Raw genomic sequence first — 57671 nt, forward strand, 5'->3', positions numbered from 1 at the left:
CAAGCTGCTGCTTCAAGTCAGCTAAAGAGTTTGCTTGCACAGGCTCTCCGCGCTCCTTCACAAATTGATAGTTCCCACGATCTGTTTTCCAGACACGAATAATGCCTTTCCCCATATGGGTTCTCGTCGGTTTGATATAGACGGTAGAATACTTCGCTAAATACGAGTCCAAGCTTGCGGGCTGATATAAAGCAGTAGGCGGCAGGTAAGGACGAATGTAAGGACTTTTTGAAAAGAACTGATGAAGGCTCCACTTGGAGGAGGAGATCACATCATGCACCTCACTTTACGAAAAATCCATTCGTCCCAGCATATGCAGAAGTGTTCGCGACCGTTTTTATTTTGACAAGGGACGTTTTTCAAAAAATGCCAAGGACGTAAGAAGGAGTTAAAGGATTGTGGGGGAATATATGTTCTAATCATAGGAGAAGGATGGCGAAAATCATGCGGCAATTCCGTCCGGTGCAACCTCCGACTCTGCAACGAGCGAGCGCCCAACATGCCTATCATTATCAAGAGTACATGCCCAGCAAATGTCTGGTGAACGAGATCGCCTGCTACTGGACCTCAGAGTACGACGGTAAAGGGATAGCACCTGCAAGCCGAGTCATACCCGATGGATGCGTCGATATCATTTTCAATCTCGGTGCCACTTCCTATCAGAAGGGGGCATTTCTAACGGGATTGATGAGGACGTATGAGGTAATCCCATTGACTGAACCACAATCCATGATTGGCATCCGATTTTACGCGGAGGGAGCAGCTCGCTTTTTGCGCTACCCCGTCGCTATAATCAACGGACATCATCCCAATCTGGAAGACATCTGGGGTAAAGAGGCGGATGAGGTGACAGAAGCCTTGCTCGAAGCTTCCAATACGGCGGAGCGGATCGCTTTGTTGGAGCGGGAGCTAATCAAACGATTGTGGATGGATGATCCAGCAGACCCGTTGCTATTGACCAGCATGAACTATTTATATGAATACAGAGGAAATCTTTCCATGGCAGCACTCGCCGAGAAAGTGAATTATAGCGAGAGAACCTTGCGCAGGACGTTTCAACAACAATTGGGTATGAGCCCGAAGGAACTGGGCCGAATCATTCAATTTCAAGGACTGTTGCAAATGCTGGCGAAGGGAATACGCACTTCGTTTACGGATGCAGCCCTCCAGAGTGGCTATTATGATCAGTCGCATTTGATCAAGAGCTTTCACACTTTTTACGGTGTAGCTCCAAGTAAAATGATCTCGCCAGATCGTGCGAATCGATAGTCTTTAAAGGTTGTCCGTTTTTTACAATCTTCTTTTGCTGAGCCCCGTTATCTTAAAGAAAGGATGGTGAATTCATGTGAACGAACAAACATTAGATGCATACTGTCGGAAGCAGCCCGGTGTCACCCATGACTATCAGATGGATTGGGAATGCGATCGCTACCATGTCGGAGGCAAAATTTTTGCCATGATTGGAGGCGATTCCAAAGGTGTTCGCATCCTCACCTTGAAATGCGATCCGATGCGCGCAGAGGAATTGCGCGAGACCTACGAAGGGATCGTACCTGGCTATCACATGAACAAGTCCCATTGGAATTCTGTCTACCTGGACGCTGATATTCCCGAAGGCTTATGGGAAAGGATGATCGAGCATGCGTACGAAACGGTGCTCCAAAAACTACCCAAGCGCGTCCAGCAAGAAATCATGAGCGAATAGGAGTGAATGATGTGGGAATCAAGCTTGATATGGTAGGGATTGTCGTACAGGATATGAAAAAAGCGTTGGATTTCTATCGGGTACTCGGTTTCGATATTCCTGAGGGAGCAAATGAAGAGCCGCATATGGAGGTAGCGCAGGACGGTGTTCGTCTGGCCTTTGATACAATAGAAGTTGCCAAGGGTGTGTATGGAGGATGGGAAGCACCTGTCGGGCATCGGATTGAGCTGGCATTTTTGTGTGAGAATGCGGAGGCGCTTGATGCGTTGTATACGAAAATCATTTCCCATGGCTACGAGAGTCACCGTGAGCCGTGGGATGCGTTCTGGGGCCAGCCATATGCCATTGTGAAAGACCCGGATGGGAACTTGATCAGTTTGTTTGCGTAATACGATCCTTACATAAGAAGACAAGCCGAGCCTTTGTGAAAGAGGTTCGGCTTGTTTGTGTTTGGAGACGGAATCAGTGGCTCTTAATCATGAAATGAAATTTACTTATGATTGGTTGAATTGTGTAATTTTACTTCATATAATAAGGGTGATAATGGGAGCGAATTTTCAGTCAATGGACAGGAAGAATCAGGGAAGCCATTCAGCAGTTGGACTAAGACTTTGGGAAAGGGTGGAGAGATTCCATGTTGCCAGCATCCATTCGCGAAGAGCTGTGTGCCATCGTCGGAGCGAAAAACTGTCTCGACAAACAGGAAGCATTAGTAGCCTATTCGTATGACGCGACGCCGATGCAGCAAGCATTACCGGATGTGGTCGTCATGCCGAAGAGCACAGCCGAAATCCAACAGGTCATGCGAGTCGCTGCACGACATCACATCCCGATCGTGACGCGTGGCGCAGGCTCCAATCTATGCGGAGGCACGATACCAGTCGGTGGCGGAATTGTTTTGGTGTTGAGCCGGATGAAACAGATCGTAGAGATTGACGAGCAAAATTTGACGATTACCGTGCAGCCGGGGGTTCGAACAGTCGACATCCATCAGGCGGTAGAGGCACTCGGTTTGTTTTATCCACCAGATCCAGGCAGCATGGTCATCTCCACGATTGGTGGGAATATTGCGCTCAATTCGGGTGGACTGCGCGGGTTGAAGTACGGAACCACCAAGGATTACGTGCTGGGGCTTGAGGCTGTGTTGCCGAACGGAGAGATCATCCGTACCGGAGGCAAGCTGATGAAGGATGTAGCGGGCTATGATCTGACCAAGCTTTTGGTTGGTAGCGAGGGTACATTGGCGATCATTACCGAGGCTATTCTCAAGCTGATTCCGAAGCCACAGACACAGCGAGTTATGCTCGCGATGTTCGCAGATATGGCACAGGCGGCGAGGTCTGTTTCCGATATTATTGCCAACCGTATTATTCCTGGAACGCTGGAATTTCTCGACCAGGGTACGATCCGTGTTGTCGAGGATTTCAAACAGATCGGGCTTCCAACAGATGTGGCGGCGATCCTCCTGATCGGTCAGGACGGAGAGCCACAGACGGTTGATCGAGATATGGAGCAGATCGCTGCTATTTGCAAGAAGAATGCAGCCGTGCAAATCAAGGTAGCGACGACAGCGGAGGAAGCTGATGAGGTGATGACTGCCAGACGCAGTGCGCTCGCCGCATTGTCCCGGATGCGTCCAACGACCATATTGGAGGACGCAACCGTTCCTCGTGCCGCGATTGCGCCCATGGTCGCCGCGATCCAAGAGATTACAGAGCGTTACGGGCTGCATATTTGCACCTTTGGTCATGCAGGTGACGGCAATTTGCATCCGACCTGCATGACAGACGCTCGCAACACGGAAGAGATCGAGCGTGTCGAGCATGCCTTCGAGGAAATTTTCGCGGCGGCAATGGATTTGGGCGGTACGATTACGGGAGAGCATGGCGTAGGGATCGTCAAGGCACCGTATTTGGAGTGGAAAGTAGGGGCCGCAGGTATGGAGATCATGAAAGGCATCAAGCACGCTTTCGATCCTCACAATCTCCTGAACCCTGACAAAATGTTTGCGAAACAGTCCCGGAACAGAGTGGTGGTCCAGCGTGCTTAAAGAAGCCTTGGTAAAGAAGCTCGATTACGATGAACTGTCCAACTGTATGCGCTGTGGCTTCTGTCAGCCAGCCTGTCCGACCTTTCGGGAAACTGGCTATGAGGCGGCTTCTCCACGTGGTCGCATCGCCTTGATGAAAGCCGTAGCAGACAGTGTCATGGAGCCGGACAAAGATTTCGTCGATCAAATGAATCTGTGTCTAGGCTGCCGGGCATGTGAGCCGGTATGTCCAGCAGGTGTGCCGTACGGTCAGCTGATCGAGCAGACGCGAGAAGCGATCGAAGAGGCGCAGGAGCATCCATGGTGGGTCAAAGCCGTCCGCAAGCTCGCGTTTTTCCACCTGTTTCCTCATCAGAAGCGCATGTACCAGCTCGGCGGACTCCTGCGCTTCTATCAGCGCTCAGGTGTGCAAAAAGCCGTTCGCAAGCTGGGGGTGCTGTCCATCCTGCCAAAGCAAATGCGGGAAATGGAAGCGATTATGCCAGAAGCAAGCAGTAAAGGCATTGTGGACTACTTTGGCGGCACTGTCATTCCGGCCGTTGGAGAGCGCAAGTATCGTGTCGGGATGTTTCACGGCTGCATCATGGATGTCCTGTTCAATGAGACGAATCGCAACACCGTTCGGCTTTTGAGTGAGGCAGGCTGTGAGGTCATTATCGCTCCAGACCAGGTTTGCTGCGGCGCTCTCCATGCACATAGCGGTGAACGTGAACAGGCTCGCCATCTGGCGCGAAAAAATGTAGCTGCTTTTCACAAGGCTGACGTGGATTTCATTGTATCCAATGCAGGTGGTTGCGGGGCGATGCTTCTAGAATACGACCACTTGCTGGCAAAAGATGCCGAGTGGCAGGAGAAAGCACAATGGTTCGCTTCACGAGTAAAGGATATTAGCGAGGTACTTACACGCCTCGTTGAGCCAAAAGAATGGCAGTCATTGCCACAACGAATCACCTATCAATCCTCCTGTCACCTGCGCAACGGGATGAAGGTGACCAAAGAGCCAGTGAGCCTCTTGCAAGCCATTCCGGGTGCTACATACGTACAGCTACGCGAAGGAGATCGCTGCTGCGGTTCTGCGGGTATTTACAATCTGGTGCAGCCTGAGATGGCCGGGAGTCTTTTAGACGAAAAAATGGGGCATGTAGCGGCTACCCAAGCAGACGTTCTTGTGACCTCGAATCCGGGCTGTCTGTTGCAAATGAAAGCAGGCATTCAGCGAGCAGGACTAGAAGGAAAGATGGAAGCCGTGCACATCGTCGATTTATTAGCACGTGTGAAGCAGGAACAAAAGCCCTTGTCGCCCCCTGAGTGAGTGGGGATGACAAAGGCTTTTTCTGCTTAAGAGGGGCTAACTGTTTTGTCCTTTTTCCTGATCGAAGATATCCAATGCAGCCTGAACAGCGCGCCCAGCGTGTACACGGGCTCCATGCCGAATGAGAACGGCTTCCAACGCCCCTAGTACATGCAAAATGTTTTTCTTCCGGCAGCTGTAGCCCATTGTGCCAATCCGCCAGATTGTTCCTTTTAGCGGCCCAAAGGAACTGGCAATTTCAATATGAAAATCTTCGAGCAGCATAGCACGGACTGACTCTCCGTTGAGCCCGTCAGGAATTTTAATACAGGTCACGACGGGAAGCTTGCAAGCCGGATCGCCATAGAGCTGCAATCCCATCGCCAACACACCAGCGACCAAGGCTTGTTCATGCAAGCGATGTCTGGCAAATCTCGCCTCCAGACCTTCCGTGAGGGCGATGCGCACTCCTTCGCGCAAGGCGTACAGCATCGTTGTCGCCTCCGTATGGTGGTTCAGCCGTGCGGGTCCCCAGTAATCCATGAGCTGGCTCAAGTCAAAATAGTTGCTACGGATCGTTCGGGTTTGAGCAGATTTCAGAGCAGAGGGATCAGCGAGTCCACGCTCAATCTTTTTCCGTTGGAGCAAGAGTGCTTCTATACGAGAATTAAACGTGATCGGAGCCATTCCAGATGGGACCGACAAGCATTTTTGTGTGCCGCCAATACAGGCGTCGATATACCAATCGTCTACCTTCACTTCTGTCCCGCCGATCGAAGCGACAGCATCAACGACAAACAGCACATCCATCCGGCGGCAAGCTTCTCCGATTTCTTTCAAGGGCTGAACACAGCCAGTGGATGTTTCGCCGTGAACCATTGCTACGATTTTGGGCTGAACTCGCTCGATTTCGGCAATGACGTCCTGCGGTTCAAAGACACTTCCCCAGCGCGTTTCCATCGTTATCACATCTGCGCCGTACCTTTCCGCAATCTCCGTGAGCAAGTGCCCGAATCGTCCATAAATGGGTATAAGCACCCGATCTCCTGGTTCAATTATGCTACACAAAACGGCCTCGATGCCCGCCCGGGAAGTTCCATCTATAGGGAATGCCCAATGATTGGATGTCTGAAACAATTTCCGAAGCATTTCCATTGTTTCGTTCATGATGTCTGTGAATTCTGGATCGAATTGTCCCAAAATGGGTGACCCCATCACGCGGAGAACACTAGGCTCGGCCTCGACTGGCCCTGGCGTCATGATTGTCCGTTGTGAGGTGGTCAGTTCTTTATATGCACACATAAGCTCTCCCCCAGATCTTTCTATATCAACGGCCGCTTTTCCGATTCCATTACCGGAAAAACGGCGGTAGCACTACCTATACTTTTGTGCCCATTAAAAATCGATTTTGAAATTCAAGAATCCAGCTTTTCTCAGCGCCTCGTAGATAATGACGAGCGCTGGACCAAGTATCAGCCCGAAAAATCCCAGCACCTGAAATCCGAGGAACATGCTGACAAGAGCGGCCAGGGCGCTTATTCCCAGATTAGATGCGAGTATCTTTGGTTCAATAATGCGGCGGACGACCGTAATCACGAGGAAGATGACGATCAGGCCGATTGCCAAAGAAGAGTTACCCATCAAGAAGGTGTAAATGGCCCATGGGACGAGGAACGAGCCTGTGCCTAAGATGGGGAGAATATCGACGAAAACGATCATGAGCGAAATGACGGCTGCATACTTGACCTGCAAAATGAGCAATCCCAATAAGGACAGCGCGAAAGTCATCAGACTCAAGATGATTTGGGCACGTAAAAAACCAAGGGTGGCACGGTTCAATTGAGAGATAACCACCTCGACCTTTTCACGAGCAGATACGGTGAACATTCTCATGAACCCAGCACGCAACTTCGGCAAATCGAGACTGATCAAAAACAAGGCAACCAAGTAAATAATCGTGGAGATCAAAAAGCCCGGAATGATGGCTGCCACACCGAGAATCCCTTTGGCAACCGTAGAGGCTGAAGTAAGTGCCCAGCTTTTCAGCCCAGCGAAGACACTCTGGATTTCCGATACGGTTTCAGCAGGTAACGACGCATAGTAAGTTTCCCAGCTCATCAAATAGGACTCGACCAACTCAAAAATATGCTGTGAATAAGCCGGTAATCGCTGAGCCAAATCTATTCCCTGAATCACAATCTGCGTACCGATCCAGTACAGTACAATCCCAAAAGAAATGAGAAACAGGAAAAAGGCTGTGATTACCGCACTCATCCGATTCATTCGTAGTCTTTTGATAAGAAACAAGACGAGCGGCTCAACCAGAATTGCAGTTAACAGTGCTAGCAAAAAGGGGACGGAGTAAGGCAAAAGAAACAACCCGACTGCTAGAACTAGTAGCAGGATGATCATTTTCCGAATCGTCATGACTGCGCTCCATTCTGAGTGAAAAGTCGCTGAAAATTGATTCCCTTATTTTATCATTTTTCCAGAAATGAATACAATGAGCCCAATCATATCGCGAAATTGATAGAAAATATCAGAAAAAACAAAGAAATGAAAAGAATACAAAAAAGGGGAAAACACAAAAAGTCATGATATGATGCTCACCTATATACCACTCAAGCTTGATACGTGTAAGCATATCATCTTGAGAGTCACATCTTATTCTTTCATAGCGAGGTGTCGGAATGAAGCGGTTTGGATTAGCGATGCAGATTGTCGTCGGTCTCATTCTGGGTATCCTGGTGGGTGCCATTTTTTACGGCAACCCGGCAGTGGCGACCTATTTACAGCCTATCGGTGATATTTTTCTCCGGTTGATTAAAATGATTGTCGTTCCGATCGTTGTTGCCACGCTTATTGTGGGCGTAGCAGGCGTAGGTGACATGAAAAAGCTCGGCAAAATTGGTGGTAAGACAATTCTGTATTTTGAAATCGTTACCACGATTGCCATTATCATTGGTCTTTTGGCGGCCAATATCTTTCAACCGGGTGTCGGCGTGGATCGAACAGTCCTTACCAAGACTGATATCCACAAGTATGTAGACACGGCAGAAGCAACACAAAGCCACGGTATGGTGGAAACATTTGTTAAGATTGTACCAACGAATATCTTTGATTCGCTTGCTCGTGGTGATATGTTAGCGATTATTTTCTTCTCCGTTCTGTTTGGACTTGGTGTCGCAGCAGCAGGGGAGAAGGGAAGGCCGGTTCTCAACTTTTTCAATGGAGTCGCGGACGCCATGTTCTGGGTTGTGAACACCATCATGCGTTTCGCTCCGTTTGGTGTTTTTGCACTGATTGGTGTTACCGTTTCCAAATTCGGTTTGTCTTCCTTGATTCCATTGGGGAAACTGGTTATTTTGGTTCACGTTGCTATGTTGTTCTTCATCTTGGTGGTATTGGGCATCATCGCACGTATTAGCGGAATCAAAATCACTTCCCTTCTGCGTGTACTGAAGGACGAGCTGTTGTTGGCTTACTCTACTTCCAGCTCCGAGACTGTACTGCCTAAAATTATGGAAAAAATGGAGAAGATGGGCTGTCCGAAGGCGATCGCGTCTTTTGTTATTCCGACAGGCTACTCCTTCAACCTGGATGGTTCCACACTGTACCAGGCACTGGCTGCTCTGTTCATTGCGCAAATGTATGGTATTCACATGCCAATTAGCACACAGATCACGCTGATGCTCGTACTGATGGTTACGTCCAAAGGGATCGCTGGTGTACCGGGAGTATCGTTCGTAGTACTGTTGGCTACGCTTGGCTCTGTAGGTCTCCCAGTAGAAGGTCTTGCTTTCATCGCCGGTGTAGACCGTTTGATGGATATGGCTCGTACAGTTGTTAACGTAGTAGGGAATGCGTTGGCAGCAATCGTGATCTCTCGTTGGGAAGGTCAGTTCGACAAAAAGAAAGCAGACGATTATGTTCAGGCAGTAAAAGCCGATCCAAGTGCTGCTTAATCTAAGCTATTAATAGTTTGAAGAAGCCTCCTGTCAGTGAATTTAACTGGCAGGGGGCTTTTTGTTTTGTTTTAAAAAGTGGCTAGAGTGGTGGGAAGAAGCGCATTTCCAGTCTACGCTTCGGCCTCCGCCCCGCAAGGGGGGAAGACTGTCCGCTCCGGAATAAATGGCGGGAGCGCTTCAAACGTAGAAACTTCAATGAGGTATTCCATAAGTGAAGCTGAAATTCCCCGCCATTTATTCCGGAACTGGGGCGGGCTCCAGAGGCGCTTGGACTGGAAATGCGCTTCTTCTACGCGGCTGTTTTCAACAAATAAAACTCCTTACTTGAAAGTGGGGATTTTTTGTTGACACCAAAAACAGGAAAGAGTAATATGATACCAACAACTTGATAATAACACTTTGTTAATAACAAAAAAACAACAACAACTCAGCAGCAAAAAGAGGCGATTGGATGAAAGATAAACCTTCTGTCAATAAACAAGGTCAAACCGAACAGGAGTACTTGGAAGCTTATGATGTCAGCCAATTCGAGCGACCGTCTGTGACAGTCGATATGCTGGTATTCACCGTGATGGATGAGCTGGAAGAGAATTACCGCAAGCTCTCGCCCAAGTCGTTGAAAATATTGCTCGTGAAGCGTGGTGAGCATCCGTATATCGGCCAATGGGCGTTGCCAGGTGGGTTTGTTACACCTGGTGAGAGTCTGGAGGAGGCGGCCAGACGCGAGCTGCGTACGGAAACAAACGTAGACGACATTTACTTGGAGCAGCTCTACACCTGGGGCGATGCGGGCAGAGATCCACGGACATGGGTTATTAGCACGTCGTACATGGCCTTGGTAGACAGCTCGTCTTTACAGTTGCAGGCAGGGGATGATGCAGAGGAAGCGGAGTGGTACCGCATCGAGGACAGGTGGCTAAAAGAAACGAAGACGGCGACGAGTGACGGCTCCATTACTGAAAAATGGCTGGAGCTGCTTCTTGTACATGAGAGAGAGGAACTGTCTGCCACGATTAAAATTACCAAAACAGTAACGGGCCGCACCATACGTGAGACCCGCGAAATTGTAGAGACGAACAATCTTGCATTTGATCACGCCAAAATCATTCAATACGCACTGGAGCGATTGCGCAACAAAATTGAATACACGGATATCGCCTTTGCCTTAATGCCGGAGCTGTTCACATTAAGCGATCTGCAACAGGTGTACGAAGTGATTTTGGGACGTGAGCTGTTGGCAGCGGCGTTTCGCAGGAAGGTAGCCGACAAAGTGGTGGAAACGAATCAATATCGAAAACATGCAGGGCACCGACCATCCAAGTATTTCCGCTTTAACCCGGAATGGATGGATCAGACGTAGCCCCGTACCAGGGAGGAAATCAAAATGAATCAGGGACACAATCGAAGCGTACGCGTACGAATCGCGCAAGAGACGCTGCAAATCATAGAGCAGGGCTACTACGTAAACAAAGCGGGTGAAAAGAAGAGCATTACGGAGAATCTCGCTGCTGCCATCAGCCAGTCGGTCTTGTATCGTCCAAATGATTTGGCTGCAGATACAGTACAACTGCCATCACATCAAACAACAGCTGCACAACTGCGTGCCAAGATCGAGGTCACCTCGGAATCCAGCCTGGATGCAGCCAAGCGCCTTGTCGTTTCTGAGAAACGAGCAGATGCCGTATGCTTGAATTTTGCTTCCGCCAAAAATCCGGGCGGAGGATTCCTAGGGGGAAGTCAGGCGCAGGAAGAGAGCTTGGCGCGTTCCTCTGGTCTGTATCCTTGCATCGTGCAAATGCAGGAAATGTACACCTACCATCGCCAGTTGAAAACCTGCTTTTATTCCGACTACATGATTTATTCACCGAGGGTCCCCGTGCTTCGCGATCAAAGCGATCAGCTTTTGCCTGATCCATACCTCTTGTCTTTTGTTACAGCGCCTGCTGTAAATGCGGGGGTTGTTCGTGAGCGAGAGCCTGAAAATATCGCAAAGATTGGTCCTGTCATGATGGAGCGCATCCGGAAAATTTTGCGGGCAGCAGCCATTCACAACCATCGGACGATCATTTTGGGAGCGTACGGCTGCGGAGTATTCCGCAACAAAGCGGAGGACGTAGCAGATTACTTTGCGACTGTTTTGATCGAGGAACAGTATGCACAGCTTTTTGACCACATCGTGTTTGCCATCTACGACAATTCTGCGCGCCAGGAAAACCTGCGAGCGTTCAAGGAGAGATTCGCATGAATGCGAAAAGCACCGGCTTTTTAGCAGACTGGAATTGGTTTGAAAAAATTTGGCTCATCTCGTTTACACTCGTTACCCTCTACTTGTATTTCGCGCTGGATGATACATTCATCGGCTTGATCGCCTCCCTGACAGGGATGCTGAGTGTCGTGCTCGTCGCCAAAGGAAAGACGTGGAGTTACTACCCGGGCATCATCAATGTGGTTTTGTACGCGTTCGTCGCCTATGGGCAAAAGTACTATGGCGAAGTCATGCTGAATCTTCTCTATTTTTTGCCGATGCAATTCATAGGACTCTACCTGTGGCGCAAAAACCGCGTGTCCGAAGTCAAACAAAATGACGTCAAAATTGCGATTTTGTCCAACCGAGCACGCATCTGGTGGACGATCTTGAGCATCATCGCAACCATTGCCTACGGGTTTGTATTGAAGCAAATGGGCGGGGCCTTGCCTTTTGTTGATTCCTTGACGGCTGTTCTCTCCGTTATCGCGATGCTTTTCATGGTGAAGCGCTTGGTCGAGCAATGGGTGGTCTGGATCATTATTGATTTGTTCACGATCTACATGTGGCTTGCAGCGTTTTTGAAGGACGGAAGCGATATCTCGATGCTGGTCATGTGGTCCGCTTATTTGGTGAATGCCATCTACGGCTTGATGAACTGGGTAAGACAGTATCGCAAGCAAAGGGAGGAGCAGACATGGGGGGCGTAGGCTTCATTGGCGGCAAATTTTTGCCACTGCATCAAGGACATGTATACGCAATTACACGGGCCGCCTGTCGCTGCGACGAGTTGTACGTCGTTCTCTCGCACAGCCCCACACGCGACCGAAAGCTGTGTGAGGAGGCAGGAATCAAACCAATCCCCTATGAAGTACGGTTGAGATGGCTGTCCACGCTGGTTAAGGACATGGAAAATGTCCATGTGCTTGCAGTCGAGGATCTTGCGGATAGCGACGAGAGCTACGATTGGGAGGCGGGAGCAGCGGACATCAAGCGCGAGATCGGGAAAAAAATTGATCTGGTTTTCAGCTCTGAGTCCGCTTATGATCCGATTTTTCGCCGTTTATACCCGGAGGCAGCGCACATCATTCTCGATGAATCGCGCAGCCAAGTACCGATCTCCGCTACCCAGATTCGCAACGAAGGGGTCTTCGCTCATTGGCAGCACATCCCGGCTATTGTTCAGCCCTATTTCGTCAAAAAGGTAGTCGTGGTAGGGACAGAGAGCTGCGGAAAATCGACCTTGACCTGTTACCTTGCGAAACTCTACAACACCGTGTTTGTCGAGGAGTATGGGCGCACAATCTGCGAAGAGGTTGGGGGCTGCGATACGATTTTGACACCGGAGTATTTCCCGCACATCGCGTATGGTCACAAAATGGAAGAATACAAAGCGCTCCAGAAAGCCAACAAGCTCTTGTTTATCGATACCGAAGCGATAGTCACCCAGTTTTACTCTGAACTGTACACCGGGCAAACCTTCCCTGTTCTTGACCAGATTGCCAAAGAGCAAGCGTATGATTTGTGGCTATTGATGGAGCCAGATGTCGCATGGGTAGATGATGGACTGCGTGTGCACGGAGAAGAGCAAGTGCGCCTGCACAATCACGAAAAGCTGCGTCAGATGCTGGACGAGCGGGGAATTACGTACGTGACATTGCGAGGAAATTATGCCGAGAGACTGCAAGGAGCTATGCAGCATGTCGATCAACTGTTGAAGACGACTTCTCAACGAGCTGGAATTGGGCTAGACTAAAGTCATCAAACGATTCTGACAGTAGAAGGGAGCCGTGCTGCATGCAGTCGATCGTACAGCCGCTATCCCCCCTTAGCTTGAAGGAATGGGCAGTCGCCGTCAAAGCGCTTGGAGAAGGTGAGCAGATCATCACGATCCGCAAGGGTGGGTTATACGAAGAAACACGAGAATTCCGCTTGGAAAACAATCAATTTTATTTGTATCCGACCTATGAGCACCAGAAGCGCGACATGGTAAAGGTAGACTACCAACATCTGTTAGATGCGACCCTTGAAGGCTGGACAATGGACAAGAAGACCGTGACGATCGAATATTTTGCTGAAGTAACCGACGATGTAGAGCTGATGGACGAAGCCAAGCTGCGCGCGCTATCGCCCTTCCACATCTGGACGGATAATTTTGCAGATGTGCGCTTGCATTGGAAGAAAAAACAGCCGCTGCACATTTTGTTCGTGCGGATGTATCGATTAGAGCAGCCGGTAGAAATTCCGATTGACGTCGCTTATCAGGGCTGCAAATCTTGGCATGATCTATTGGTGGAGATTCCGCGAGCTACGTTTACGCCTGTGCTTTCCGACGAGGAGTTCGCAGCGAAAAAAGCTGCGATCATGACCATTCTGCAAAACTGACGTTCCATTCCACTCTTGTCTGGAGGGTTCTCATGAAAGCGATCTTGGTAACAGAATTAGGCGGGCCTGAGACGATGAAATATGCGGAAGTCGAGATGCCGACCATGTCATCTACACAAGTCCTGATCCGCGTCGAGATGACCAGTGTCAATTTTGCCGATATCAAATCCAGGCATGGAAAAAAGGGAGCGGCCAAGCTGCCGTTTATCCCGGGACTCGATGCGACTGGCGTGATCGAACAGGTAGGGGCAGAGGTGCAAAGCCTGAAGGTGGGACAACGAGTCATTGCGTTTCCGGCCAACGGATCATACGCCGAGTATATCGTGGCGGAAGAGTGTTTGACTTTTGCACTGCCAGATCAAATCAGCACGGAAACAGCAGCCGCTTGCCCAGTCGTGTCATTTACTTCGTACCAGCTACTGGCGAAGGTTGCCCGCATTGCCAAAGGGGAAACCGTACTGATACACGCTGCGGCAGGCGGAATCGGGACGACGGCGATTCAATTAGCCAAGCTGCTCGGAGCAGGTCGTGTCATCGGGACAGTCGGTAATGAAGCAAAGGCGGAAATTGCCTTGTCAGCTGGTGCCGACCATGTGATTTGCAATGATCGCGAAGATTTTGTGGAGAGTGTACGCGTGCTGACGGATGGTGCGGGAGCCGATGTCATTTTGGACTCGATTTCTGGAACGGTGAGCGAGCGTAGTCTCGAGTGCCTCGCTTGGTACGGCCGACTCGTCCATTTTGGCAATGCCAGCGGTGAAATCGGTCAGATCAAGACAATCGATTTGCACGCAAGCTGCCGCTCTGTATTAGGCTTTAGCTTTGGTACGACACGTAAGCTGCGTCCACACTTGTTACAGGATACTGCCAAGCAAGTTTTGGACTATTTGGCGAATGGACAGCTTGACATCAAGATCGGCAAGCATTTTGCATTGGAAGAAGCAGCAAGTGCCCATGCGTGGGTAGAGAGTAGGGCGAGTACAGGAAAAGTACTGCTGGATGTGCGTTCGTAACGATGTGGAGCCCTTGCTGACTCAAAAGCGAGGGCTTATTCTCTATCATTTTGGAGAGGTGAATGCTATGCAGATGATTTCAACAAGTGAACTGGACAAAAACGTCATCACTGAATTTTTCATCAAACATTGGGGAAGTCCGCAAATGGTCATCTCCAGTGGCGTTTTCCAATGCGATGCGCTGGACGGCTACGCAGTAATGGGTGAAGAGGGTGCAATCAACGGATTTATTTCTTATGTGCTCGAAGATCAGGAATGTGAAATCATTTCCTTGGACAGTGTGATCGAAAACAAAGGAATCGGGACCGCCCTTCTCAATCAAGTAGAGCAGACCGCCAAAGAAAAAGGCTGCCACCGGATGAAGATCGTCACCACCAACGATAACCTGAACGCCATGGGCTTTTACCAAAAAAGAGGTTATCAGTTTCACGAGCTGTACATCCATGCTGTGGACAAGGCCCGGCAAATCAAACCAGAAATCTCCCTTATCGCAGACAATGGCATCCCAATCCGCGATGAAATCCTTTTTATAAAAAAACTTATTTAAAAAAGCCCCGCAGAAGCAATAGCTGTCCGAAAAGCGAAGGTACATGTTTGGAAGGAGACCGCCCGAACGCAGTGAGGAAAAAGGCGACTGGAAAACATGTGCCTTCGCTTCCCCCCGACCACCGCAGAATGAAAGCCTCCGGCTTTTTAAAAAGTTTGCCCCCACACAATTGTTGACATTCGTAACTGTACGAATTAATATTACAGTACTCTTCGCAAGGAGGCCGTCTGTGACGTGAATAGTGAATTTACCATTGCTGTTCACAGCTTGGCTTTGTTGGCTCATATCCCAGAGCATATGGCAAGCAGTGAGCTCATCGCAAAAAATGTATGTACGAATCCAGCCAGAATTCGCAAAATCATGAGCATTCTGCGTAAGAACGGATTTGTGAAGACAAAAGAGGGAATTGGCGGCGGTTATATCCTCGCATGCGACCCGAATGAGGTCACCTTGGCCGAGATATATCGTTCGATCTCGAATGGTACGCTGAAGCCGCACTGGTGTTCGGGAGATCCGCAAGAAGCGTGTCAGGTTTCTGCGAATATGCACGGAGTTATGGATCAGATTTTTACCGAAGCAGAGATGTACTTTACAAAATATTTGGAACAAATCACGATCCAAACCGTATTAGATAAAGTCCGTCATGGATGTCAGGAGAGTTCGCAACAGTAACCTTACAAATTTTTAACATGGAAACTGTAATGATTTCCGTTACAATTGGGAGGTGCACCAGAATGAATCGAGATGAGTTATTGGAAGTCGGAGAATGGGTATTAGGTAAAACCAAATTCGGCGAGTTAATTCAAGGCTTCGTCGAAACAGATGATTCATTGCGAGGTACCGCGAAAGTATATGTGGTTCAATGCGACAACGAAGAGACGATCGGCAAGCTGGTGGTGATTCCGAGACAGTGGATGGATCGCATTCCAGTAGGCTCTTTTGATGATGAAGAGCATATGCATGATTTGATCGATCTCGCCCTCGCAACCAAAGATAGAGAGTGGTTTATGGACCTGACTGCCAAGGCAAGCACCATGAAACAGTCAGGGAAAGAAGCCCGCAAAACAAGAAGCTCTTCCATTCGCAATCGCTTGGGGACTTCTGCTATTTGGGAGCAATAATTTTTCACTATACAGGAGGAGTACGGAGTATGTCTGTCGTGAATCATAACAGTTGGTTTGAAAAAGGAATGAGCTTTACGGCGTACACAGAAAGCATGAACGTCAATAAAGAAGAGCTGACCCGCGTGTACGATCAGCTCACATTTACTGACGAGGATCTGGCTGTCTGGAAGGATCTCTCCCAGCGCAATTGGAAAGGGGTCGTGCTGACCGCAGACTGGTGTGGGGATGCTTCCTTATGTGTTCCTGTCATTCAGCGAATTGCCGAGGAAAGCAACATCGAATTGCGCTTTCTCATCCGTGACGAAAATCTCGAGCTGATGGATCAGTACTTGACCAATGGCACAGCACGTGCGATTCCGATCTTTATTTTCCTCGACCAGGATGGTTACGAGGCAAGAGTTTGGGGACCTCGTTCTCCAGAAGTGCAGGAAATGATTACGACTGCCCGTGCTGGATTGCCGGCTGCTGACGCTCCTGATTTTGAGGAAAAGCAAAAGGAGCTGTACCGCAACTTTAAGCAACAGATTTCAACAGACCCTGCTATTTGGCGTACGGTGATTGAGAGTGTGAAAGCGAAGCTGCAAGGCTAAAAAGAAAAATCTACAAGGATAGGACTGGATAAATGAATATGAATGCACAAGAGAATAGCGAGCGACCGATTCTCTTCCTGATGATTAACATGTTTATTGCCATGCTGGGAATTGGCTTGATTATTCCGATTTTGCCCGAGTTTCTTAAAGAGTTCGGCGCGGGTGGGGAGACGGCTGGATACCTGGTGGCGGCTTTTGGTGTGACTCAATTTCTTTTTTCTCCGATTGCGGGGGAATGGTCAGATAAGTACGGTCGTAAAATCATGATTGTAATGGGACTCGTCCTGTTTACGATCTCCAACCTGGTTTTTGCCTTGGCTGAACAGACATGGGTGCTCTACCTTTCTCGTTTGATCGGCGGGATTGGGGCAGCAGCGATGATTCCATCCATGCTGGCGTATGTAGCTGACATTACGACCGAGGATAAACGCGGAAAAGGACTGGGGATGCTCGGAGCTGCTATGTCGCTCGGATTTGTTATCGGGCCTGGTATTGGTGGATTTTTGGCAGAGCTTGGCTTGCGTATGCCGTTCTACATTTCCGCGGCAGTTGGTGCGGTAGCTACACTCGGTTCCATCTTCTTCTTGTCAGAATCTCTTCCGAAAGAGAAGCAGCTCGCGTCACGAAACGCCAAAGACAAACAGGAAAACATCTTCTTACAACTCGGCAAGTCGTTTCAATCGTCGTACTTCATCATGCTGGTGCTGGTCTTTACGATGACGTTTGGCTTGGCGAACTTCGAAGTTATCTTCCCGCTGTTCGTCGATGCAAAGTTCGCTTATACTCCACGTGATATTTCCATCATTATCACAGTGGGAGCACTTGCTGGTACGATTGTGCAGGCAGCGCTGATCGGTAAGCTCATTACTCGTTTTGGCGAGAAAAAACTCATTAACGTGACGTTCTTCTTGTCTGCTGTTTCGATGGTGATGATGCTATTGTCCGGTAATTTCTGGTATATGCTGATTATGACGGTTCTCTTCTTTACCCTGACGTCGATTATGCGTCCAGCGATCAACACGCTGATCTCCAAACGAGCAGGGGATGAACAGGGCTTCGTAGCAGGGATGAACAATGCCTATATGAGTCTGGGGAATATTTTTGGCCCAGCAGTGGCAGGTACATTATACGGGGTGCATTTGAACGCACCGTATTTGTTCGGCGCGATTATCCTGGTTCTTAGCTTGTTCTTGTCGCAGGTGGAAAGCCGTCGCAGCGTGAAGCGCGTCGTGGCCTAACCCTTGACATTTTTTAGAAAACCGTGTAAAAAGTAAAGTAACAAAAATAACACCAACAAATTCATTGACGAGAAAGAGTAAGCTAATCCCCTTGTTCCCCAGAGAGTTGGCCCTGGTGCTGAAAGCCAACGTTCAAGACTTAGCCGAAAATCCTCTCCGAGAAGGAAAGCTGAAGCATTTGGAGTAAGCTGACCCGGAATCCCACCGTTACAAGGGACGCGTATGATGGTACGTAGTAGAGGTGCCGAAATGACATGCTTGCATGAAGATTTCGGAACAAGGGTGGTATCGCGAGATCAAATCTCGTCCCTTAGGGGGCGGGATTTTTTTGCGTTCTATGAACCTACACTTCTACGCAAACTACAGAAGAAGGAGTGTACATGATGAGGAAAGTAGACGTAAAAGAAAAAGCAAGGGCACGAGAGTTACGCGTTTTGGAACAGTGGAGGAAAGACGATACATTTCGCAAGTCGATGGACAATCGGCTGGGAATGCCAAACTTCGTCTTTTATGAAGGTCCTCCGACCGCCAACGGACAGCCGCATATCGGTCACGTGCTCGGACGGGTCATCAAGGATTTTATCGGACGCTACAAAACGATGTCCGGCTACCGTGTCGTCCGCAAAGCAGGCTGGGATACACATGGTCTTCCGGTAGAGCTTGGGGTGGAAAAGCGACTTGGCATTTCCGGCAAGCAGGAGATCGAAAACTACGGGGTGGCCAAGTTCGTCGAAGAGTGCAAAAATAGCGTATTCGAGTACGAAAAGCAATGGCGTGAGCTGACGGAAGGCATCGCCTATTGGACGGATATGGAGCATCCATATGTGACGCTGACCAACGATTACATCGAAAGCGTCTGGCACATTCTTTCTGACATTCATAAAAAAGAGCTGCTGTACAAAGGGTATCGTGTCAGTCCGTATTGCCCGGATTGCCAGACGACACTCAGCTCCCATGAAGTGGCGCAAGGCTATGAAGACGTGAAGGACTTGAGTGCGACGGTCAAATTCAAAAGCAAGACAAGCGATGACTACTTCCTCGCGTGGACGACGACACCATGGACACTTCCAGCCAACGTGGCTTTGGCTGTTAACAAAGAGCTCGATTACGTGCGGGTCAAGCACAAGGATGAAGTGTACGTCGTAGCAAAAAATCTCGCGGAGAAAGTCTTTAAGGAAGACTACGAGGTTTTGTCCACGCACAAAGGCGCAGAATTGGTCGGTACTCCGTATGAGCCGCCTTTTGGCTATATCAAGGTAAACCATGGGCATATCGTCGTCGATGCAGACTATGTCAGTGACACGAGCGGAACGGGCATCGTGCATACTGCGCCAGCGCATGGGGAGGATGACTATCGCACGACCCGTCAGCATGGACTTGATTTCGTGAACGTCGTGAATTTGGCTGGCCGTTATACTGATCAAATCTCAGATTTCGCAGGTCGGTTCGTGAAGGATTGCGACGTCGATATCGTCAAAGACTTGTCACATCGAGGTCTGCTGTTTTCCAAGGAGCGCTACGAGCATAGCTATCCGTTCTGCTGGCGCTGCAAATCGCCACTGCTCTACTATGCGATGGAGAGCTGGTTCATCAAAACGACAGCGATCAAGGATCAGCTGATCGAAAACAATAGCAAGATCGACTGGTATCCGGGCCACTTGCGCGAAGGGCGCTTCGGGAAATTCCTCGAAGAGCTTGTAGACTGGAATATTAGCCGCAACCGGTATTGGGGGACGCCGCTCAATCTATGGCTTTGTCAGGATTGTGGCAGTGAATATGCACCAGGCAGTGTAAAAGAGTTGCGTGAGAAATCTGTGGCACCAATCGACGAGAAGCTGGAGCTGCACAAGCCGTTTGTTGATGAGGTGAAGCTGCGCTGCTCTTGCGGCGGTACGATGGAGCGGACACCTGAGGTCATCGATGTGTGGTTCGACAGTGGTTCGATGCCGTTTGCTCAATACCATCATCCATTCGGAGACGAAAAGGTGTTCGAGGAGCAGTACCCAGCCGACATCATTTCGGAAGGAATCGATCAAACGCGGGGCTGGTTCTTCAGTTTGTTGGCAGTCTCTACCCTGTATAACGGAAAAGCACCCTACAAGGCGGTCATCTCTACTGGTCACGTTTTGGATGAACACGGTCAGAAGATGTCTAAAAGCAAAGGAAACGGGATCGATCCGTGGGAGGTAATCGAGGAGTTCGGTGCAGATGCGTTCCGGTGGGCGCTTTTGTCTGACAGTGCGCCGTGGAGCAGTAAGCGCTTCTCCAAGAGGATCGTCGCCGAGGCGAAGTACAAAGTGATCGATAAGATCCATAGCACGCATGATTTTTATTCGTTATACGCCTTGATCGATGCATTCAAGTCAGAAGAGCATCCAGCGCAACCACCTGTGAACGAGTTGGATCGTTGGATACTTTCCCGCTTGAATACCACCTTGCAGCAGGTGGTAAAAGGTCTGGAAACCTACGATTTCATGAATCCGGCGGGGCATATCGAAGCGTTCATCGACGAGTTGAGTAACTGGTACATCCGTTGTTCGCGGGATCGTTTCTGGAGCAGCGGGATGACGCCTGACAAAGTATCTGCTTACCAGACCCTGCGAGAAGTGTTGCTGACACTGGCGAAGATGATCGCACCATACGCGCCGCTGATCGCAGAAGATTTGTATGGCAATCTGGGGGGAGAAGGCAGTGTTCATTTGACTGACTATCCGAAAGTGAACACAGAAGCAATCGACGAAACCCTTGAGCGGGACATGGAAACGGCTCGAAACATCGTGGAGCTGGCGCGAAATGTCCGCAACGAAACCGGACTCAAGACCAGACAGCCTCTGTCCGAGCTGATCGTAACGATGGAGCAGCCATTTAACCTCGAGCGGTTTGCTGGCATTATCGAAGACGAGATCAATGTCAAAAACATTCGGGTAGAGCAAAGCGACAGCAGCTTTGTGACGTATCATTTCAAGCTCAACCTGAAGGTAGCCGGGAAAAAGTATGGCCAGCTCGTTGGGCCAATCCAAGGGTATTTAAAAGAATTAAAAGCAGCCGACGCACAGAAGGCAGTGGACAATGGCTACTTGGATGTGGAGGTCGCAGGCGAGAGTGTGCGGCTTACGCTAGATGAGCTGCTTGTGGAAAAGCAAGGGAAGCAAGGCTTCGCTTCTGCATCCGGCTATCAGCTCCATGTGGCCTTGAATACGACACTGACAGAAGAGCTTGAGCAAGAAGGCATGGTTCGTGAAGTCATCCGCGTCATTCAGGATGTACGCAAAAAGCTGGATTTGCCCATCGATAAACGTGTCCAGCTTACACTGGATGTGGACGATGAGCTACGAGCAGCATTAGAGCGTTTTGATCATGTTTTGCGTGGGAGCGTACTCGTTTCAGATGTGTCTTTTGCGAAAATAGCGGATAGGGAGAAATTTTCGTTCGGTGACAAAACATTTGGCTTGCACATTGGGTAACGAAGCAGTTGGATAAAGAAACAGCTAGGGAACATGGTTACTACACCGGTTCTCTAGCTGTTTTGTAATAATTCTGGGTCAAACCAAACATCCTCATAATCGCCGGCAACCAAGAATCTCCAGCCAACAGGTAATCCAAGCAAGTGCCATTTGACACCCTAGCAATATGTATACTATAATTTCCTCCAGAATGAAAATTCATTCCGCACGAAAGGGGTCATGAACTTGTCTGAAACCAAGCGCGAATTAATCTTAGATGCAGCGCTCGTTTTGTTTGTAGATCGCGGTTTTGATGGGACGACCGTTCCGATGATCTCCGAAAAAGCAGGGGTCGGTGCAGGTACCATCTATCGTTATTTCGAAAACAAAGAAGCGCTCGTCAATACGCTGTTTCAAGAATGTGTGGGGGAGCTGCTTGAGACAATCAATGATGGTTATCCTCGCACATCTGATGACTTACGCGAGCAATTTCGGCATATTGCGAATCAGGTGATTCGCTACGCCAAAAAGAATTTGAACGCCTTGCTGTTTCTGGATTCCCATACAAACGGTCACTACCTGGACGAAGCCAGCCGTGAAGCATACATGAAGCTGCGAACATTTTTATGCGAATTCATTGAACGGGGACAAAAAAATAAGGTTATCCGTCCATTGCCAGCGGATGCATTGATTGCGATTATGGACGGAGCATTCATCGCATTGAACAAGTGCATCAAGGCTGGCGAAATCGAAGAAACCCCGGAATTGCTTGCCGGTGTAGAGGAAGCTTGCTGGGATGCGATCAGAATTCATTAATTCTGATCCTTCTTTTGAACAAAACGGAATGAACATTCATTCCGGTAATACTTTTCTATAAAGCAATAGGAGTGAGGCCTACATGAATAAGACGGGAAGAAAAGTGGTGGGGATGTTGCTGATCATCTCCCTTGCAGTGATTGGGACGGCTTGCAATCAGATGAAGCCGTCAACGGAAAGCGAAGTCCAAGCCGAGGCCAAAATTGTGGAAGCGGAGCCGATCGAGCTGAAAAGCTTCCAATCGAGCAGTGAACTGTCAGGGACACTTGCCCCTATCGAAGAGACGACTGTTTCTTTTGAAGTAGCCGGGGAAATCAAGTCATTGCCATACAAAGAAGGAGATGTTGTCAAGAAGGGAGAAGTGCTCGCCCGCCTCAATGCTACAGACTACTCTCTCCAGTTGGCATTGGCAAACGCTGAGATGCATGGTGCGAGCGCCGAGCTTTCCAAAGTAAAAAACGGAGCGCGGGAACAAGAAGTTCAGCAAGCGAAAGTAGCGGTCGAAGCGAAGAAAATCTCTCGGGATCAAGCACAGAAAGACTATCAGCGCATGGAACAGCTCTATAAAAATGGGGCGATCTCCGAAACCGAATTTGAGAGTGCCAAGAATGCCTTTGAACTAGCAGATAAAGATTATGCAGAAGCGCAAGAGACGTATTCGCTAGTGATAGAAGGCGCTCGGACTGAGGATATCAGTGCGACAAATGCCAGCTACCAAGGGGCGATGGTCACTCGCGATCAGGCTGCAGCTACTTTGGCAAAAACGGAAGTGAAAGCACCTATTCAAGGAACAGTGCTAGCGAAAATGGCTGATGTTGGGCAACTCGCAAGTTCAGGGGCTCCTGTCTATCGAATCGGCAACATCCAACAGTTGAAAACAGTCTTGCCTGTACCGGACAAGGGCATCTCAGCGTGGAAGGTGGGAGATGAGGTCGAGATTCGTTTGTATGAAGACAAACGAATCGGAAAGGTTACGACGATTTATCCGGCGACGAACGAGCAGACGGGCACGATTAGCGTGGAAGTCGTCATTGATAACACCAAAAAAGATTGGTTTGCAGGGCAAGTCATCAGCGCAAAGCGAACCTTGCCTCAAAAGAAAGGCATTTTTGTCCCTGCCAAAACCGTTTTTAGCCGTGGTTCTGAGCCTTACGTTTTTTTGCTAGCGGATGGAAAAGCGATCAAGACCACTGTCACGATTGGTCAGTATGTTGACAATCATTTGGAAATTACTGCTGGCTTGCAAGCAGGCGACATGTTGATTACGAAAGGTGCTGATCGTTTACTTGGCGGGGACTCTGTCACCGTGAAAGGAGGCAATCAGCCATGATCGAGTTTTTCATTAACAAGCGCAAAATCACCCTCGTTTTCTTTTCGATGCTCGTGCTGATTGGTATGTTCATCTCGGTTACGCTTCCGAAGCAAGAGCAACCAGACATTATCGTCAGCATGGCTACCATTACCACCATGTATCCGGGAGCGACTCCTGAAAAGGTGGAGCAGACAGTCACGAAGAAGCTGGAAGAAAAAATCAACGAGGTGCAAGGAATCAAATCCATTAGTTCGGAGTCCCGATCCGGTGTATCCATTATCAACGTGCGAACAGAGAATGACGTTGAACCAAAAACGGTGTTTGAAGATGTACGGAAAAAGGTAAAGGATGCCGAGGCCGATTTACCCGATGAAGCAGAGCAGCCCATCATCAATGATGACATGAGTCGTACCTTCATCCAGACCTTTCAAATCACAGCCAACTCTTTTGAAGAAATCCTCCAATTACGCGATATGCTTGATCTATGGAAGGATCAGCTTCGAACCGTGCCAGGCGTATCCGATGTTTCGATCCAAGGACTGCCGGAGCAGGAAGTAAAGGTCGCGGTCGATGCACAGAAGCTGCAACAATACGGCATTTCCTGGGCGCAAGTCATCCATGCTGTCCAAACGAAAAACGAAACAACACCCCTAGGTGATGTCAATATTGATACGCGAAAATATCAGCTCACATTACCGGTCAGCTATAAAGTAGCGACTTTTGAAAAGGTAGTCGTGACACGTACGCAGGAAGGAATGCCCGTCTATTTGAAGGATATTGCCACCATTTCCGACAGTACCAAACGGGTGGAGTATCGAACCTATTACAACGGGAAGCCTGCTGCGACCATTAGCATCAACGCTGAGCTGGGAAGCGATGTTCCAGCTGTGCAAAAAGCGGTGGATACGAAGCTTGCCACGTTGGAAAAGAGTCTCCCAGCGTGGGCGAAAAAAGAGCCTGTGTTTTTGCAAGTGGATCGAATCGGCAGTATTTTTTCCGAATTGTATCTGGAAATGATCATTGCGATCATAGCCGTACTTTTTATTTGCATCCTTGGATTGAATGTAACGACATCCTTGATGGTTGCATTGGCGATCCCCATCTCTTTGGCAGCTGGGATGGTGGTTCTGCCCTTCTTTGGCATTACGCTCAATCAAATGACCGTATTCGGGCTCATCATTGTTCTCGGGATTTTGGTAGACGACGCAGTGGTGGTAAATGACAACATCGAGCGCAGATTATCTGTTTTGGGCGAGGATCCGTACACGGCTGCTGTAGCCGGGACGAAGGAAGTGGCCATCTCCATTGTCACTGCTACCCTTGCTACCATCTCTGCGTTTGGGCCGATCATGTTTCTGCCTGGTGATGCTGGTCAGTTTATTTTTCCGGTACCGCTCATTATCATTTTTACGATGGCGGCCTCGATGTTCATGTCACTTACGATCATTCCGATTTACCGGGAATGGAACGAGCGAAGGAACAAGAAACGGAGCAAAGCAGAGACGGACTACCGTAAGCCAGCGGGCTTATTAGGCAAACAAATCGATGCATTGACGAATTGGTATGGCGATCGTGTTCTGAAAGCCATGTTGAAACATCCGCTGAAAACAGGAGTGAGCGGAGTACTGATTGCCACTGCTATCTACGGACTCGCTGCGGTTGTTCCTGTTCAGCTTTTCCCTGATGATGACAGGCCACAGATGGTTGTGAATATAACGACGCCGATTGGCGGCAATTTACAGGAAACGGATCGAATTGCCCTGGGTGTTTCCCAATGGATTGCGAAACAGGCACACATTCAAAAGGTTTCATCTTTCGTAGGTGGCAATGCGCCACAGATGATGCCCTCAGCACCGCCGGTTGGTACAGGTGAACATGTAGCGCAATTGATCGTTACCTTTGACAATCACAAAATGGATGCGCGAAAGGTGCTGGCGCCGTGGTCGGAGCAGTTTAAGAGGATGTATCCAGAAGCGAACATCATTCCGTACAGCGTAAAGGCGGGGATGTATTCTGGTAACCCGGTTGGAATTCGGGTGTATGGGGATGATCTGCAACAGCTGTACGCGATCTCTGAGAAAATCAAGCAGCTCATCATGGAGTCAAAAGGAACGTACAACATCAACGACACGCTCGGAAATGAACAGTACTCCCTTCAATTCCATGTGAATCAAGAAAAGATGGACAAGGAGCTGATCAACGAAGCGGATTTGACCAGAACGTTGCGTTTGATCAGCCAAGGCATTCCAATGGGACAATTTGACAATGGGAGAAACTTGATCGATATTACGCTGGTAGCCGATCAGCCGGGAATGACGACAGAGCAAGTCTTCGCGCAACTCTCGGTTCCGAATGCACGTGGGCAGCTTATTCCGGTTTCGCAAATTGCAGAAATGAAGCCGGATTTATCGATGCAGAGTATTCCTCGTTACAATATGTCCCGTAGTGTCACGATCACGAGTGATGTCCGAGATCGGACGGCTGCAGACGCGATGAGCGAAATAACAGCGAAAATGGGGCAATTGGAATTGCCAGACGGGTATGGCTGGAATGTAACAGGTGAAACAGAGGAGGAATCGGAAGTTTTGCTCGATTTGGGTGTGCTTGCGATTGTGGCGGTCTTTCTCATCTTTTTGCTGATCGTGCTGCAGTTTAACTCGTTGTCTATTCCTGTCTTGGTCATGAGTACAGTCTACCTCGCCATCGCGGGCAGCTTGATCGGGCTATTTATCACTTCCACACCGATTGGATTCATGACAGTAGCAGGCTTTATCGCATTGGCGGGTATCGTCGTTCGCAACGGGATCGTACTAATCGAGTTTATTGAGGAAGCGAGGCATCAAGGAGTCTCTCTGAACGATGCAGTCATCAGGGCGGGGAAAGCAAGGTTGCGCCCGATTTTACTGACGACCTTTGCCGCAGTAGCCGGTCTGTCACCGATGGCGATTACGGGAAGCGTGCTGTTTCAGCCGCTCGCCATTACGATCATTTCTGGCTTACTGTTCTCGATGCTACTTACGCTGATTGTCGTTCCTTCTCTCTATACAGTCATAGCCATCCAGAAGGAGAAAAAGCGGGTAAAAAAGGAAGCGCAGAAGCAACTGACAATCTGAGCTTTTCAGAAGGAATGTTCAAATCAATGGAGAAAGGGGTAGAGGCACGAAGACGAACATTCATCAGGAAGCGAGGAAAGGCAGATGGATCAAGTGAAATGGAACGTTGGGGTGATTGGCGCAGGCGTCATGGGCGAACGCATGATGAACGCGATCCGTACCCACGAAAAATTTCGAGTAGCTGCAGTGAGTGATGTATCAGCGGAAAGAGCACAGGAAGCCGCGCAAAAGTCCGGCGATGTGCCTTGGTACACAAATTATAAGGAATTATTGAAAAAGGTAGAGCTGGACGTCATCTATTTGGCAGTTCCTCCGAAATTCCATCATGCGATTGCCCTGGATGTGCTGGCGCACAAAAAGCATTTGCTCTGTGAAAAGCCGTTAGCTAATTCATTGACAGAAGCGCAAGAAATGTTGGAAGCAGCAAATAACGCAGGGGTTGTCCATGCGATGAACTTCCCGCTCTACTATCAAGGTGTTTTTCCTGAACTATCCCGCAGACTCGAAGCAATCGGAGATGTCCGCCGTATCGATATCCTGACGCATTTTCACCAGTGGCCGCGTCCATGGCAGCAAACACCTTGGCTGGCTGGTCGTGAGCAAGGCGGTTTCATCCGAGAAGTGCTGCCTCATTTCACTCATCTGACTTACGAGCTCTTCGGAGACCTGCATGTAGTCCACTCAGAGGTAGACTATCCAGCAGATCCTGCGCTATGTGAGACAGGTGTATCGGCCTTTCTGCATCTGACAGATGGTACCCCGGTTACGATCAATGGCTTGGCGGGTATCGCGCATGAGGAGCATTTGGATTATCGCGTGTACGGGTCAAAAGGAACGCTGAGTGTCGTGAACTGGAGCAATCTGTTTGTGGGTGGACACGGCGAAGCGCTCGTTCCGGCTGAAGTTCCGCAGCAAGACCGTCTCTCCCTGTTGTTGGATGAGCTGTCTATTGCGATGAACGGTGGCGATGCCAGACTGGTTACATTTGAAACAGGCGTGAAAGTACAGCAAGTGCTGGAAGCATTGCTCGGACATGAAAAAGTACACTACATCAAATAGAAAGTAGCAGGAAAAGTCCACGAAAAAAGAGCAGGTAGGCAGGGGGAGCACATCCTGCGCGACTGCTCTTTTCTTTTTGCTAGGGGCGGTATGACTGTAAAAGCTGCTCAATATGCTTGCTGGCAAAATGGACATGCTTGTTATCGTGTGTGAGTCTGCTTGCCATGATGGCTCCTTCAATGGAAGAAAAAACAAACGAAGCAACTGCTTCTGCGTCCATTTCGGAGCGAAATTCTCCCTGGGCGATTCCTTCTTCCAGCAATCTCTGCATGAACGAAATGACCTCTTGGTAAGCGGTGAGGGCATAATCGCGAAGAACAGGGAACGAATGGTCACTTTCGATGGCTGTGTTGAGAAGCGGACAGCCACCTTGGAGCGGGGGATTGTTTACCGCATCAGAATACACCTTTGCCATGGCTACGATTTTTCCAGTGGCTGTGTCCTGTTTTTCTAGTGCAGCCGCAAAATGTTCTTGTAACACTTCACCCGCATATTTGAAGGCCTCTATGGCAATTTCATCTTTACTGGCAAAACCTCTGTAGAGGGCACCTTTGGTAAGTCCCGTGGCATCCATGATGTCTTGCATGGAGGTTCCTGTATATCCGTATTGATTAAATAGCTCTGCTGACTTCTGGATAATATACAGCTTTGTTTTTTCGCCTTTTCGCATCGCGATAGTCCTTTCATTCGGCCAACACGGTCTATATTCGTCCAAGTTATTGTAACATTTCTCTCATGTACGAAAGAAGGCAATCATGTAAAATCAAAAAGAGACCGAACCGTTCGGTATCAAAAAATCGAACAAAGGGTTGTGTGACAGGATGAACCGTATCAAACCGTATTCGATTGTCATTTTCGTCGCCTGTATAGCGATCACGTATGCACTCGTGCAAAACTTTATCATCGACCCAGAAGCAAAAGGCTTTCTCAGTCACAAGTCTGATTTCAACAAAGAGCGAATGAATACATCGATCTGGCTTACGGTCATGTATGTCCATTTGTTTTTCGCCCTGATTGCCCTCATCTGTGGGGTGGCTAACTTTTCGGACAAGCTGCTCGCCCAGAAGCGCAAGCTACATAAAGTAACAGGTTATGTTTATCTTTTTAGTGTGTTGGTTGTGGTAGTCACATCGGGGTATATGGCTCCTTATGTAACGGGCGGAAAAGTGGCGAGTTGGCCCTTCCACCTGTTGAACATTATCTGGCCGGCAATCACTATTACGGCGCTCGTCAAAATAAAAAAGCGCCAAGTCATGAAGCATAAGGAATGGATGGTCCGGAGTTTCGTCTTCTTATTTACCAACATGCTGATTCATCTCATGAAGCTGATCGTAGAGAAGGTGGTAGGCTTGCCGTATGAGCTCAGCTACACAATCAGTGTATATGCCGCTATTATTGGACTTGTCGTGACGGCGGAGATCATCATTCGTACAAAATTGCGAGCACGGAAAAAAGCATGAGAGAGACGCAAGCGCTTCCTTAAAAAAGCTTCGCATCAGAACCCACATGGTTGGGGTGATGCGAAGCTTTTTGAATGGCTACTTCTCTTCGACGCTCTGGCTTCCTTGTTTTGGGGGAGATAGTCTTTGTAACCCTCGTTTTTGGTAATATTCATTTTGCAGAAGAGTGGGTTCAACTGCGTAGGCTAGCTCGGGGCTTTGCGGTGCAACAGATTCCAATGTGATGTGGATGCTTTTAATGGGGGGCTTGGTTGCAGCATTGGGAACCTTTTTCTGTTGATTCCTCTTTTTGTTTTTACTTTTGGTTACTGGTTGAGAGTTCGCTACAGGTTCGGCGATGTTTTGCACTTCCTCCACGACCTCCATATTTCCTTGGAAGAACAAATGGTGTGCTGTTTCGTTTATTGGATCTTTATCGCCCTCTTGCAACACACGTAATGGGAGTGTCGATCTTTCGATGAGAATGTTGATCTCGGGTTCCAGGAGCTCTTGGGTAATTTTTTCGTGTGGATCGTCCTTCCAAAATGTATTGATCGCCTGCACATCGCCCGCAAAGTATTCCAGCTTATGCCGAGCATAAATGTGCCTCCAGCATTTTTCCGAAATGACTACTTTCACTTTGATTTTTTTATCAAATTCGGTTAGCTGGTAATCCCAGGTAAAGGTCACTTCTTTGAAAGAATCTTGTGGGACCTGCGTGTTTGGTTTCGCTTCTTTATCTTTTCGATACCCTAGTAAATCCTGCTTTGAGCCCAAATCCTCTAACTTGCCTGCTCCCGTTTTCAGCCATTTCGCAGGGACACGCTTCACATTTTTCGTTGCAGATTTGTACCAGATGGTTTCATCATAGCCTGGTTCCTTTGGAAACTCCTCACGTACTTTCTCCAAGCATGTCTGTATGTTATTCAATATTTTTGAAAGCACTTCATCCATCTGTTCGGCCAGATCAGTATCCTTTTTTGTATTTGGAAACAGCGCGGTCAAATGGTAGAGCTTACGTATATACGAATCGATTTCTCTTAGTACTGCAGAGATTGCCTTTTCCCGGGCGATGATTGTCGACTCCTCATCCATGTCTATCATCTCAATTTGTGGATCGAATTTTGAACCGGGATTCCCAGTCGTTCCTTGAAATCCAGGCACCAAGTTTTTATAGAAATTCACCAATTGAATCCGCGTGCATTTTTCTTCGTTAGCGGACACCCTTTTTATTTCGGCGATAAGAGTAGCGTAGGATTTCTTGGTTGCCTCAAATGTTTTATTCGGCAATTGCTGAATTTCTCCTAATAACTCGCTGAAGGTGATAAGGGAATTTTGTGAGATGGTATGATCCATTTGCATCTCATCATTTTGAAAAGCTTCGCCTCTAGCTGCTTCTGCGTTTCCTCGACGATTCGTATTATGCTCATCCTCGTCTTTAAAGTGTTGGATAGGCAGTTTGTTATGCGCGATTCCTTGTCTTTGTGATTTCATTAACTGAATCAGAGCACGATTTCCAATCGACTTCTGCAGCTGGATAAGATGTGACGGGCTATCTTGCTTAATGGATGACGAAGGTGAAGGCATGCTTTTTTGGACGGGCTGTTGCAGAATAGATGTTTTGGCTGCGTGTTCGAATAGTTGAGACGACATGGGCAATCACCTCCAGAGAATCTGAATGAATAGAATGTGGCAGATAAGGGGCGTCCCAATGGCATCCTTTTCCCTTTACTGCTGCAAGGCTTTGCTCTGCATCAAAAAGTCGATAAACGTACGCATAATCCCGTGAACAGGTGTATCCTTGAGGTAAATCAGCTCGAAGTTCCGGTTGATTTGCGGCAGATTCAAGACGTCTACCTCCTGGAGTTCCCCTTCGTCCAAGTCTTTGGAGATGGCAAACCGAGGCAAAAAGGCGATGCCCAGCCGTTGTTTGACCATTCGCTTCACGACCTCGATATTGTCAGCCTCCATGATGACGTTGTTTTGTAGCTGAAAATGGCTGAATGCATTGTTGATCAGCTTCCAGTCGAGCGAGCCCCGATTGAACAAGATCAATCGTTCACGTGCGACTTCTTCTATGGAAACCTGGTGGCGGAATCCAAACGGATGGTCAGGATAAATCGCTAAGACCATGTCATCCGGCATCAGTTGAATCCGGTTAATCTGTGGGTGGGTAACGGCACGAGCAATTCCGAACGACACCTCATGGTTTAGAACCATATCGAGCACCTGATGAGAATGTCCGGTGAGGATCGTCAGCTTGATTTTGGGGTACAACTGCTGGAACTGCTGGACGAGGTCAGGCAAAATGTAAAAGGCGGAGACAAAAACCGTGGAGATGGTCAATTCTCCCTCTACATCGCCTTGCGATCGCTGAATGGCTTGCTGTCCCTCTTGTAGCATATGCATGATGTTTTTGGCATAAGGAAGGAACAGATCGCCTTCCTTTGTAAGAGAAATCGTATGACCCGTACGTTGAAACAGCTTACAGCCCATAGTCGTTTCGAGTGCCTTGATTCGCATGCTGACCGTGGGCTGTGACAGATAGAGCAAATCAGCCGTTTTGCTGAAGCTCCCGGTCAGGGCGACAAAGATGAATGCTTCCATTTGCTCCATATTCATGAGTAGTGGCTCCATTATGTGAATTTTTAAAGTGGCCTATTGCAAATTTTAATTGGAATCGCTTATAAAATTACATTAACGTAAAATTAGCAGAATAGGTAGAGTTATCAAAAGAAAATAGCCCAAGGGATGGATGAAAATGGCGAGAATGCCGATTATCGATTTGCACTGTGATGCACTTCTGAAAATTTGGGAGAAAAATGGGGCTCTGTCCTTTGCAGATGCGGACGAGCTGGACGTCAACAGGAAACGGCTACATGATGGCGGGGTGAAGCTACAGTGCTATGCGATCTGGACATCACCTGAATTGTCCACGGAGCAACGTTTTCAAAAAGCTTTGGATCAAATTCATTACTTTTATACAGAGGTTCTCGGAAAACATCCAGAAATGAAACAGATCCGTGATTGGAGCGATCTCGACCGTTTGCAAGAGGGAGAGATCGGAGCGTTGCTGACGTTGGAAGGGGTTGAGCCAATCGGTAACGATTTGAAGAAGCTGCACATTTTTTATCAGCTAGGGGTTCGCTCTGTGGGCCTCACCTGGAACTTCGCGAATCTCGCTGCGGATGGTGCGCTGGAACCGAGGAATGCCGGACTGACGACCTTTGGCAAGGAAATCATTCAGTTCCACAATGAGCATAAAATGTTGACGGACGTCTCGCATCTAGGAGAGGGCAGCTTCTGGGATACGATTGAGCTGGCTACATATCCGATCGCGAGTCATTCAAATGCACGAGCGATCTGCGACCATCCACGCAATCTGACGGATGAACAGGCAAAAGCGTTATTTGCCAAAGGCGCGAATGTACATGTCGTTTACTGCACCCAGTTTATCAATGAAACGACACCAACCACGATAGATGATCTAATCAAGCACATTGAGCATTTTTGTTCACTCGGTGGCGTGCGTCATATCGGGCTCGGCTCTGACTTTGACGGCATTACCGCAAAGGTCGTGGGCTTGGAACATGCGGGGCAGAGCCAAAACCTGATCAACGAGCTGCTCAAGCATTATAAGGAAGAAGAAGTGCGCGGGTTTGCCTATGAGAACTTTCTGCGCAATCGTCCTGTGTAAGCAATCGGCATAGATGCACGAAAGGAATGGAATGTATGACGAAAAAAATGCGGCAGCTTAGTGCGACAATTGGTAGACTGCCGGTTGGTGAGAAAAATGACATTACAGATGTAGCCGGAGTCCGAGTCGGACATGTGACGATCCAGCATGAGCTGGACAACGACGACTATGCATGTACAGGAGTGACAGCCATTTTGCCACATGGCGGCAGCTTGTTTCGGGAAAAGGTAACCGCCGCCAGCTATGTGATTAACGGCTTCGGCAAAACGACGGGACTTGTGCAAGTAAATGAGCTGGGGGTGCTGGAATCGCCGATCATGCTCACCAATACGTTTTCCGTCCCTGCGGTTACACAAGGGACTCTGCAATACATGCTGGATACGAATGAAGAGATCGGGGACACGACCGGGACGATCAACATTGTCGTAGGCGAATGCAACGATGGTCATCTCAATTCCATTCGCCGCTGTGTCGTGCGCCCGGAAGATGCTAGAGAAGCGATTCAGAACGCAACGCACCAAGCCGTAGAAGAAGGAGCTGTCGGGGCAGGGACGGGGATGATTGCCTTTGGTTATAAGGGTGGTATCGGCTCGTCTTCTCGTATCGTAGTGGCTGAGGAGCACGCCTATACATTAGGGAGTTTGGTACTCAGCAACTTTGGCAACAAAAATGATTTCTTGGGAGCAAATCTGTTCACAAGCTGCAAAAGCTATGAAAACGCAGTAGAGAAGTCCGAGGATGGCTCCATTATCATCGTACTGGCGACAGATGCGCCGCTCAGCGATCGACAACTGCTTCGGGTAGCAAAGCGCGCAGGAATTGGCTTGGGACGCACAGGCAGCCATTTTGGACATGGAAGCGGCGATATCGTCATCGCTTTTTCCACAGCACAAAAAATCCCCCATCAGACAACATCCATTACGGAAACGCGTGTGCAGCTACGCGAGGATCATCCGATCATGAACGAACTGTTTGCTGCTGCGGCAGAAGCGACAGAGGAAGCCATCTACCATTCTCTTGCGCAAGCAGTCACGACTACAGGAAGAAAAGGACGCACCGTTCATGCGTATCCCATTCAGGGCATAGGAGAGTAGAAACATAACCCTACAGCTGGTGACATACCTTGAGTGTAAAGAGGTGCATGGTGTGATACAGGAGGTAGGGTTATGTACATTGAAGTCGAAAAGGGTGTCACGGTTTTCGTTGAAGACCTCAATCCTGGCCCGAATAGCAAAACGATTTTTTTTGTTCACGGCTGGCCGCTCAACCATAACATGTTTTCCTACCAATTCAACGTACTTCCCCAGCACGGTTTCCGCTGTGTTGCCATGGACATACGCGGCAACGGCCAATCGGACAAACCATGGAGCGGTTATACGTATGATCGCTTGGCAGATGACATCTTTGTCGTTTTGGAAGCATTACAGATTAGGGATGCTGTCTTGTTAGGCTTTTCAGTGGGTGGAGGCATTTCCATCCGGTATATGTCTCGTTATGAGGGGCGGCATATTTCCAAGCTAGCGTTAGTGGATGCGGTTTCTCCTTCCTTTGTGAAAATGCCGGGTTCTCCATACGGCGTCTCGAAGGAGCAAGCGGAGGGGCTGATCAGTCAGATGTACGCCAATTTGCCTGAGTTATTAAACACAGTTTCTTTGCAGTTTTTCAATCGGAATTTAGGGACTGCTACGCTCCAGTGGTTTGTCAAAATGGGGCTGGATTCCGCTTCCTATGCGCTCATCAAAATCATGCAAGCAGCAGTGAGAGAGAATGTCATCAATGACTTGGGTCAAATCCGCGTGCCGACCGGAATTTTTCATGGGATTCACGATCAATTAATTCCATTCAAAAGCGCCGAGCTCACCCAGCAGCAAATCAAAGGGTCGAAGCTGTTTCCGTTTGATAATAGTGGACACGGCTTGCCGATATGTCAGGCGGATGACTTTAATAAGAAGCTGATGGAGTTTGTTCAAACATAATTCGTAAGGGAACTGACAGCCGATTCTCTGCCTTACGTGCAGGATATCGGCTGTTTCTGATAGAATTTACCAAATTATCATTTTCAATAGCGCTGGAAAAACACCGAGTAAGGATGGGAAAATTGAAGAAAAGATTGTGGGTTTCTATACTACTTCTAGCAATCGTTGTGGGAGGTTTTTATTCCCTTGTAAAAGGTAATCCGCCATTGGATATTGGCACCCGTGCTTCAAGCGAAGATCATAAATCTGTTGTTGTGGGCATGGGTAATAAGGGCTTTGGTGAAGTGAAAATCATAGATGTTTCAGTGAATAACGATGAAACACCATCAAAAACAAAAGTGCAGGTTAGTAATGCTTTACAAGGGTTCATCATAACGGATGATTTTGATAATCCGGGCTCCAAACCGTATGGATTTCAGAATCTAGAGGACGTAGCGATAAAAGCTGGCACATCTCCTTCTGCTTATTTTAAAAAAATGGATGAGGGTACTGCTACGAAAAACGATGAAATTTATGGACTAAGTGTCGTTCATCATGAAGCAATAGACAGAGTGCATGTAAAGTACAGCTATCTTGGGATGACATTTGATGAAATCGGGATTTTACGAAGTTATTGAGTCGACGGTAAAGAGTCAAGCATTGGGTATTATGCGCGCATGACTCATGTATCGATGTGTTGGCCTATTCTTTTGAATGGGAAGAGGTCGAATGACTTTTGGAACACTCTTTTTGCTAGCTAGAATCTTTCAACCAAAGGCAGGGGAATGGAATGGACCACGCAAGCGTTTCAGCTCTGGAAGCATTTGTGCAACAGTTCATGCAGAAGGAAAAGGTGCCGGGGCTCTCCATTGGCATCTTGCGGGATGGGGAGAGCATCTATCAAAAAGGCTTTGGTGTTACCGATCTGGGGACGAATCAGCCAGTAACACCCGAGACCATTTTCGGCATTGCTTCGGTTACCAAATCGTTTACGGCTGCCGCTATCATGCAGCTCGTGGCAGAAGGCAAGCTGTCTGTTGACGACCCGATTCGCAACTATTTGCCTGATTTACAAGGAAAGGGAGACATACATACGGACAAAATCACGATCCATCATTTGCTCTCTCATACTTCAGGTGTTCCACCACTACTACGCCGTGAAGAACTGACGAAACTTCCCGAGCATATTGCCTATTTAAACGAAGTCCAATTTGACCCCCTTGGTATGCCGGGTGAGTATATCAGTTACAGTAACGACATGTTTCTCCTGCTGGGAGCTATTATCGAGCGTGTCACTGGGCAGCGCTACCGTACCTATGTAACCGAACGCCTGCTAGCGCCGCTCGAAATGAATCGCTCGACCTATAACCTGGAAGAAGTGGCTCGCTTTGCCGATGTCTCCGTCCCTTATGTCAAAGGGGAGGAGCAGCAACTGAAAAAGGTGTCGTGGCCCACGCTCGGCAACTATGAAGTGGGGGGAGGCATCCGCTCCTGCGTCGTTGATTTGCTGAAATACGGCCAGCTCTATGTCAATGCCGGGCGCTATCAAGAGAAGCAGGTAGTAGATGGGGCCACGCTTAGAGCCATGTGGCAGCCAGTTCATCGACTGACAAAAGACACCTGGTATGGCTATGCGCTCAAAACAACGCCTGGTTATGCAGGAATAACGCTAGTTGAGCATGGGGGCGGACAGCCCGGGGTGTCATCGAACTTCGGATTCGTTCCAGAAAAAGGGCTAGTCGTCACCGTTCTTTCCAATCTGGAAAATGTGCCGATTCGGGACGTCTGGCTGGCTGCTGTAAATGCTGCCCTTGGTTTACCGCTTACACACAAAGAAGCCGAAGCCCCGCTCTATACGCCAACGAGAGAAGAGCTAGAAAAGCTCGTCGGGACGTACACGTCAAGAGAAGGCGGAAGATTGCGGCTCTTCCTTCGAGAGGATGCTCCTGTAGCAGAGGTTGCTGGTATGGAGTACGCGTTACGGGCCAGCAGCCACGATACGTTGATTGATGTACAAAACGGTCAACCGCTCCGTTTCTTTTTCAAAAAACAGCAGCAAGCATGGGCGGTCCTCATGGGGCTGAGGATGCTCTGTAGGAGCGAAGCCAAGTTCTAGACGGACTCCATAAATGAAACAGCGGCGACCGAAGACACGATCATGAAGTCTTGGGCTCGACGCTGTTATGATTGTATGGGTATTCCCTTGTCTAGGCTAAAAATGATACGTCGAGATTAAAAAGGAGAGAATGCAAAGAACGAGTGCTGGTATTGCTTTCGGAAAAGGATCTCTAGCAATCACAAGCAGGATGAAGGCAGCAACCAGCATGGTCACGCTTAAAAGTAATCCAGATAATAATGCCGCGATCGAAAACCATATTCCAATAATCAAACCAATGGAGCTGATGATCTCGATAAAGCCAGTTAAGAAGTTAAAAATGGGTGGGAGTCCAAAGCGGTCAAATTCATTCGCCATTTTACCGGAAATAATTTTTGTACCTGTAAACATAAAGAAAATCGCTACCACGACTTGCAAAACGATTAGGAACATGATGGCTTCCTCGCTTTCGTTATTCATTATCAAACTAAATGCATGCTATAGCATGTATTTGGTGGAGAAAGTATCTGACCTCTATTTATTCATCTTTTACGACTTGATAGAGTTTGTCGAGCAAAGCATGCAATTCCGCAATCTCTCCATCGGTAAGGTTTTGCGTTACATGGTTATGCGCGTCGGTAACAACAGGTAGAAGCTTTGATTTTAGCTCCATCCCTTTGTCACTCAGTAACAAGTTATGTGAACGTCGATCCGCGTCATTTAATGTACGAATGACGATTCCCTTTTTTTCAAGCGAGTAAATCATTCTGACGACGGTGGTTTGATCGCGGTCAATCGCATCCGAAAGTTCCTTTTGTGTGATCGCTCTTTCTCCATCCATGACACTGAGAATGCCCCATTGCTCTGGCGTGATCTCCAATTGCTTTAACCTTTTCTTAAAATAGTTCGTCATTTTCATATCTGTACGGTGAAGAAGAAATCCGGTCAGATTGAATAATTCCATAGAGAATCCAAACCCCTTTATTTATATGCTATAGCATATAAGATGCTAACGTATTTTTTCCCGTTAGTCAAATAAAGAGTGTCGGGAAAGCCGCACTGAAAAAAGAGTAAAGAAAACGAAAAAACGGGTAAAGATATTAAAACTTATAATTCTGAATATTTAATATAATACGAACTGTCCAACAAAAAAGAACATGAGGGGGTTCGTGTATGGGATTTCGTTCCTGGATTTCTGTGGCGCTCCAATTAACGATGGCGACAGCATTGCTGGTAGGTTGTAGTCAGCCAGCAGCCACTCCTGACTCAGCAGGGACGTCAGGTGCGAATGGCGTCACGCTAAAAATGGTCGAGAGCATTACTAGCCCGCAACGAACTGCGCTGTTAAAAGACATGCTAGCCCAGTTTGAAGCGAAGAATCCGGGGATCAAAGTCGATCTGATTTCACCTCCATTCGAAGGAGCGGATCAGAAGATCACACAGATGCTGATGGCAAAAGAAGAGCTGGACGTACTAGAAGTTCGTGAATTCAATGCCAAGCAGTTTTCGATGAACGGCTTTATTGAAAATTTGAAGCCCTACACAGACAAATGGAAAAATTACGATCAGCTGACGGACGTCGCCAAACGGCGTGCCACCTGGGTGGACAAGACTCCTTATTACATTCCGAATGGACTGTACCAGCGCGTCTTGTATTATCGGACGGATTGGTTTAAGGAAGCAGGGATCGAGGTGCCGAAGACGTGGGATGAGCTCTTGGTCGCAGCCAAAAAGCTGACGGACCCTTCCAAAAACCGCTACGGGTACAGCTTCCGGGGAGGAGCGACCGGGTGGGATTACGCGCTGATCACGATGTGGGCCTACAACGGGACGGAGGTCGACCCTGACTCTGCCTTTTTCATGAAGGATGGACGCACGCTCTTCTCCACGCCGCAATCATTGGAAGCGATGCAGTATTACAAACAGCTTTACAAAGAAGGCTCTCCAAAAGATTCCGTGAGCTGGGGCTTTCAGGAGATGGTACAGGGCTTTGTAGCGGGTTCGACTGCCATGCTGATTCAAGACCCTGACGTCATTGATGGAGCCAAGGAGAAGATGCAGGAAGGGACGTGGGCAACCGCTCCGATTCCGCTTGGTCCTTCAGGTGTCGCTCAACAAGTAGTCGGTGGACCGGGGTGGGGGATGACTGCGTACTCGAAGCACAAGGAAGAAGCGTGGAAGCTGATTGCATTCCTCTCTGATCCTGAACAGAGCACTCATTTTGCGAAAAAGACTTCCACGATTCCTGTCGTGAAAAGCGCGGCAGATGATGAATTTTACAAGACAGGTTACTTTCAGCCGTTTATGGAGATGAGCCAGCAGCCGACGAAGTTCCTCGATGTTTCACGTCCTGTGGACTACAAAGGCTGGGGAGCTTGGCAAAGCACGGCGGATAAAGATATTCAGAGCTTTTTGCTCGATCAGCTCACCGCAGAGGACCTGTTGAAAAAATGGGATCAATACTGGACCAAAGAAAAAGCCGAGCGAAAGTAGACGTGGGGGGATGGTAGCTTGGACACACAAAAACCCATCGTCATGATGACGAAGCAGGTTGTGCCGGAAGGGAAGAAATCGTTCCGGATTTCCAAAGAAGGTCGCTTTATATTTTTGTGCCTCTTGCCCGCCATTTTGTTTGTTTCGGTCTTTACGTATTATCCACTCGTGCGTGGAATCATCATGTCTTTTCAGAACTACACGCTCTTTGATTTGATGAATATTCAGTTCATCGGGCTGGACAATTTTGTGAACGTACTAACAAGCCCAGACTTCCCGCGTGTTGCTATGAACAGCTTTTACTGGGTGTTTTTCTCCCTTGTCTTTCAATTGCTGTTTGGCTTCATGCTGGCCCTTATGATGCGTAAAAAATTTCGCGGGAGAGGGATTTATCAGGCATTTATTTTTTTTCCGTGGGCGATGTCCGGCTTTCTGATTGGGCTGATTTGGCGGTGGATGTTCAATGCCCAGTTTGGCGTTATTAACGATTTGCTCTTGAAAACGGGACTGATCGATGCGCCGATCTCCTTTTTGGCGGACGGAACTTGGGCGATGGCTGCCGTCATTATCGCGAATATTTGGTATGGCGTTGCGTTTTTTGCCATCATGATTCTGGCTGCCCTGCAATCGATTCCAGAGGAGCTGTACGAAGCGGCGGCGATGGATGGAGCGGGGAGGATTCAGCAGTTTTGGCGGGTGACACTGCCGTATATCATGCCTACGATGCTGGTGACGATCCTATTGCGGTTCATCTGGATTCTTAACTTTCCGGACATTATTTACGCGATGACGAATGGAGCTCCTGCAGGCTCCACGCATATATTCGCTACCTACATGATCGATAAAGTCATCTTCGGTCAAGACTACGGGCAAGCCTCGGCTGTGGGTGTCATCATCGTGGTGATTTTGATGTTATTCACGATCTTCTACGTGAAAGCGACCAAAGTAGAGAAGGGAGGGGACTTCTGATGCATCGTGAACATCTAGGGTGGAGGACTGGCAGAGCGATTGTCTTGACCTTGTTTCTTGCATTTGCGATTTTCCCGCTGTATTGGATTATCATTACGTCGCTCAAGGGTCAAAAGGAAATCTTTTCGCTCCCGATTCAATATTGGCCACAACAGGTGACGTTGAACAATTACCTGGAGATCTTTCAGATTTCTCACTTCCAGGTGTACATCTGGAACAGCTTTCTCGTTTCCTTGGTCGCTTCAGCTATGGTCGTGTTCATCGCGATGCTTGGCGGTTACGTGTTGGCTCGCTTTTCGTTTAAAGGAAAGCGTCAGGTGATGTTCGGATTTCTCGTCACCCAAATGATTCCGATGTTCATTGGCATGGCACCGTTGTACGTGATGATGTCCAACATGCACATCTTGAACAGTCTGTTTTCGTTGATGCTCATTTACACGGTCATGCTGATTCCCTTTTGTACGATCATCATGTCGGGCTTTTTCCAACGGATACCCAATGCCTTGGAGGAAGCAGCGATGATGGACGGCTGCTCTCGATTGAGCGCTTTGTTTCGCGTCATCGTGCCGATCATGCTCCCCGGAATTGCGGCCACGTTTATTTTCGCCTTCGTTCAATGCTGGAACGAGCTGATTATGGCCGTTCTGTTCATTGATGAAGAGTCGGTCAAAACGATTCCTGTTGCGATGAACGCCTTTATCAAAAAATACGATATCGAATGGGGAGCGATGTCGGCAGCTACGGTGCTGTCAGTCATCCCGACGATGCTATTGTTTGCCTTCTGCCAAAAGTACTTGGTGGAAGGGCTCACGCAAGGTGCTGTAAAAGGCTAGAGGTAGTTTCGCATGCCTGCTTGGTACGCTGCCTCATCGTCGTTTTCCAGACCAAACAAGGCTTCTTCCAAGGCAAAAGTACTGCGGTAAAATCTCATCCGTGTAAGCACCTGTTCAAGCTGGGGGTACACCGGGGTGAAATGCTGCAAAAACGCTTCCCCGTAGCTCGCACATAGTCCAGCGAGGTCGTATGCCGGATCGCCTACACCAGAGCCGCCAAAGTCGATGATGCCAGTGATGCGTTGTTTTGTGGGGGAGTACAAGATATTCCCTGTGCCAAAATCTCCGTGAGTCAAGCAAGGCTGAAAATCAAAGTGGGCAGGGTCTGCCAGGTATGCTTCAAAGCGCTCAGCTACATCCTTTTTCGCTAGCTCACGCATGGCAGGGAACAACTTCGAAGCAATCTGTTCATACAGCTCAGTCAACTGCTTGGCCATGTCAAAATCGGCAGGGATAAGCTCCGGGAGCAAGGAGGAGACCGGAAGCTGATGCAGCTCATGAAGAAATTGTGCCAGCTGGGCAGCGACAGTCGGTACCGCGTTTTGACGAGAGGCTGCTTGAAAAGCTTCGCGGGTAAAAGGCTCGCCTTCGAGTAGCGGATATCCGGCAAACACTCGCTCAGGTGTTTCCTCGGCAAAGGACATATAGATCGGAGCCGGAATCGGCAGGGAGAGATATGGTTTTACCGTGTGTAAAATGTTCGTTTCGATCTTCAGTTGCTCGATTCCGGCGGTGTACTTCGGAAAACGAAAGACGTACGCGTCATTGACGATGAGTACATCATTGTTTTGGCCCATCTCGTTAAAGTAGGCGGAAGTGATGGTCAACTCTGGATACTTTGCTTGAATGTGTTGGATATACGTTTGCGTTGTCGTTGTCATCATGATTCTCCTTCCAATACCCCGCATTTCGAAAAAAGAGCACTCTCCCCTGAGGAAAGTGCTCTTTCGTATTTACGATGCTGCCAGTTCAAATCTGACGAGCGTTTCTTTGGTGTTTGCGAGCTTTTCTAGTTCAACAATTCGCCAGTTAGGGGAGATTGTCCTGCGCATCCACGCCAACGCATCGTCTGGTAAACGAACGTGGTGCAGCGCTGTCTCCTCGACTTGATAGTCATGCTCCGCTTGGATGTTGTAACGTTTGTTCAGCAAAAACTTGATCCCGTTAAAAGTGGTGAACTTGATCTGGTAGCCTTCGCGAATAGCAGCTTCCAGCGTAAGGGGATCATTTTTGGACAGTTCAAACAGAGGGGTGTAATCGTACTTGCCGCCCTCCACGTCCGAAAAAGGCGCAGGGTCACCTGTTCTCAGCTTGTGGATGATTTCTTCATCGACGAATCCATGGGCACGGGCTGTCTCTAACAGCATCGTTTCCCACTGGGATAGCTTTACGGTAGACATGGACTGTCCCTCCTCTTATCACGATGTAACGACACAGACATCGCCAGCCTTTCTCCTAGTATAAAACAATGAAATTGTACTTCTCAACTATAATTCCGACTGTTTTACTATGAAAAGTGCAGCGAGCTGTTTTGCTCAGGATGAAAGCGAGGAGGGGTTCTTCTTTTTACGCGGTTCCTTGGAGGTTGTGGTCAAGGTCACGCCCGCAATGATGAGAATCGCACCGAAAAACTGTATGCCTGTAACAGGCTTTGCCAGCAATAACAAGCCGAAAAGCATGGCAATAAACGGTTCCAGGTTGGCAAACATCGCGGCTTTGGCAGCGCCTACCTTCTGTAGTTGGCTGTTCCAGATTAAGGTCACAATGCCGTGCATGACGACAGCGGTGACAAACAAGAGAAGCCAGGATGAAAGGCTGGTGCTTACCGTGGCCGTAGGGATGCTGATCAGGACAAAAGGCAGCATCGATCCGAAGCCGATCAAATTGGATACGAGCGTCGTCACGAGTGGAGGGAGTCGATGTCCCAACAACCTGACGAGGATGATCGAGGTAGCGAACGTCAGCATCGTCAATACAATCCAGAGGATACCGACATCAAAATGCAGCTCTGCCCCTGTATAAATGACGAATATAACCCCTGATGTACCGATTACCGAACCGATTGCCATGCGACCAGTCAGCGACTCTTTCAAGAACAAGGCAGCCAAGAGAGCGGTTGTAATCGGCGTCAGCGCCAGGATCAGGGCAGAGGTGGTCGGATCAGCTGTAACGAGTCCTTTGTAGAAGGACCACTGGTTAATGAATACACCAACAACTCCCAGTACCGCGAGCAAGAGCCAGTCCGTACGAGAGAGCTTTGGCATTTTCAGCCGCCCTCTGGACCAGATGAGCAGAAACAACACGATAAACAAGAGACGCATAGCCGATAAAAAGAGCGGAGAAAACTCGGCGACGAGCATTTTCCCGAAGACGAAATTGCTACCCCAAGCGGTTACGCAAAAAATGAGCAGCAAGTAGGAGCGTAGCATAGGATTCGTTCCTTCCTGTGGGTCAGCGAGTGTGATCCGGCGTTCGGATGTACCGTTTCCATAGCCAGGTCATGCACAAGTAGGCGGTTAAGACCAGAGCTGTACATAAGGAGGCAATCCAGATTGCCATCATCGGATCGACGTACATCCGGCTGCTATAGCCAGCGACGAATCCCATTACTGCGCTGATCAAAATGAAAGTAGGTGCTTTTCCCTTCGTCAAGACGATGACGACGACAGGCAAAAACAGCGAGGCATACATAATGCCAAAGAAGAACAGCAAATCCAGCAAGGTCGGCTGGAAGTAGATCGTCAAACCATACGAAAGCGCACCGATGGCAATGGCAAGGATGTAGCCCAAACGAATTTTTTGCCGTTCCGAAGCGTCTGGGCGGAACAGCTGATAGACGTTGTTGACCATCAGACTGATCATGGAATGAAGCCCCGCCCCGAAAGCAGACATGATCGCACCAAAGGCACAGAGAACAAATAATACAAGTAAGATCATCGTGTCAATCTTGCGTACGAGATCAAACAACAGCGAGTAAATATCATCAAAGCCGCCCGTAAAAAGGACGATGATGATGAGCGAGGAAAACGCCAGTGGTACGGTGGCAAAAATGAGTCCGGACACCAGAAAGGTAGGGACGATCTTTTTCTCTTCCATCATATAGAGCCGCTGCCACGATGCCTGATCGACAAACACTTGACCAAACCCAATCAACAGCCCGGTAATGATAAAAAAAAGACCCTCGTTGTTGTTGAGCACCAGAAGGTAAGGATGGTAAAGACGCAGTCCGTTATAGACGTGCTCGACACCTTTTCCGACGAAAAAGTAGACGGGAATCAGGATGACGGCAGCAAACGTAATGACAATTTGCACGATGGCAAAGCGATGGATCGAGCGGATTCCCCCGATGCCTGCAAACAGCACACAAAATCCGAAAAAGCAGAGCAAGCCGAGCGGGATCGGGAAGCCAAACAAGATGTTCAGCAATACGCCCCCAGCCATTCCCTGTACGAACATCGCTTCAATCGTCGTAATCAAAAGGATGATGATCATCAGCCAGTAACCAAACGGATGCAGCTTGTCTCGCATATAATCCCCAATGGTCATCCCTTCTGATAACTCACGGCGGACCTTTCGCCCAAGCAGTCCAAACATACTGAGGGCAAATGCGCCCATCAAAGCGAAGCCGATCCCGCCAAATATCCCGTATTTGACGAGTGCTTCCGGTGAACCGAAGATCGTGTTTCCGGTCACCCAGCGGGCGAGGATCGAGACGACCCCAAGTCCGATGCCGATCTTTGCTGCACCGACCACGTATTCGCGAAACGATAAGTAGGTCAAGATGCATTCCCCTTGTCCCGGTATTCTTTCGGGGTTTTCCCCACTACCTTGCGAAAAATGGTGCTGAAATAGTGTTGGCTGTTGAAGCCAGTCCGCTCCGCAACCGTCGATATGCTCCAATCAGGATGAGCGATCAGGAATTTCTTCGACATTTGAATGCGGTACTGCATTAAATACTCAGAGAATGAGACGCCTACTTCTTCATGAAAACGGCGGCTCAAATACGTCGGATTGATATGGACCTCTGCGGCCAGATCAGCCAAATTCAGCTTCTCCGCGTATTTTTGATGAATGATGTTCATCGCATCAGAAATAATTCGGGTGTAAGCAGAGAGGGCAGGGCTCTTCTGATATTTTTTCAGAATGTCGACCAGCTCGCTCTCAATGACGGGCTTCGTGATGTAATCCACGACACCGAGGCGGATCGATTGCTTGGCATAATGAAAATCTTGATAAGCCGTTACAATGATGAGCTCGATGTCTTTGTGCTGGGCTCTCAGCTCTTCGCCAAGCACCAGCCCGGATTTCCCCGGAAGATTAATGTCCAGAAAGGCGAGATGAAGAGGAACCTTCTGGCTGATCGCCATGGCTTGGCTGCCATCTGCGGCCTTGTAGAATTTCCACAAGGGGAACATGGGCTGAATCAAATACTCGAGTTGGTCCAGCTCCAATGGTTCGTCATCCACGAGTAGTACGTTCATCTTCTCACCTCAGATCGATTTGTTCATACGTACAGGGCCACCTGACAGACACAAGAGTTCCTCCCTCAGATATCGGAGCAAGCTCCAGATGTGCATGATCACCAAAACAAAGGTGGAGCCGCCTGCGGATGTTGTCCAACCCGTGACCGCTCTCCTCATGTGGCTGTTCAGTTTCGATCTCACTTTCATTCTGGAATGCTGTGAGTCCGGAAGAACCGTTGTCGATGACCGTAAGCAGGACATCGTCATCTTTTCGGCTTATGCGGATGTCTAAGATGGCTTCGCCCATTTTTCGTTCCAATCCATGCTTAAATGCGTTTTCCACTATCGTCTGCAAGACGAATGGCGGAATGGATGCTTGCAAGAGATCATCTGCACAATCGAGCTGAATTCGGAGCCGATCACCGAAACGCAGCTTTTGAATCTCCAAATATTGCTCCGTGTACGTAATCTCCCGCGCCAATGAAATCAACGGCTCTGTGGATTTGTATTTGAATTTGAGAAACTGGGAGAGGACTTCGAGCGCTCTCACCAGTTCCTTCGTTCGGTTCAATCGCGCCAGACTCAGAATGACATTTAGCGTATTAAACAAGAAGTGAGGCTGGATTTGTTGATTCAATTGATTGTAGAGCGCTTGCTGCAACTCTTTTTCCAGCTCGATCTTCAGATTCTTGTTTTCTAACAGATCAATCCGCTTCTCGAAAATGAACAGAAACAATAAAGCAATAGCTCCTATGATAGGAGCCAAAATAAACAGCAGAATGAGTAATGTGAAACCTTCGAAGCTTATCATGAGATCCCTTCTGTATGGAGAGATTTTGCAGTTACCATCATATCATGCTGCTTCTTGATCTCTTGCGTTTTTAGAAAATTTTAATCTCTCTATGATTAGACTTGGGCAAGGTGGCAGGCGACTTGGTGCGTATCGTGCAGACTTGTCAGTCCAGGTACTTCTGTTTTGCAACGATCAATCGCATACGGGCAACGCGTATGGAAGCGGCAGCCCTGCGGAGGATTGATAGGAGAAGGCACATCTCCGCGCAGAATGATTCGCTCCTGCTTTTTATTGATGTCCGGCACCGGGATCGCAGACAAGAGAGCCTGTGTGTAAGGATGCTGCGGGTTGTCGAACAGCGACTTTTTATCCGCAATCTCTACCACTTTACCGAGGTACATCACCATGACGCGATCCGAGATGTGGCGAACGACGCCGAGGTCATGGGAGATGAACAAATAGGTCAACTTGAATTGCTTCTGCAACGATTTCAGGAGATTCAGCACTTGAGCCTGAATGGATACGTCGAGTGCCGATACGGCTTCGTCACAAATGATCAGCTTCGGCTGCATCGCGAGGGCACGAGCAATCCCGATCCGTTGGCGCTGCCCACCACTGAACTCATGCGGGAAACGGTCAATTTGATCCGGGCGCAAGCCTACATAGCCGAGCAGCTCGATAATGCGCTCGCGGCGTTGATGCGCCGGTACAATATTTTGGATCGCCAACGCTTCCCCGAGAATAGCGGATACAGATTGGCGCGGGTTGAGCGAAGCAAACGGGTCCTGAAAAATGACCTGCAAATGCTTGCGCATGTCGCGCATTTGCTTCTTGGACATCGCCAGCAGATCCTGTCCCTCGAATAGTACCGTTCCGCTCGTCGGTTCGTCCAGACGGAGGATGGCACGACCGGTAGTGGATTTACCACAACCGGATTCGCCTACAATACTCAGTGTTTCTCCTTCATGGATCGTGAAGCTGATGTCATCCACGGCTTTTACGTGGTTGACGGTACGACCCAATAAGCCGCCTTTGATCGGGAAGTGCTGCTTGAGATTTTTTACTTCCAGCAGTGGCTTTTTCGTTGGATTCGCTTGTGTCGTCATCATGGTCATACCCCCACTTCCGTAACAGTCTTGGTGTCGCCGTCCCACTCAGACGTATACATCCAGCAGCGTACTTTGCTTCCGTCTGCATACTCCGAGAGTTCAGGAAGCTTTGTATGGCACAGTTCTGTTGCATGCGGGCAACGTGGAGCGAATCGGCATCCAACTGGCATATTGAACGGACTTGGGACATTCCCTTTAATGGCTTGCAGCTCTTCCACGTCCTCATCCAAACGGGGGAGGGAGTTCATCAGCCCTACTGTATAAGGATGGCGTGGATTTGCGAACAGGTTTTGTGCAGTCGTGTACTCTACGACTTTTCCTGCGTACATGACCGCGACCCGATCGCATGTTTCTGCAACGACGCCAAGATCGTGGGTAATCATGATAATGCTCATGCCCATTTCGACTTGCAGCTTTTTCATCAGCTCGAGAATTTGAGCCTGAATGGTAACATCCAAAGCTGTCGTGGGTTCATCCGCGATCAAAATTTCCGGGCGGCAGGCGAGAGCCATCGCGATCATGACACGCTGGCGCATACCCCCAGACAATTCGTGTGGCTCTTGCGTCGCGCGCTTTTCCGGGGAAGGAATACCGACCAGGCGCAGCATGTCTACTGCTTTGTCCCAAGCTTCCTTCCGTCCCATGTTTTGGTGCAGGCGCAATACCTCTGCGATTTGCTCCCCAACCGAATAAACCGGATTAAGCGAGGTCATTGGCTCTTGGAAAATCATCGAAATCTCGTTGCCGCGGATCGCGCGCATGTCTGCTTCTGATTTTTTCGTCAGGTCTTGCCCTTTGAAAAGGATTTCTCCTCCTACAATTTTTCCCGGAGGACTGGCAATCAAACGCAGGATCGAGAGGGAAGTGATACTTTTTCCACAGCCCGATTCTCCTACCAGCCCGAGTGTCTCTCCTCTATTAAGAGAGAAATCAACGCCGTCCACTGCTTTACTGACGCCATCTTCTGTGAAAAAATGCGTTTGCAGATTGCGAACGTCCAGGATGATATCTTGTTGTTCCGCCATGGTGATCCCTCCTTAGTTCAGATCAATTCGTTTATTGAAGTAGCGATACAATACATCGACGAGCAGGTTCACGAACACGAAGATAATGGAAGCGATCAGTACGCCGCCTTGTACGACAGGCAAATCACGCATGCGGATCGCATCGACGATCAGACGACCCAAGCCGTTGATGGCAAAGACAGATTCTACCAGAACCGTACCGCCCAAAAGGAAACCGAACTGCAAGCCAACGACGGTAATAATCGGGATCAAGGCGTTTTTCAAAGCATGCTTGTAAATGATGACTGTTTCACGCAAGCCTTTTGCTTTTGCTGTGCGGATGTAGTCTTGACGTACAACGTCGAGCATACTGGAGCGAGTCATACGAGCAACGATAGCAGCCCCGGCAGTACCGAGTGTGATCGCTGGCAAAACCATGTGCTTCCAGGTGCCCCAGCCTGCAACAGGGAAGAGTTGCAGCTTGACGGAGAACGTGTAGATCAAGCTCAAACCGAGCCAAAAGCTTGGCAAGGATACACCGAGCAAGGCAATAACCATGATCGTAATATCAGCAGCCGAGTATTGCTTGGTAGCAGAAATGATCCCTGCGATCATCCCGAGGACAACCGTTACAAAAATACTGGCAACGGCGAGCTCAATAGTAGCAGGCAAGCGTGCCATGATCTCATCCCACACGGGGAGGTTGGAGCGAAGTGATGTCCCAAGATCGCCTTGGAACACGTTAACGACATATTGCGCGTATTGAACCATAATCGGCTGATCCAAGCCGAGCTGTGTACGCATTTTCGCAATCGTTTCTGCAGAAGCGCCTTCACCAGCAAGCAATACCGCCGGGTCGCCAGGAACCATTTGCATGATCAAAAAGACGACCAGAATGACACCGAGCAGGACGGGAATCATTTGCAGCAGGCGACGAGTAATGTAAACAAACATGTAGCATTCCCTCCTATTGTTTCATTCGTGGATCGAGAGCGTCCCTGAGGCCGTCCCCAAAGATGTTGAAGCCAAGAACAAGAGTTGCAATCGCGAAACCAGGGAACATGGCCAGATGCGGAGCGGTAAACAAGAAGTCGCGTCCGTTACTGAGCATGGCGCCCCACTCCGGCAGAGGAGGCTGTGCTCCCAGTCCGAGGAACGAAAGCCCAGCGGCGGAAAGAATCGCAGTAGCGAGGCGCATCGTTGCCTGTACGATAATAGGAGACAAAATGTTTGGAAAAATGTGTCTAAAGATGATCGTGAAGTCATTGGCACCGAGTGAGCGGATCGCATCGATGTATTCCAGTTTTTTCACCGTCAAAGTAGAGCCGCGGACGATCCGTGCAAATACAGGAATCGAGAAGATACCGACGGCGATCATAACGTTAAAGAGACTCGGCCCTAAGGCACTGACAATGGCTAAAGAAAGCAGGATTCCCGGGAAGGCGAGGAGGACATCGATGATACGGGAGATGATCGTATCTACCCAGCCGCCGTAGTAACCGGATAATAAGCCGAGAATAATTCCGAAAAATGCACCAATAAAGACGGCGACAAATCCGACGGACATCGAGAGCTGTGTTCCGTATAAAAGACGGCTCAGTACATCCCGACCTTTGTCATCGGTACCCATCCAGTGATCAGAAGATGGTGACTTCAACTTGTTAACCAAGTCAATCTCATATGGATCGTGGGGCGCGATAAAAGGTGCCAACAGGGCAATCGCGATGTAAAAAATCACGATACAGCCGCCTACCATGGCGAGTTTGTTTTTTCGTAGTTTCCTGTAAAAAGTCCGCCATCTGCTAGGGCGTGTAGCCGCTGCTTTCGGCGGAAGAGCTTGATTGGTTGGTGCGATCTCAACCTTCATGGTGTAACCCCTCCTTTGCTTACGTCAAAGTTATCAGAAAAATGTACGAAGTAAAGGCAATTTGAACAAGTCGTAAAAATAGTGAAAATAGACGTAAAGATTGTGCAAATCAAGTCTTTCGGCTTCCTAGATAATGGGGGAGAAAGGAATGGAGAGAGACAAAGAGAGGGTGGATAATGGATGGGCGTTACCTATTGGTTGACCAATGTTCGTTTGGAGACGGGCTACCGTCGGGAAAACGGTGTCGTCACGGGGACAGAGGCATCCTTGTTTCACATTTTAGTTAAAGACGGAAAATTCACGCGTATTGTATCAGCGACCGAGAAGCTTACAGACGGTATTTTGCAAAAGGATGCAAAAGGCTTATTGGCACTCCCATCTTTTGTAGAGAAGCATGTTCATTTGGACAAGACGCTTCAGGGAGAGCCATGGCGGGCTGTCATTCCTGTATCCAATATCATTGAACGCTGCGAAATTGAAAAGCGTACACTGCCGGGATTGCCGTCAACGACACAAGAGCGTGCGGAGAATCTGTTGGAGATCCTCTTGTCCTATGGCTCGACACACGTGCGTACACATGTGGACATTTACCCGGAAGTGGGAATCTCCAATCTGGAATCAGTAAAAGCAGCATTAGCAACCTACGCGGATCGGGTCACCCACGAGATCGTGGCATTCCCGCAGCATGGCTTGTTGCGTACAGATGCAAAAGCACTCTTGCGTGAGGCGTTGCGCCAAGGTGCGACTCATGTCGGGGGTGTAGACCCAGCTAATGTAGATGGCGATATAGAAGAATCCTTGCACCAAATGATGGAGCTGGCAGTAGAAGCAAACGCAGGTGTGGACTTGCATTTGCATGACCCAGGCCATTTGGGGACCTACACGATGAAGCGACTGGCAGCAATGACCGTAGACGCAGCCTGGCAAGGCCGCGTGGCAGTCAGCCATGCGTTTGCGCTCGGAGACATCTCAGTGCAAGAAGCTGAAGAGATGGCGACGATCCTGCGGGAAGCAGGCATTACGATTATCACCAGCGTGCCATTTAGCCGCGTGATCCCACCTGTTCAGCTACTGCACCACAATGGCGTAGACGTTGCGGTCGGCTGCGACAACATTTTTGACACATGGCAGCCTTACGGAAATGGCGATGTGCTGGAGCGCCTATGGCGACTGGCAGAACGCAATCGTTGGCTGGACGAGCAGTCTTTGTCTCAATCGCTGCGTTTTATCACAGGGGGCAAAACGACGCTGGATGCCAATGGAACACAGCTGTGGCCTGTACAAGGGGAAGAAGCGAGCCTGATCCTCGTGGATGCGACCTGCTCGGCAGAAGCGATCGCACGCCGTGCAGATCGACACGCTGTATTCTTCAAAGGCAACCTCGCTTCTGGTCAAGTGGAAGAAGTGAACGTTTAAGAGGGGGGAAAAGCCGGTGAAATCTTCTCCTTATTGGATCGTCAACGCTCGATTGGAAATCGGATATGACTGGGAAGAAGGCGTGATCAGTGGAACGCGGACAGAGCTGTGTGATTTGCTCATTGAGCATGGAAAAATCACACGCATTGTTCCTTCCAGTGAGATTTTGGAGGATGGGCTGCCTAAAAAGGACGCGAAGGGCTTACTGATTTTGCCGTCTATGGCGGAGAAGCACATTCATCTGGAAAAAACGTATTACGGCGGCCCGTGGAAGGCAACAACTCCCGTAAAAAACTTGATCGAACGCCACGCTGAGGACAGAGGGCTGTTGCCGATGTATCTCAAGCAGGCACAAACAGGAGCTGAAAAAATTCTCTCGCTGCTGGTGGAAACAGGCGTTACGCATGTAAGAACGCATTGTCATGTGGACCCACAGGTTGGGCTAGGGTTTTTGGAAGGAATGAAGAGTGCGTTTGAGACGTATGCAGACCGCGTCTCCCACGAAATCGTTGCTTTCCCGCATTATGGCATGCTGCGGACACAAGCACGCGACATGGTACGTGAGGCACTGCGTCAAGGCGCCACTCATGTAGGCGGCGTCGATCCGGGTGGAGTAGATGGCGACATCGAGCGTTCCCTGCAAACGATGCTAGAGCTGGCTGTAGAAGCGGATGCCGACATTGACATGCATTTGCATGATCCAGGGCATCTCGGCGTATTTACGATGAAGCGTCTCGCTGCTCTGACGGAAGAGGCAGGCTGGCAGGGACGTGTCACGATTAGTCACGCGATGGGATTGGGCGATATTTCGCAGGAAGAGGCCAGAGAGATGGGGCAACGACTTGCTTCGCTTGGCATCTCCATCGCATCGACCGTTCCGATCAATCGCCCGACCATACCGATTCCGTTGCTGCATCAAGAAGGCGTAGCCGTCATGCTCGGCAACGATAGCCTGACAGACAACTGGACCCCCTTTGGCAGTGGAGACTTATTGGAAAAAGCAGGACGATTGGCTGAACGCTTCCGCTTGACGGATGAAAGATCGTTAGGCGTAGCACTCGGCTTTGTGACAGAGGGACGGATCACTCTCGATGAAACCGGGAATCGTTTGTGGCCATTGGTTGGCGATGAGGCTAGCCTGATGGCGGTCGAAGCGACATGTTCAGCAGAAGCAGTTGCGAGACGTGCGAAGCGCAAGGTCGTTCTTTTCCAAGGCAACCGGGTCGCGGGTGAGTGGTAGCACTACTTTTAAATAGAAAGGATGTCATGGATAGATGTCTACAGCCTATTGGATTACCAACGTCCGCTTGGAGAGCGGATACCGCAAAGAAAATGACAAGGTGGTTGCTACAGATACTGAAGTGGCGCATCTATTAATCGAAGACGGACGAATTGCACAGATCGTGAGTGGAGCTGCTCTACAAACCGAGCTGCCAACGAAGGATGCCAGCGGTCTGTTGGCACTGCCGTCATTTAGGGATATGCACATCCACATCGATAAAACGTACTATGGTGGCCCTTGGAAAGCCGTGACGCCAGTAAAAAGCATCCTGGGTCGACTGGAAGAAGAGAGTCAGCTCATGCCGAAGCTGTTGCCAACAGCACAAGAGCGCGCAGAAAAAATGCTGGAATTGCTGCTGACCGCAGGCTCCACCCATATTCGCTCCCATTGTAATATCGATCCGTATATCGGACTCAAAAACCTGGAAGCGACCATGGCTGCACTGGAGACCTTTAGCGGCAGATTGCAGTGCGAGGTCGTTGCCTTCCCGCAGCAAGGTCTTTTGCGAAGCAATCAAGTGGAAAACATCCGCCAAGCCTTGAAGATGGGCGCGACCTACGTTGGTGGTGTAGACCCGGCAACAGTGGATCAAAACATCGAGAAATCGCTCGCTACCATTTTTGAGCTGGCAGTCGAAGCGAATGCACCTATCGACGTTCACTTGCATGACCCGGATCATCTCGGGGTGTTTACATTCAAACGTCTGGCTAAAATGACCGAAGAAGCAGGGTGGCAAGGTCGTGTTACTATCAGCCATGCCAACTCCCTTGCTGACATCAGTCCGGAAGAAGCAGGGGAAGTAGCAGAAATGCTAGCTGGCCTGGGCATTTCGATCACTTCCACTGTACCAGTGAACAGAGGAACAATCCCAATCCCATTGCTGCATGCAAAAGGTGTCTCTGTCTCTCTCGGAGACGACAGTATTACTGATCACTGGTCGCCTTTTGGTCAAGGAGACAGCTTGGAAAAAGCAGGCCGCTTGGCAGAGCGCTTCCGCATGCAGGATGAGCGTTCTCTGTCCCAAGCACTGGGATTTATTACAGGTGGGAAGACGCCGTTGGATAAAGAGGGCAACCGCCTGTGGCCGAATGTTGGCGACGAAGCGGATATTGTATTCGTTCATGCATCCTCGGCAGCAGAAGCAGTTGCACGCCGTGCGAAGCGCCAAGCAGTCATGTTCCGAGGGAATGTTGTTTCTGGGACTTTGTAAAATCGAAAAGGAAATAAGAAAAAGGCAGAACCACAGGGTTTTGCCTTTTTTCTTTTTGTAAGTGGTTATAGTGGTCGGTTGTTTATTTTTGTTTATCTTAATTTATTCCAGTTTTATTAAATAATAGTTTCTAATTGAGTTACTATAAATAAAAATTGTATTTTTCAGATATTTATTCGGGGGTGTCATTTTGTCGTTCATTGCAGAGACAGAAAACGTAGAGCGCACGTTTGGTAGAGGGGCAGCTGCCGTTAGAGCGCTTGCGGGTGTAAAAATGCGCGTAGAAGCAGGACAATTGCTCGTACTAAAAGGCAGATCAGGATCAGGAAAAACGACTCTATTAAACCTTTTGGGTGGACTCGATCGTCCGACGGTAGGAAGCGTTTACTTTCAGGGGCGAGAAATCGGCCAGCTATCGGATCATGAGCGAACGAGGATCAGGCGAAAGAACATGGGCTTTATCTTCCAGTCGTTTGGCTTGCTTCCGCTGATGTCAGCCGCTGAAAACGTCGAGTTTGGCCTGCGCCTGTCAGGTGCGCCTGCTGCCGAATGGAGGGAGCGTGTTCGCGAATCGCTCGATTTCGTTGGGCTGTCCAAACGGGCCCATCATCGGCCGTTTGAGATGTCCGGTGGAGAACAGCAACGCTGTGCGATTGCAAGGGCTGTTGCGAACAGACCGACACTACTATTGGCGGATGAGCCGACAGCTGAGCTGGATAGTAAAACGGGTCTGCAAATTAGTCGTTTGTTTCGTCAATTGGTCGATGAAGGTGCGATGAGCATTGTCATGACGACACATGATCCTGGTGTAATGGAGGTGGCGGATGATGTCTATGAATTGGAGGACGGTCGTATCAAGGAATAGCAAAATAAAATGGGCGTACTTGAGCGTTTTCCTCTTGTTGACGGGCTGTTCCCTATTCCCTAAGGAGGAGGAGGTTCTGGCTCCGCCATTAGTAGAGCCGTCGCCTATCAAATATGAAGTGGCAGAAGTTTTACAAGGGCCAATCGTAAAAAGTGTGAAAGGAAACGCTTCCTTCACGACCGTGAAAACGGCGGAGCTCTCTTTCCCAGAGACGAAGGGACTGCGGCTGAAGTCGTTCTCTGTCCAAGGCGGCGATAAGGTGAAAAAAGGACAGGTACTTGCTGAATTGGATGCGGCTGAAATGGAGAGGGAGATCGAGTCGGCCAAGTATGAAGTGGAGAAGGCAAAACTGGAGCTGCTTGAAGCCCAGCAGGATAATCACTACGAAGTCGAATCCGCGAAGCTGGACGTTTTGAAGGCAGAGATGAACGCCAAGGTAAACGAGACCAAGCTAGCCAAGATCGAATTGGAAAAGGTTAAGCTAGACTTGGCGAAATTGCAGGATCCCAAGAAGCAGCAGTACGTGGTGGAGCGTGCCAGACTAAACGTGAAGCAAAAAGAGATGGACCTGAAGAACCTGCAACAGCGTTGGAACGAGACCAAGCTGATCGCGCCCTTTGACGGCATCGTGCTGTTTACAAGCAATGGGCAGGTGGGAGATGAGGTGGAAGCGCATCAAAAGTTGGTAACGATAGGCGACCCGAACAAGCTGTTCGTCATGTATATCGCGCCCGAGAAAGAGGCTCTGCAAGATGTGAGAGAAGGGATGAAAGTGATTCTCACCGGTAAAGACGGCGAAAAAGGCGAGGGGACAGTTGTTCAGACGCCCCTGCATGTCCCTTCCAATTTACCAGAGGATTTGACGAAGCTGTATCAGAGAAGTCTACTCATTACACCGAAAATCCCTCCAAAGGGCTTGGAGATCGGGACAGGAGTCAGTATGGAAGTGATAGTGGACAAGCAGGATCAGACGCTTTTTATACCGAGAAAAGCACTTCATGATTTATCGGGCAGGAAGTACGTCCGGGTGCTCGACGGGAATAGCAAGAAGGAAGTGGACGTGGAAACTGGGATCATGACCCAGACGGAGGTTGAGATTCGCAAAGGTCTTTCGGCAGGCCAACTGGTTATTTTGGAATAGGGGGACAATGTCGTGGCGATGCTGCAAATGATCCTGCGAAAAATGATGAATAACCGCTGGCTGGTCGGCAGTCTGTTGATCGGGCTGGTCGTCGCTGTCGGATTGGTATCGAGTATACCAGCGTTCACGTCAGGGGTACTTCAACGCATGTTGATCAAGGATATGGAGGAATACCAGAAGAATGTGAAGCGCTTCCCTGGTGGCTTACTGATCGCGGTCAATCAAAACAAACTGGGGGAGAATGGGGCGGTTCTTGTAGACGAAATGACCGCTCATTTGCAAAACGAAGTAATCGCTCAACTGAATGTCCCGGTGTATGCAGAAGTGACAGTTTTGCGGACCATTCCGTTTAATGCCATTCAGGAAAACATACAGGAGAAGAGCCCGCTCAGTTCCGACAGCTCGCGGATCTATTCGCTGAGTGGACTTGCGCAGCATATGACGCTCGTTGACGGTCGCTTGCCTGCTGCAACCCCCGTTGATGGCGTGTACGAGGCGCTGGTAACGGAAAAAGCGCTAAAGGACCGCCGGATGGTGCTAGGTAGCTTGTATGAGTTGACCACGAGCCAGGTAGAAGGACTCAAGGTGCGAATCAAGCCTGTCGGTGTTTTCAAGGAAAAAGAGGGGAACGATCCTTATTGGTTTGCTTCGATGAGTGAATATTCCAGTGGCTTCGTATTGGATGAAGGGCTTTTTCGGAATGTGTTTTTGGAAGAGAAAAATCTGGTCATTTCAAGCCAAATGTATACGGCCCTTCACTACCAATCATTTCGGATCAGCGATACAGAGAAGCTGAATTCATTGGTGACTGGAATTGAAGGGAAGCTGCAACAGCATGGATTGAAAAAAGCGGAGATCAACGTTCAGTTTCCGGCGGCTAATCTCGTCGGCAAGTACAATGAGCAAGAGAAGCAATTCAAAACCATTCTCTGGTCGCTCTACATCCCCATTTTCATTATGCTGGGCATTTATCTCGTCATGATTTCGGGATTAATTGTGGAAAGGCAACGAACAGAAATCGCTGTGCTGGGCAGCAGGGGAGCCAGCAGAATGCAGATTTTTTCTATTTATTTCATGGAGATCGCCATTTTGGGGTTATGCGCTTTTCTGATCGGTCCATTTGTGGGGATGCAGCTTAGCA

Annotated in this window: 55 protein-coding genes, 1 pseudogene and 1 other annotated feature (2 of these 57 cut by a window edge); of the genes and pseudogenes, 37 read left to right on the plus strand and 19 right to left on the minus strand. The window is 49.0% G+C overall.

What is annotated here, in order from left to right; translation table 11 throughout:
- A protein-coding gene (locus HP401_RS13745) for a YheC/YheD family protein (protein WP_309145126.1) crosses the window boundary here: on the minus strand, window positions 1–280 show its beginning. Its footprint begins 503 nt before the window's first position; 280 of the gene's 783 nt are visible here — the first part of the coding sequence; it begins with the start codon at window positions 278–280; its stop codon lies beyond the left edge, outside the window.
- A 152-nt stretch (window positions 281–432) separates the two neighbouring features.
- Here HP401_RS13745 and HP401_RS13750 point away from each other — a divergent pair, with 152 nt between their 5' ends.
- From HP401_RS13750 to HP401_RS13770, 5 genes are all read left to right on the plus strand, one after another.
- A complete protein-coding gene (locus HP401_RS13750) occupies window positions 433–1269 on the plus strand; it encodes an AraC family transcriptional regulator (RefSeq protein ID WP_173605386.1) in 837 nt (278 codons plus the stop codon).
- A gap of 76 nt (window positions 1270–1345) precedes the next feature.
- Window positions 1346–1705, plus strand: coding sequence for an MmcQ/YjbR family DNA-binding protein (locus tag HP401_RS13755; RefSeq protein WP_173605387.1), 360 nt, complete (start codon window positions 1346–1348; stop codon window positions 1703–1705).
- 11 nt (window positions 1706–1716) lie between these two features.
- The gene (locus HP401_RS13760; RefSeq protein ID WP_173605388.1) at window positions 1717–2094 is read left to right on the plus strand and encodes a VOC family protein; all 378 of its coding nucleotides are present in this window, start codon (window positions 1717–1719) and stop codon (window positions 2092–2094) included.
- A 245-nt stretch (window positions 2095–2339) separates the two neighbouring features.
- A complete protein-coding gene (locus HP401_RS13765) occupies window positions 2340–3755 on the plus strand; it encodes an FAD-binding oxidoreductase (protein WP_173605389.1) in 1416 nt (471 codons plus the stop codon).
- Window positions 3748–5067, plus strand: coding sequence for a (Fe-S)-binding protein (locus HP401_RS13770; protein ID WP_173605390.1), 1320 nt, complete (start codon window positions 3748–3750; stop codon window positions 5065–5067). The genes HP401_RS13765 and HP401_RS13770 overlap by 8 nt, the downstream gene beginning before the upstream one ends.
- A 36-nt stretch (window positions 5068–5103) precedes the next feature.
- Here HP401_RS13770 and HP401_RS13775 read toward each other — a convergent pair whose 3' ends face one another.
- Both HP401_RS13775 and ytvI read right to left on the minus strand, forming a co-directional pair.
- Window positions 5104–6348 (minus strand): pyridoxal-phosphate-dependent aminotransferase family protein, encoded by a 1245-nt coding sequence (locus HP401_RS13775; protein ID WP_173605391.1) that lies wholly within the window; start codon window positions 6346–6348, stop codon window positions 5104–5106.
- 93 nt (window positions 6349–6441) lie between these two features.
- On the minus strand, window positions 6442–7473 hold the full coding sequence (ytvI, locus tag HP401_RS13780) for a sporulation integral membrane protein YtvI (RefSeq protein ID WP_173605392.1): 1032 nt from the start codon (window positions 7471–7473) through the stop codon (window positions 6442–6444).
- Window positions 7474–7736: 263 nt separating this feature from the next.
- Between ytvI and HP401_RS13785 the strand changes: the two genes are divergently transcribed.
- The 13 genes from HP401_RS13785 (at window position 7737) to ileS (ending at window position 21620) form a co-directional block, all read left to right on the plus strand.
- Window positions 7737–9011: a cation:dicarboxylate symporter family transporter gene (locus HP401_RS13785; RefSeq protein ID WP_087345042.1), complete on the plus strand. Its 1275-nt coding sequence runs from the start codon at window positions 7737–7739 to the stop codon at window positions 9009–9011.
- Between the two features lie 454 nt (window positions 9012–9465).
- Window positions 9466–10374 carry an NUDIX hydrolase gene (locus HP401_RS13790; protein WP_173605393.1) on the plus strand — a complete coding sequence of 303 codons (909 nt, stop codon included), beginning with the start codon at window positions 9466–9468 and terminating at the stop codon, window positions 10372–10374.
- Between the two features lie 24 nt (window positions 10375–10398).
- Window positions 10399–11259, plus strand: coding sequence for a TIGR02452 family protein (locus tag HP401_RS13795; protein ID WP_173605394.1), 861 nt, complete (start codon window positions 10399–10401; stop codon window positions 11257–11259).
- Entirely contained in the window at window positions 11256–11969 is a 714-nt protein-coding gene (pnuC, locus tag HP401_RS13800; protein ID WP_173605395.1) for a nicotinamide riboside transporter PnuC, read from the plus strand. The genes HP401_RS13795 and pnuC overlap by 4 nt, the downstream gene beginning before the upstream one ends.
- Window positions 11957–13015, plus strand: coding sequence for a multifunctional transcriptional regulator/nicotinamide-nucleotide adenylyltransferase/ribosylnicotinamide kinase NadR (gene nadR / locus HP401_RS13805; protein ID WP_173605396.1), 1059 nt, complete (start codon window positions 11957–11959; stop codon window positions 13013–13015). The genes pnuC and nadR overlap by 13 nt, the downstream gene beginning before the upstream one ends.
- 41 nt (window positions 13016–13056) lie before the next feature.
- Window positions 13057–13644, plus strand: a complete 588-nt coding sequence (locus HP401_RS13810) for a DUF1802 family protein (protein ID WP_173605397.1) — start codon at window positions 13057–13059, stop codon at window positions 13642–13644.
- Between the two features lie 32 nt (window positions 13645–13676).
- Complete coding sequence (locus HP401_RS13815) at window positions 13677–14657, plus strand: quinone oxidoreductase family protein (protein WP_173605398.1); 981 nt, start codon at window positions 13677–13679, stop codon at window positions 14655–14657.
- A gap of 67 nt (window positions 14658–14724) precedes the next feature.
- Window positions 14725–15204, plus strand: coding sequence for a GNAT family N-acetyltransferase (locus tag HP401_RS13820; RefSeq protein ID WP_173605399.1), 480 nt, complete (start codon window positions 14725–14727; stop codon window positions 15202–15204).
- 234 nt (window positions 15205–15438) lie between these two features.
- A complete protein-coding gene (locus tag HP401_RS13825; protein WP_016741060.1) occupies window positions 15439–15876 on the plus strand; it encodes an RrF2 family transcriptional regulator in 438 nt (145 codons plus the stop codon).
- Window positions 15877–15938: 62 nt separating this feature from the next.
- Entirely contained in the window at window positions 15939–16325 is a 387-nt protein-coding gene (locus HP401_RS13830; protein WP_064201213.1) for an IDEAL domain-containing protein, read from the plus strand.
- A 29-nt stretch (window positions 16326–16354) separates the two neighbouring features.
- Complete coding sequence (locus HP401_RS13835; RefSeq protein WP_173605400.1) at window positions 16355–16918, plus strand: thioredoxin family protein; 564 nt, start codon at window positions 16355–16357, stop codon at window positions 16916–16918.
- Window positions 16919–16950: 32 nt separating this feature from the next.
- Window positions 16951–18156, plus strand: coding sequence for an MFS transporter (locus HP401_RS13840; RefSeq protein WP_012685261.1), 1206 nt, complete (start codon window positions 16951–16953; stop codon window positions 18154–18156).
- A 55-nt stretch (window positions 18157–18211) separates the two neighbouring features.
- Window positions 18212–18470: a binding site (T-box leader), on the plus strand.
- Between the two features lie 69 nt (window positions 18471–18539).
- Window positions 18540–21620, plus strand: coding sequence for an isoleucine--tRNA ligase (gene ileS / locus HP401_RS13845; protein ID WP_173605446.1), 3081 nt, complete (start codon window positions 18540–18542; stop codon window positions 21618–21620).
- A 68-nt stretch (window positions 21621–21688) separates the two neighbouring features.
- On the opposite strand, the pseudogene HP401_RS29895 reads toward ileS, so the two are convergent.
- Window positions 21689–21760: pseudogene (locus tag HP401_RS29895) on the minus strand (immunity protein Imm33 domain-containing protein); the annotation flags it as partial.
- Window positions 21761–21845: 85 nt separating this feature from the next.
- On the opposite strand from HP401_RS29895, the gene HP401_RS13850 reads away from it, so the two are divergent.
- From HP401_RS13850 to HP401_RS13865, 4 genes are all read left to right on the plus strand, one after another.
- Window positions 21846–22415, plus strand: coding sequence for a TetR/AcrR family transcriptional regulator (locus HP401_RS13850; protein WP_217366078.1), 570 nt, complete (start codon window positions 21846–21848; stop codon window positions 22413–22415).
- Between the two features lie 82 nt (window positions 22416–22497).
- The gene (locus tag HP401_RS13855) at window positions 22498–23745 is read left to right on the plus strand and encodes an efflux RND transporter periplasmic adaptor subunit (protein WP_173605402.1); all 1248 of its coding nucleotides are present in this window, start codon (window positions 22498–22500) and stop codon (window positions 23743–23745) included.
- Window positions 23742–26840: an efflux RND transporter permease subunit gene (locus HP401_RS13860; RefSeq protein ID WP_173605403.1), complete on the plus strand. Its 3099-nt coding sequence runs from the start codon at window positions 23742–23744 to the stop codon at window positions 26838–26840. Before HP401_RS13855 ends, HP401_RS13860 begins: the two co-directional genes overlap by 4 nt.
- An 84-nt stretch (window positions 26841–26924) precedes the next feature.
- Window positions 26925–27899 (plus strand): Gfo/Idh/MocA family protein, encoded by a 975-nt coding sequence (locus HP401_RS13865; RefSeq protein ID WP_173605404.1) that lies wholly within the window; start codon window positions 26925–26927, stop codon window positions 27897–27899.
- Between the two features lie 79 nt (window positions 27900–27978).
- Here HP401_RS13865 and HP401_RS13870 read toward each other — a convergent pair whose 3' ends face one another.
- Window positions 27979–28569 carry a TetR/AcrR family transcriptional regulator gene (locus HP401_RS13870; protein WP_173605405.1) on the minus strand — a complete coding sequence of 197 codons (591 nt, stop codon included), beginning with the start codon at window positions 28567–28569 and terminating at the stop codon, window positions 27979–27981.
- A 151-nt stretch (window positions 28570–28720) separates the two neighbouring features.
- Here HP401_RS13870 and HP401_RS13875 point away from each other — a divergent pair, with 151 nt between their 5' ends.
- Window positions 28721–29359 (plus strand): DUF2306 domain-containing protein, encoded by a 639-nt coding sequence (locus HP401_RS13875; protein ID WP_173605406.1) that lies wholly within the window; start codon window positions 28721–28723, stop codon window positions 29357–29359.
- A gap of 78 nt (window positions 29360–29437) precedes the next feature.
- Here HP401_RS13875 and HP401_RS13880 read toward each other — a convergent pair whose 3' ends face one another.
- Together HP401_RS13880 and HP401_RS13885 are read right to left on the minus strand one after the other, a co-directional pair.
- Complete coding sequence (locus tag HP401_RS13880; RefSeq protein ID WP_173605407.1) at window positions 29438–30991, minus strand: hypothetical protein; 1554 nt, start codon at window positions 30989–30991, stop codon at window positions 29438–29440.
- Window positions 30992–31066: 75 nt separating this feature from the next.
- Complete coding sequence (locus HP401_RS13885; protein WP_173605408.1) at window positions 31067–31960, minus strand: LysR family transcriptional regulator; 894 nt, start codon at window positions 31958–31960, stop codon at window positions 31067–31069.
- A gap of 139 nt (window positions 31961–32099) precedes the next feature.
- Here HP401_RS13885 and HP401_RS13890 point away from each other — a divergent pair, with 139 nt between their 5' ends.
- From HP401_RS13890 to HP401_RS13910, 5 genes are all read left to right on the plus strand, one after another.
- Window positions 32100–33035, plus strand: a complete 936-nt coding sequence (locus HP401_RS13890) for a dipeptidase (RefSeq protein ID WP_041749308.1) — start codon at window positions 32100–32102, stop codon at window positions 33033–33035.
- Window positions 33036–33070: 35 nt separating this feature from the next.
- Window positions 33071–34129, plus strand: coding sequence for a DmpA family aminopeptidase (locus HP401_RS13895; RefSeq protein WP_173605409.1), 1059 nt, complete (start codon window positions 33071–33073; stop codon window positions 34127–34129).
- Window positions 34130–34201: 72 nt separating this feature from the next.
- Window positions 34202–35011, plus strand: a complete 810-nt coding sequence (locus HP401_RS13900) for an alpha/beta fold hydrolase (RefSeq protein WP_173605410.1) — start codon at window positions 34202–34204, stop codon at window positions 35009–35011.
- A 113-nt stretch (window positions 35012–35124) separates the two neighbouring features.
- Window positions 35125–35628, plus strand: a complete 504-nt coding sequence (locus HP401_RS13905; protein ID WP_173605411.1) for a hypothetical protein — start codon at window positions 35125–35127, stop codon at window positions 35626–35628.
- Between the two features lie 152 nt (window positions 35629–35780).
- Window positions 35781–37106 carry a serine hydrolase domain-containing protein gene (locus tag HP401_RS13910; RefSeq protein ID WP_173605412.1) on the plus strand — a complete coding sequence of 442 codons (1326 nt, stop codon included), beginning with the start codon at window positions 35781–35783 and terminating at the stop codon, window positions 37104–37106.
- Between the two features lie 96 nt (window positions 37107–37202).
- On the opposite strand, the gene HP401_RS13915 is transcribed toward HP401_RS13910, so the two are convergent.
- Complete coding sequence (locus tag HP401_RS13915) at window positions 37203–37538, minus strand: DoxX family protein (protein WP_173605413.1); 336 nt, start codon at window positions 37536–37538, stop codon at window positions 37203–37205.
- Between the two features lie 85 nt (window positions 37539–37623).
- On the minus strand, window positions 37624–38049 hold the full coding sequence (locus HP401_RS13920; protein ID WP_064201202.1) for a MarR family winged helix-turn-helix transcriptional regulator: 426 nt from the start codon (window positions 38047–38049) through the stop codon (window positions 37624–37626).
- A 209-nt stretch (window positions 38050–38258) separates the two neighbouring features.
- Here HP401_RS13920 and HP401_RS13925 point away from each other — a divergent pair, with 209 nt between their 5' ends.
- The 3 genes from HP401_RS13925 to HP401_RS13935 are packed head-to-tail and all read left to right on the plus strand — an operon-like array spanning window position 38259 to window position 41380.
- Window positions 38259–39578 (plus strand): ABC transporter substrate-binding protein, encoded by a 1320-nt coding sequence (locus tag HP401_RS13925; RefSeq protein ID WP_173605414.1) that lies wholly within the window; start codon window positions 38259–38261, stop codon window positions 39576–39578.
- Window positions 39579–39596: 18 nt separating this feature from the next.
- Window positions 39597–40547 (plus strand): carbohydrate ABC transporter permease, encoded by a 951-nt coding sequence (locus HP401_RS13930; RefSeq protein ID WP_173605415.1) that lies wholly within the window; start codon window positions 39597–39599, stop codon window positions 40545–40547.
- Complete coding sequence (locus HP401_RS13935; protein ID WP_173605416.1) at window positions 40547–41380, plus strand: carbohydrate ABC transporter permease; 834 nt, start codon at window positions 40547–40549, stop codon at window positions 41378–41380. Before HP401_RS13930 ends, HP401_RS13935 begins: the two co-directional genes overlap by 1 nt.
- On the opposite strand, the gene HP401_RS13940 is transcribed toward HP401_RS13935, so the two are convergent.
- From HP401_RS13940 to nikC, 10 genes are all read right to left on the minus strand, one after another.
- A complete protein-coding gene (locus HP401_RS13940; RefSeq protein ID WP_173605447.1) occupies window positions 41377–42261 on the minus strand; it encodes a phosphotransferase family protein in 885 nt (294 codons plus the stop codon). The two genes, HP401_RS13935 and HP401_RS13940, sit on opposite strands and share 4 nt — an antisense overlap.
- Window positions 42262–42333: 72 nt before the next feature.
- Window positions 42334–42780: a hypothetical protein gene (locus tag HP401_RS13945; RefSeq protein ID WP_173605417.1), complete on the minus strand. Its 447-nt coding sequence runs from the start codon at window positions 42778–42780 to the stop codon at window positions 42334–42336.
- 135 nt (window positions 42781–42915) lie between these two features.
- Window positions 42916–43809, minus strand: a complete 894-nt coding sequence (locus HP401_RS13950; protein ID WP_173605418.1) for a DMT family transporter — start codon at window positions 43807–43809, stop codon at window positions 42916–42918.
- 22 nt (window positions 43810–43831) lie between these two features.
- The gene (locus HP401_RS13955; protein ID WP_173605419.1) at window positions 43832–45160 is read right to left on the minus strand and encodes a sodium:solute symporter family transporter; all 1329 of its coding nucleotides are present in this window, start codon (window positions 45158–45160) and stop codon (window positions 43832–43834) included.
- Entirely contained in the window at window positions 45157–45861 is a 705-nt protein-coding gene (locus tag HP401_RS13960; protein WP_016741081.1) for a response regulator transcription factor, read from the minus strand. The genes HP401_RS13955 and HP401_RS13960 overlap by 4 nt, the downstream gene beginning before the upstream one ends.
- A 4-nt stretch (window positions 45862–45865) precedes the next feature.
- Complete coding sequence (locus HP401_RS13965; RefSeq protein ID WP_012685282.1) at window positions 45866–46654, minus strand: sensor histidine kinase; 789 nt, start codon at window positions 46652–46654, stop codon at window positions 45866–45868.
- 95 nt (window positions 46655–46749) lie between these two features.
- Window positions 46750–47745: an ABC transporter ATP-binding protein gene (locus HP401_RS13970; protein WP_041749311.1), complete on the minus strand. Its 996-nt coding sequence runs from the start codon at window positions 47743–47745 to the stop codon at window positions 46750–46752.
- A gap of 2 nt (window positions 47746–47747) precedes the next feature.
- The gene (locus tag HP401_RS13975) at window positions 47748–48770 is read right to left on the minus strand and encodes an ABC transporter ATP-binding protein (protein ID WP_173605420.1); all 1023 of its coding nucleotides are present in this window, start codon (window positions 48768–48770) and stop codon (window positions 47748–47750) included.
- Between the two features lie 12 nt (window positions 48771–48782).
- Window positions 48783–49703 carry a nickel ABC transporter permease gene (gene nikB, locus HP401_RS13980; protein WP_142495485.1) on the minus strand — a complete coding sequence of 307 codons (921 nt, stop codon included), beginning with the start codon at window positions 49701–49703 and terminating at the stop codon, window positions 48783–48785.
- Between the two features lie 13 nt (window positions 49704–49716).
- Complete coding sequence (gene nikC, locus HP401_RS13985) at window positions 49717–50616, minus strand: nickel transporter permease (protein ID WP_173605421.1); 900 nt, start codon at window positions 50614–50616, stop codon at window positions 49717–49719.
- A gap of 180 nt (window positions 50617–50796) precedes the next feature.
- Here nikC and HP401_RS13990 point away from each other — a divergent pair, with 180 nt between their 5' ends.
- The 6 genes from HP401_RS13990 to HP401_RS14015 form a co-directional block, all read left to right on the plus strand.
- Window positions 50797–52032, plus strand: a complete 1236-nt coding sequence (locus tag HP401_RS13990) for an amidohydrolase (RefSeq protein ID WP_173605422.1) — start codon at window positions 50797–50799, stop codon at window positions 52030–52032.
- A gap of 16 nt (window positions 52033–52048) precedes the next feature.
- Window positions 52049–53272, plus strand: a complete 1224-nt coding sequence (locus HP401_RS13995) for an amidohydrolase (RefSeq protein ID WP_173605423.1) — start codon at window positions 52049–52051, stop codon at window positions 53270–53272.
- Between the two features lie 34 nt (window positions 53273–53306).
- Window positions 53307–54524, plus strand: coding sequence for an amidohydrolase family protein (locus HP401_RS14000; protein WP_173605424.1), 1218 nt, complete (start codon window positions 53307–53309; stop codon window positions 54522–54524).
- 190 nt (window positions 54525–54714) lie between these two features.
- Window positions 54715–55389: an ABC transporter ATP-binding protein gene (locus tag HP401_RS14005; protein WP_173605425.1), complete on the plus strand. Its 675-nt coding sequence runs from the start codon at window positions 54715–54717 to the stop codon at window positions 55387–55389.
- Complete coding sequence (locus HP401_RS14010) at window positions 55358–56530, plus strand: efflux RND transporter periplasmic adaptor subunit (RefSeq protein ID WP_254457079.1); 1173 nt, start codon at window positions 55358–55360, stop codon at window positions 56528–56530. The genes HP401_RS14005 and HP401_RS14010 overlap by 32 nt, the downstream gene beginning before the upstream one ends.
- An 18-nt stretch (window positions 56531–56548) precedes the next feature.
- Window positions 56549–57671 carry the 5' end (the start) of an ABC transporter permease gene (locus HP401_RS14015; RefSeq protein ID WP_217366084.1) on the plus strand. Its footprint extends 1760 nt past the window's final position, so only the first 1123 of its 2883 coding nucleotides appear in the window; its start codon is at window positions 56549–56551; its stop codon lies off the right edge, out of view.

It is taken from the genome of Brevibacillus sp. HB2.2, assembly GCF_013284275.1.
GTDB classification, from domain to species: Bacteria; Bacillota; Bacilli; order Brevibacillales; family Brevibacillaceae; genus Brevibacillus; species Brevibacillus brevis_D.

What these genes read in the sequence shown, in the direction of transcription:
- HP401_RS13765 (WP_173605389.1), top strand. Translation starts at nt 2,340, where the DNA reads ATGTTGCCAGCATCCATTCGCGAAGAGCTGTGTGCCATCGTCGGAGCG.
- HP401_RS13750 (WP_173605386.1), top strand. Translation starts at nt 433, where the DNA reads ATGGCGAAAATCATGCGGCAATTCCGTCCGGTGCAACCTCCGACTCTG.
- ileS (WP_173605446.1), top strand. Translation starts at nt 18,540, where the DNA reads ATGAGGAAAGTAGACGTAAAAGAAAAAGCAAGGGCACGAGAGTTACGC.
- HP401_RS14010 (WP_254457079.1), top strand. Translation starts at nt 55,358, where the DNA reads ATGAATTGGAGGACGGTCGTATCAAGGAATAGCAAAATAAAATGGGCG.
- HP401_RS13830 (WP_064201213.1), top strand. Translation starts at nt 15,939, where the DNA reads ATGAATCGAGATGAGTTATTGGAAGTCGGAGAATGGGTATTAGGTAAA.
- HP401_RS13965 (WP_012685282.1), bottom strand. Translation starts at nt 46,654, where the DNA reads ATGATAAGCTTCGAAGGTTTCACATTACTCATTCTGCTGTTTATTTTG.
- HP401_RS13785 (WP_087345042.1), top strand. Translation starts at nt 7,737, where the DNA reads ATGAAGCGGTTTGGATTAGCGATGCAGATTGTCGTCGGTCTCATTCTG.
- HP401_RS13855 (WP_173605402.1), top strand. Translation starts at nt 22,498, where the DNA reads ATGAATAAGACGGGAAGAAAAGTGGTGGGGATGTTGCTGATCATCTCC.
- HP401_RS13975 (WP_173605420.1), bottom strand. Translation starts at nt 48,770, where the DNA reads ATGGCGGAACAACAAGATATCATCCTGGACGTTCGCAATCTGCAAACG.
- HP401_RS13775 (WP_173605391.1), bottom strand. Translation starts at nt 6,348, where the DNA reads ATGTGTGCATATAAAGAACTGACCACCTCACAACGGACAATCATGACG.
- HP401_RS13960 (WP_016741081.1), bottom strand. Translation starts at nt 45,861, where the DNA reads ATGAACGTACTACTCGTGGATGACGAACCATTGGAGCTGGACCAACTC.
- HP401_RS13820 (WP_173605399.1), top strand. Translation starts at nt 14,725, where the DNA reads ATGCAGATGATTTCAACAAGTGAACTGGACAAAAACGTCATCACTGAA.
- HP401_RS13905 (WP_173605411.1), top strand. Translation starts at nt 35,125, where the DNA reads ATGGGAAAATTGAAGAAAAGATTGTGGGTTTCTATACTACTTCTAGCA.
- HP401_RS13890 (WP_041749308.1), top strand. Translation starts at nt 32,100, where the DNA reads ATGGCGAGAATGCCGATTATCGATTTGCACTGTGATGCACTTCTGAAA.
- HP401_RS13990 (WP_173605422.1), top strand. Translation starts at nt 50,797, where the DNA reads ATGGGCGTTACCTATTGGTTGACCAATGTTCGTTTGGAGACGGGCTAC.
- HP401_RS13970 (WP_041749311.1), bottom strand. Translation starts at nt 47,745, where the DNA reads ATGATGACGACACAAGCGAATCCAACGAAAAAGCCACTGCTGGAAGTA.
- HP401_RS13915 (WP_173605413.1), bottom strand. Translation starts at nt 37,538, where the DNA reads ATGTTCCTAATCGTTTTGCAAGTCGTGGTAGCGATTTTCTTTATGTTT.
- HP401_RS13810 (WP_173605397.1), top strand. Translation starts at nt 13,057, where the DNA reads ATGCAGTCGATCGTACAGCCGCTATCCCCCCTTAGCTTGAAGGAATGG.
- nadR (WP_173605396.1), top strand. Translation starts at nt 11,957, where the DNA reads ATGGGGGGCGTAGGCTTCATTGGCGGCAAATTTTTGCCACTGCATCAA.
- HP401_RS13860 (WP_173605403.1), top strand. Translation starts at nt 23,742, where the DNA reads ATGATCGAGTTTTTCATTAACAAGCGCAAAATCACCCTCGTTTTCTTT.
- HP401_RS13910 (WP_173605412.1), top strand. Translation starts at nt 35,781, where the DNA reads ATGGACCACGCAAGCGTTTCAGCTCTGGAAGCATTTGTGCAACAGTTC.
- HP401_RS13815 (WP_173605398.1), top strand. Translation starts at nt 13,677, where the DNA reads ATGAAAGCGATCTTGGTAACAGAATTAGGCGGGCCTGAGACGATGAAA.
- HP401_RS13920 (WP_064201202.1), bottom strand. Translation starts at nt 38,049, where the DNA reads ATGGAATTATTCAATCTGACCGGATTTCTTCTTCACCGTACAGATATG.
- nikB (WP_142495485.1), bottom strand. Translation starts at nt 49,703, where the DNA reads ATGTTTGTTTACATTACTCGTCGCCTGCTGCAAATGATTCCCGTCCTG.
- pnuC (WP_173605395.1), top strand. Translation starts at nt 11,256, where the DNA reads ATGAATGCGAAAAGCACCGGCTTTTTAGCAGACTGGAATTGGTTTGAA.
- HP401_RS13945 (WP_173605417.1), bottom strand. Translation starts at nt 42,780, where the DNA reads ATGTCTACCGTAAAGCTATCCCAGTGGGAAACGATGCTGTTAGAGACA.
- HP401_RS13790 (WP_173605393.1), top strand. Translation starts at nt 9,466, where the DNA reads ATGAAAGATAAACCTTCTGTCAATAAACAAGGTCAAACCGAACAGGAG.
- HP401_RS14000 (WP_173605424.1), top strand. Translation starts at nt 53,307, where the DNA reads ATGTCTACAGCCTATTGGATTACCAACGTCCGCTTGGAGAGCGGATAC.
- HP401_RS13880 (WP_173605407.1), bottom strand. Translation starts at nt 30,991, where the DNA reads ATGTCGTCTCAACTATTCGAACACGCAGCCAAAACATCTATTCTGCAA.
- HP401_RS13870 (WP_173605405.1), bottom strand. Translation starts at nt 28,569, where the DNA reads ATGCGAAAAGGCGAAAAAACAAAGCTGTATATTATCCAGAAGTCAGCA.
- HP401_RS13865 (WP_173605404.1), top strand. Translation starts at nt 26,925, where the DNA reads ATGGATCAAGTGAAATGGAACGTTGGGGTGATTGGCGCAGGCGTCATG.
- HP401_RS13875 (WP_173605406.1), top strand. Translation starts at nt 28,721, where the DNA reads ATGAACCGTATCAAACCGTATTCGATTGTCATTTTCGTCGCCTGTATA.
- HP401_RS13950 (WP_173605418.1), bottom strand. Translation starts at nt 43,809, where the DNA reads ATGCTACGCTCCTACTTGCTGCTCATTTTTTGCGTAACCGCTTGGGGT.
- nikC (WP_173605421.1), bottom strand. Translation starts at nt 50,616, where the DNA reads ATGAAGGTTGAGATCGCACCAACCAATCAAGCTCTTCCGCCGAAAGCA.
- HP401_RS13795 (WP_173605394.1), top strand. Translation starts at nt 10,399, where the DNA reads ATGAATCAGGGACACAATCGAAGCGTACGCGTACGAATCGCGCAAGAG.
- HP401_RS13835 (WP_173605400.1), top strand. Translation starts at nt 16,355, where the DNA reads ATGTCTGTCGTGAATCATAACAGTTGGTTTGAAAAAGGAATGAGCTTT.
- HP401_RS13935 (WP_173605416.1), top strand. Translation starts at nt 40,547, where the DNA reads ATGCATCGTGAACATCTAGGGTGGAGGACTGGCAGAGCGATTGTCTTG.
- HP401_RS13900 (WP_173605410.1), top strand. Translation starts at nt 34,202, where the DNA reads ATGTACATTGAAGTCGAAAAGGGTGTCACGGTTTTCGTTGAAGACCTC.
- HP401_RS13940 (WP_173605447.1), bottom strand. Translation starts at nt 42,261, where the DNA reads ATGACAACGACAACGCAAACGTATATCCAACACATTCAAGCAAAGTAT.
- HP401_RS13885 (WP_173605408.1), bottom strand. Translation starts at nt 31,960, where the DNA reads ATGAATATGGAGCAAATGGAAGCATTCATCTTTGTCGCCCTGACCGGG.
- HP401_RS13840 (WP_012685261.1), top strand. Translation starts at nt 16,951, where the DNA reads ATGAATATGAATGCACAAGAGAATAGCGAGCGACCGATTCTCTTCCTG.
- ytvI (WP_173605392.1), bottom strand. Translation starts at nt 7,473, where the DNA reads ATGACGATTCGGAAAATGATCATCCTGCTACTAGTTCTAGCAGTCGGG.
- HP401_RS13895 (WP_173605409.1), top strand. Translation starts at nt 33,071, where the DNA reads ATGACGAAAAAAATGCGGCAGCTTAGTGCGACAATTGGTAGACTGCCG.
- HP401_RS13925 (WP_173605414.1), top strand. Translation starts at nt 38,259, where the DNA reads ATGGGATTTCGTTCCTGGATTTCTGTGGCGCTCCAATTAACGATGGCG.